The following is a 57,671-nucleotide window of genomic DNA, read 5'->3' as shown; positions in this document are numbered from 1 at the left end:
AAGACGAGATCATAATCAATCGTGAATTGATTCTTTCCGAGCGACCCGTCAAACGGGAACTTGCCTTCTTTGGCCCGGAACGCGTTAATATTCGTCTGTAACTGTTGCAAGCTTTCTGACACACGTAAATCAATGAGTTTGACCTTCGGCTCCGTCTCGGCGTCCACGAGGACGTACAAGAACAGACCGCCTCCTTCGAAGCTGTTTGCCGGCGGGTCGGCTAAATAACCGGGGACGAGCCGGGCGAACTCGATCGGATAACGTTCCATGAGTGGCGTCTCGGCCGGCCTTGTTTTAATCGGCAACACCCCGGTCGTCTCCTTGAACGAGTCGACGGCCGTCTGTACCGACTTCAGTTGGTCTTCATACGGGACGTTATCGACCCGGTTCGAATCTGGGAACATACATCCACTGAGCACGGTCGCCGCCAATAGACTCGCGACCAAAAAAATCCGTTTCACGTCTTATCCTCCTGTCGGTCCTGAAGCGACCACATAAATCATGATGATCGTCCCAAATAAAAATATGACGAATGCGATGACGCGGACGAGTGCCGCGAACCATCCCGTTAGTTTCGTATGGCTGACTGCCACCATGAGCGCGGCGATGGCAAACGCCCCGATGCCCGCAAATGAAATCCACATCTTGATCAGTGACGGTGTCACGTCTATCCCCTCGACTTTCTCTTTAAATCTAGCTCCGTACATTAGTGTAGCAAAAAAAACAAAGGAACTGAACGAAAACGTCAGTCCCTTTGCTCTACGTCGCCTTCGAAATGGAACACTTCTTCCATTTCATGCTTCTGCGGGCGTCTCATTAACTTTTGTACTTCATCGTGTGGGCTCTTACCTTCGAATAACACGTTGTAGAGGGCCTCTGTGATCGGCATCTCGACACCGGCTTCCCGAGCGAGCGTATGCGCCGCCTCACAGGCACGCACTCCTTCCACGACCATGCCCATTTGACCGAGTACATCCCCGAGCTTCTCGCCGCGACCGATCGCGTTCCCGGCTCGCCAGTTACGGCTATGCTGAGACGTGGCCGTGACAATCAAATCGCCGATTCCCGTCAAGCCGGAGAACGACGCCGGGTTGGCACCGAGTTTGACCCCGAGCCGGGCGATCTCGACGATCCCGCGTGTCATGAGGGCCGCTTTGGCGTTATCGCCATAGCCGAGCCCATCCGTCATTCCTGCGGCGAGCGCGATGATGTTTTTAAGTGCGCCCCCGTACTCCGCCCCGATGACGTCCGAATTCAAATAGACCCGGAACTGATCGTTCGTGAGCAACTCTTGAATCTCATCGGCCACGTCCAAGTCCTCGCAAGCGATTGTGATGGTCGTCAATTTACGGACGGCCACTTCCTCGGCATGCGTCGGTCCCGTCAAGACACCGATGGCCCGACGTTTCGACGGGTCGATTTCTTCGGCGATAATCTCCGACAGACGTTTATGCGTCTTCGGTTCGATTCCTTTGGCGGCATGCACGATGACCGCCGGTTTCGTAAGGAGCGCGTTCAACTCACGCGACACCGGACGAATCGCCGAACTCGGGACGACGAGGAATACGATGGAACGATCTTTGACCGCTTCCGCCAAGTCTGTCGTCGCCCGAATCGAAGTCGGCAACGGTGCGTCTTTCAAATAGGTCGCGTTCGTGTGGGCCGTGTTGATTTCATGAACGTGGTCTTCCTCACGTCCATATAGTAGAACATCATGTCCGTTGTCAGCGAGGACGAGCGATATCGCCGTTCCCCAGCTCCCTGCGCCGATGACAGCTACTTTTGCCATAGGAGGCACCCCCATTACTAGTTTTTCTGACGAGCCACGATATGAATCGGTGTACCAGTAAAGTCAAATGCGCGGCGAATCTGGTTATCTAGATAACGTTTGTATGAGAAGTGAAGCAACTCTGGATCGTTGACGAACAACACGAACGTCGGCGGCTCGATGGCCACTTGCGTCGCGTAGTTGATCTTGAGTCGTTGTCCTTTGTCCGTCGGTGTCGGGTTCATCGCGACTGCGTCGACGATGACGTCGTTCAAGACGCTCGTCGAGATGCGACGGCGATGTGAATCAGCCACTTCTTTGACGACCGGCAGAAGTGTCTGCAATCGTTTCGACGTGAGCGCCGACAAGAAGACGATCGGTGCATAGTCAAGGAACAAGAATTCTTTACGAATCTTCTCTTCCATTTTCTTCATCGTTTTATCGTCTTTGTCGACGGCGTCCCATTTGTTGACGACGAGAACGATGGCTTTCCCCGCTTCGTGGGCGAGTCCGGCAACACGTTTGTCTTGCTCGATGATGCCTTCTTCACCGTCGATGACGACGAGAACGACGTTCGAGCGTTCAATCGCTTTTTGGGCACGCATGACGCTGTAGCGCTCGGTAGATTCATACACTTTCCCGCGCTTGCGCATCCCTGCCGTATCGATGATAACGTATTCTTGCCCATCCCGTGTGAACGGTGTATCGATGGCATCACGAGTCGTGCCCGCGATGTCCGAGACGATAACGCGTTCTTCACCGAGAATCGCGTTCGTCAAGCTCGATTTCCCAACGTTCGGACGTCCGATGAGCGAGAATTGGATGACTTCTTCATTGTACTCATAGTCGTCTTTGTCTGGAGCCATGTCGAGCACTTTGTCGAGCAAGTCCCCGAGACCAAGACCGTGCGTCCCTGAAATCGGGAACGGATCGCCGAATCCGAGTGAATAGAACTCATACATGAGTTCGCGCATCTCGAAGTTGTCGACTTTGTTGACGGCGAGGACGACTGGTTTGTTCGAACGGAACAACAAGTTCGCCACTTCTTCGTCTGCTGCTGTAATGCCTTCGCGTCCGTTCACCATGAAGACAATGACGTCCGCCTCATCGATCGCAAGCTCGGCCTGATGCCGCATTTGCACGAGGAGCGGCTCATCACCGACCTCGATTCCACCTGTGTCGATTAAATGAAACTTACGGTTCAACCACTCACCCGTCCCATAAATGCGGTCGCGTGTTACACCGGGCTTATCATCGACGATCGACACGCGATCTCCGATAATCCGGTTAAAAATCGTGGATTTCCCAATATTCGGGCGGCCTACGATGGCCACTGCTGGAATTCCCATATAAACACCTCTCTAACTTTCATTCAATAAGTCTATCGTTTCTAATTGCAACTGTACTATCATATCACAGGCGAATTTCTGTGACCATACAAAAAGAAGCGGGAGTCTGGCTCCCGCTTGAACGATCGTCTTATTTAGAATCGTCCGAGGCCTCGTCACCTGTCAATTCAGAGACAGAGAAACCTCCTTGGTCGCTATACTCGTCAAGCAGCGATTGATCCGCGTCGCCACGTGATGAATCGCTCGACTCGAGCGCACGCATCGACAACGAGATTTTCTTCTCGTCAAGATGGACGTCGAGTACTTTGACGGTTACTTCTTGGCCTTCTGACAAGACTTCAGATGGTGTCGCGATGTGTCGGTTCGCAATTTGCGAGATATGGAGCAAACCTTCAACTTGTGGTGCGACTTCGACGAACGCACCGAACGTGACGAGACGTTTGACTTTCCCTTCAATCACGTCACCTGGCTGAATTTTACCTTCTACCGATTCCCACGGTCCAGGCTGCGTCTCTTTAATCGACAACTTCACTTTCTCGTTGTCGAGGTCAAGTCCAAGCACTTTCACTTTGACTTTATCTCCTTCAGTCACAACATCGCTCGGTTTCTCAACCCGGCTATGCGCCATTTCCGAAATGTGGACGAGGCCATCGACACCGCCGATATCGACAAACGCACCGAAATCTGTGAGACGTTGAACCGTCCCTTCGATGATTTGACCGACTTCAAGCGATTCGAGCGTCTCCGCTTTCTTGGCGCTCATTTCCGCTTCGGCAACCGCTTTATGCGACAAGATGACGCGATTTTTCTCGCGGTCAATCTCGACGACTTTAACCGTAATTGGTTTATTCAAGTAGGATGAGAAGTCTTCGACGAAATGGTTCTCTACGAGCGAAGCCGGGATAAATCCACGGATACCGATGTCAACGACAAGTCCACCTTTGACCTTGTCTTTTACCATGACTTCGAATACTTCGCCGGATTCGAATTTCTCGACGATTTGATCCCAAGCTGCCTCGGCATCAACGTCTTTCTTCGAAACGACCACCTCTTCGTCCGTGACCTTTTTCACTTTGACACGGATTTCGTCGTTAACATGGAGTGATTCGTTTAAATCGTCTAAATGCATGCTTGATACTTCGCTGATTGGTAAAATTGCCTCGGTTTTATAACCGATATCGATCAACGCTTGCTTGTCCTCGATTTTGACAACAGTACCGGTCACAATTTGACCTCGATTGATTTCAAAATCAGGCATATCTTTCATTTCTTCGACCATTCCAACACTACCCCCTCACGATGAGTACAAAAAGGAGCGCCCTAAGGCGCTTACACCTAGTATAAACTTCTTATAATTCGAAAGATTTGTCAAGGTGTTATCAGGTTAGTTCCTCTCCTAGCGCGAGATTAAACCTGAAATTAACGAACGTTCCGTGAATGCTGCATGTACAAGTCACCGATTGTCGTCATAATCAAGTCGGCCGCGATTTGGGCGCTCGCCTTGTCCGCTTTCAAGCCGCTCATGTCGATCGGTTGGCCAATGACGACCTTCAGCTTCGAGCGGAACTTATACGTCCCGATAATCGCCACCGGGAGTACCGACGCGTCCGAACGGAGCGCGAAGAACCCGACGCCGGCTTGGGCTTTGCCGAGCGTACCGTCTTTTGACCGCGTTCCTTCCGGGAAAATCGAGATGACCTCGTCTTCCTTCAATTTTTGCAAGACGACTCGGAGTGCTTGTCGGTCTCCTTCCCCGCGTGACACAGGAATCTGTCCAGCCCGATTCAAAATGTGTTTCAATACCGGCACGTCGAACAACTCTTTTTTCGCGAAGAAACGAAGTTGGCGCTGTTTCGGCATCGCCCCGGCGAGCATGACCGGGTCCCAGTTCGATTGATGGTTCGAACAGACGATCATCGAACCGTCGAGCGGGACGTTTTCGCGCCCAATATACTCGACGCGGAAGCTCAATCTGCGGATGATATTGACGACACCTACCGCAAGACGATACATGCCGAACGGTCCATTGTTGAGCGGTTTCATCGTTTAATCACCTGCTTCATCAAGTGCTCGATCGCCTCGACGACGCCGTCAATCGACAGCTCGGTCGTATCGAGATAATGCGCATCGTCGGCCTGACGAAGCGGGGCGACCTCACGCTCGGAATCGCGTTTGTCGCGCAAGGCGATCTCGAGCTGTAATTGTTCGAGGTCGCTCGGCAATCCTTTCGATACGTTCTCTTCGTGGCGGCGGCGGGCCCGTTCTTCGACCGTCGCGGTCATGAACACTTTCAAGTCGGCGCCTGGTAAGACGTGCGTGCCGATATCGCGGCCGTCCATGACGATTCCGCCTTTACTGGCGAGGTCACGCTGTAAATCCATAAGGGCAGCCCGTACTTCCGGCTGGCGTGCGACGAAGCTGACGTTGTTCGTCACTTCGCTCGTCCGGATGACATCGGTCACTTCTTCCGTGCCATCGAACACGCGTTGACCGTTTTCGGACGGGACGAGACGTAAATCCATCTTGTCGATCATCTCAGCGAGCATCGGACCGTCTTCGAGACCGACGCCGTCTTGAAGCGCGCGATACGTGACGGCGCGATAAATCGCACCCGTATCGATATAGACGTACCCTAGTTTTTTAGCGAGCGTTTTCGCGATCGTGCTCTTGCCGGCCCCAGCCGGTCCATCTAATGCGATTTGTAATGGTTTATTCATAAAAATTGGGTATCGGCTCATCCCGATACCCGCCTCCTCTCGGTCATTTGTTCCGAGAACATCATACCAGTTTTTTAGCGTGAAGAAAATACGGAGCCGGTCCGTTTTCTCGCTTCGAGCTGGGCTCGGAAGCAATAACGTAAAATCGTCTCCTGGTCCCGGTGTGATAACTCTTCAAAGCAAAGCGACAACTCTTGTTTGGCCGTCTGTTCATGGATGCGGACGAGGCGGCTCTTGACGCGGAACGTTTGCGGAATACCTCGGTCGTCATTGATATGGAACGAGACGATCATCGCCTCGTCGACAGCGACCGGGGCTCGATTGGCGATGATGCGCATGCCCCCGGCCGAGACGTCGAGTGATGTCGACTCGAACGATGGGAACGCTTGGCCGTCTTCCGCAGACACGGTCACGTGAATCATCTCTGGCACCCGTAAATATTCACGGCGCTGGACTCGTTTGATTTTCTTCTCATCCGGCACTGGGAACGCATAGCGAAGCGTCAACTGCGCATCGCTCACGCGTCTCGACACAACGGTATCAAAGGCGTACAGTTGCTCTTCTCCTTTGAAGAAATAGACACGCATCGATTCGTCTTCGTGCAAGAAGAACGTCTTTAACGTATCCGTTTCACTCGGGGACTCGATCCAGACGACTTGATCGTTAATGGCTGCGATCTTCGTCTTTCCTTCTTTTCTCCCTTCGACTTCCACCCGTAACTCTTGACCTACTTTTAACATGAAACGATTCCCCTTTATTCTATTTATATTGGCGATGATTGGAACGATTGGCGGTACGGACGAGCAATAAGGCGACCATCCATAAGACGACGATATAGACGACAGCCGGAACTTTGTTCATCGGTTCGACGAGCAAGATATAGTCGAACATCCCATGCAACAGCGTGGCAGCCATGACGGCGATGAACAACCAAAACCGCTCGTGGTTGGAATGTTTGGCCCGGCCGAGACAAAACCCCATGACGACGGCGAACAGCGCGTGGCCGCTCACCGGCAGCACGGCGCGCCAGATCGCGATTTCGATTGAGTCGTACACCCATAAATATAGAAAATTCTCTAACGTGGCAAAGCCGAGTGAACAGGCGACCGCATAGAGAATCCCGTCGTAGTAATCATCAAAGACTTTATGTATGTATATTGTATAATAAATCATGAACCACTTAAAAAACTCTTCTAATAGCGCGGTGGCCACGAACGCCTTCCAAAACGGGCCCACGAGCACCCCTTCTTCCACGAACGCATACTGGACGAACATGATCGGAAAGACGAGAATGGCCCCGGCGACGAACGACCGGATCACATAGCCGAGCGGTTCCGCTTCTAGTTCATGCCGGAGATAGAAGTAGGAAAGAAGGGCGAACCCTGGCGCAACCGCAGACAAGGCGATTGCAATCATGATGCATCTCTCCTTTCTCACGTTAAGCATACACTGAAATAGAGGAAAGAAAAAGTAGGTCACGCCTAGAAATTGGAAGAAACGAACAAAAAAGTTGGAGGTCTGTTATGAATCATTTATTACTCATCCACACCGGCGGCACAATCGCCATGTCCCAATCGGGGTCGGGACATGTCATGCCGAGCGAGGTCAATCCAATTGATGCGACGTTGCCGAAAGCGACGGATATCGCCAACATCACGACGAAGCACTTTTCAAATATCCCGTCCCCGCATATGACGCCTGAAAAAATGCTCGAGCTCGCCCAGTTCATCAATCAACAGTTGACGCAAGACACATATGACGGGGTCGTCATCACCCACGGGACCGATACGCTCGAAGAGACGGCGTATTTCTTACAAATTACGCTCGGCGCCCCGGTCCCGATCGTCTTGACGGGGGCGATGCGCTCGTCGAACGAGGTCGGCTCCGACGGCGAATTCAATCTCATCACGGCGCTTCGGGTCGCCCAAAGTGATGTCGCGCGAGGCAAAGGCGTGCTCGTTGTCTTCAACGGTGAGATTCATTCCGCCTTCAACGTCACGAAGACGCATACGTCCTCGGTCGACACGTTCAAATCGGTCCACTTCGGAAACGTCGGCATGGTGACGAAAGACCATGTCCTCATCTATAGTCAGCCGACGACGAAGCAACCGAAGATGATTTCGACGATCACGAAACGGGTCGCGGTGCTAAAAGTCGTCGCCGGGATGGACCCGGATTTGATTGAGGCGGTACTTGCTCTCGGTTATGACGGGCTCGTCCTCGAAGTGCTCGGTCAAGGCAACGTCCCGCCGTCAATCGTCCCGGCGCTTGAACTGCTCGTCGAACGCATACCGGTCGTCATCGTCAGCCGTTGCTTCAACGGGATCGTGCAAGACGTGTACGGCTACGTCGGCGGTGGCCAGCAGCTCAAAGAGATGGGCATCATCTTCTCGAACGGGTTGAACTCACAAAAAGCGAGACTGCGTCTCCTCGTCGAACTCGAGTCTGGGTCGTCGCAAGCGGTCATGGAGCACAGCTTTAGTTTCCAACAATGAGTTGGCGACTTGCCAACCGTTTCGTCCTTCCATACAATGAGGGATGAGGTGATTTCATTGAATAAACACGCTATCGTCGTCGGCGCCGGACCATGTGGGCTGTCGGCTGCGATTGAATTGGAACGCATCGGCATCTCGTGCACGATTATCGAGCGCGGCAATATCGTCGATGCCATCTATCGGTATCCGACCCATCAGACGTTCTTCTCGTCTGCTAGTTTGCTTGAAATCGGGGATATCCCGTTCATCTGTAAAGATTTGAAACCACGACGTCAAGACGCACTCGTCTATTATCGGGAAGTCGTCAGCCGGACCGGGCTCGATGTCCATCCGTTCGAGACGGTCGAAGCGGTCGAGCGGACCGAGGACGGTTTCGTCGTTCGGTCCCGACACGACCGGGACGGTGCCAAAGAGCGTCAGGCCGACTACGTCATCTTGGCGACCGGCTATTACGGACGCCCTCGTCGACTTGACGTGCCTGGTGAAGAGCTTCCCCACGTCGCCCATTACTTCAAAGAGGCGCATCCGTTCTATCGGCAGCGCGTCACGGTCATCGGCGGGAAAAACTCCGCCGTCGACGCGGCCATCGAGCTTGAGAAGGCCGGCGCCCATGTCACGGTGCTCTATCGCGGGGACGGTTACAGTCCGTCCGTCAAACCGTGGGTACTGCCGACGTTCGACTCGCTCGTCCGTCACGACAAGGTGCGACTCGAGCTCGAAGCGGAGATCGTTCGGATCGAACCGCATCATGTCGTCTATCGTCAGCATGGTGAAGAACATCGACTCGAGACCGACCACGTCCTCGCCATGACGGGCTACTTGCCCGACCATGGGCTGTTCGCCGATGCCGGGGTCCAAGTCGATGAAGAGACCGGTGTGCCGGCATTTGACGAGACGACTTACGAGACGAACGTCGACGGCTTGTTCATCGCCGGTGTCGTCGCTGCCGGAAACGATGCCAATAAGATTTTTATCGAGAACGGACGTTTCCATGGCCAAGCGATCGCCGAGACGCTTCGGGAGCGCAACGGTGTCACATTATAAATAAAGAGAGGGAGGACCTGGTTTCAGGTCTTCCCTCTCTTTTGTTATACCCAACCGCGGAAGCGCGACGCTTCTGCCATCTTGCGCACACCGACCATATAGGCGGCGAGACGCATGTCGACCTTACGCGCCGACGAGGTATTGTATACCGTATTGAACGAGTGGACGAGCACTTTCTCAAGCTTTTCTTCCACTTCCTCTTCCGTCCAATAGTATCCTTGATTGTTTTGAACCCATTCGAAGTATGAGACCGTCACCCCACCGCTCGAAGCGAGCACGTCTGGGACAAGCAGGATGCCACGTTCCGTCAAGATGCGGGTCGCTTCGTTCGTTGTCGGTCCGTTCGCGGCCTCGACGACGATGGACGCTTTGATGTTGTCGGCATTGTCCTCGGTGATTTGGTTCTCGATCGCGGCCGGGACCAAAATGTCGCAGTCGAGTTCGAGCATCTCTTTGTTCGAGATCGTGTTCTTGAACAAGGTCGAGATCGTCCCGAACGAGTCACGACGGTCGAGCAGGTACGGGATGTCGAGACCGTTCTCGTCATGGATGGCTCCGTACGCATCGCTGACGGCGATGACTTTCGCTCCGGCGTCATGCATGAACTTCGACAAGAAGCTACCAGCGTTGCCGAACCCTTGGACGACGACGCGGGCGCCTTTTAACTCGATCCCGCGACGAAGCGCCGCTTCTCGAATCATGATGGCGACACCTTTTGCCGTCGCCGTCTCGCGACCGTGCGAGCCACCGAGCACGAGCGGCTTCCCGGTAATGAATCCTGGTGAGTTGAATTCATCGATCCGGCTATACTCGTCCATCATCCATGCCATGATTTGCGAGTTCGTGAACACATCCGGTGCCGGGATGTCTTTCGTCGGTCCGACGATTTGACTGATGGCCCGAACGTAACCACGGCTCAACCGCTCAATTTCACGGAAACTCATCTCACGCGGATCACAAACGATTCCACCTTTACCGCCGCCATATGGAAGGTCGACGATGCCGGCTTTCAAGCTCATCCAGACCGACAACGCCTTCACTTCGACCTCGGTCACGCTCGGATGGAATCGGATTCCACCTTTCGTCGGTCCGACGGCATCGTTATGTTGCGCACGATATCCTGTGAAAATCTTGGTCGATCCATCATCCATCCGTACCGGGATGCGGACGGTCAACATCCGAAGCGGCTCTTTCAAGAGCTCGTACATCTCTTCTGGATACCCGAGTTTATCGAGCGCCTCGTGTATCACTTCTTGTGTCGATTCAAGGATGTTTTTTCGTTTTTGATGACCTTTTTCTTGATCCGTAATCATGAAGGTTTCCTCCCCTAAATTGTCGATTCTCCCCCAAGAATCAACCTCGTATTCGTTTAAAAGTATATCTGATACGCGCCCAATTTGAAAGGCTTTTACAAAAATAATGAAAGCGTTTTCTAAAACGAAAAAAGAAGGGGGTGCCCCTTCTTACTTTTCAAGTGCGAGTGCGATGAATCGCTCTAACAGTTCACCGTACGAGATGCCGACGGCGCGGGCGCTGTCCGGGAACAAGCTGAGCGGCGTCATGCCAGGCAGTGTGTTCGTCTCTAAAATATAGGCGAGCCCGTCTTCTGACACGAGGAAGTCTGAGCGGGAATATCCGCTGCAGCCGAGGGCACGGTGCGCTTGAATCGCGGCCGCCTGAACTTCTTCGGTCAACGAAGCCGGCAACTCGGCCGGACAGACGTGAATCGATCCACCTTCTGAATACTTCGACTCATAGTCATAAAACTCGTTTTTCGGGATAATCTCGATGACCGGGAGCGCGGCTTCGGCGCCATGGTTTCCGAGTACAGGTACCGTCAATTCACGGCCTTTAATATATTGTTCGACCAAGACGGCCGTATCGCAGGCGAACGCTTTGTCGATTCCTTCACGGAGCATCGTTTCGTCCATCGCGATCGTCAATCCGTTCGAAGACCCTTCTTGGGCCGGTTTGACGACACATGGGAATTCACCGCCCCACTCTACGATTTTCGCGTCGATATCGTCCCCTGTCTCGATGAGGACGTCACGGGCGATTCGGATGCCGGCAGCGGCGAAGATGATTTTCGCACGGGCTTTGTCCATCGCGAGCGCGGACGCCAACACACCAGACCCCGTGTACGGCAAGCCCGCCATCTCCAAGAGCGACTGCACGCGTCCGTCTTCACCGTACTTGCCATGCAAGGCGCTGACGACGACGTCGGCTTGAAGCGTCAACAGTTCATTGGCCCGGTCCGGGTGAAAATCAATCGCCACGACGTCGTGACCCCGTTCTTCGAGCGCTTCAATCATTCCTTTACCACTCGTGAGCGACACTTCCCGCTCACCTGATACACCACCATATAATACCGCGACTTTCATCAAATCTCTCCTTCAGCTAGCTACTCCAAAATTCAAGTTTTATCATACCATGTGTCGGCCGAAAACAATAGAAACAGAACGGTAAAAAGCCGTACTTACGCGAACGTATCGTACAGCTGTTTCACGGCCTGTTCAGTTTGAATCGTCTTCCCGTACTCCATCATGACGTACGGACTGACGGTCGTCGTCCGACCGTACTCCGACAAGATGGCGGCCAGTCGTTCTTCCACGTCTGGTTTGAGCACCTCGACAAAGTGCAGATAATATCGTCCCTCGTAATGATAGAACGCTCCGCCTTGCTCGGTGTCTCGCATATGTGGGAACAAGCGAATCGAGGCGTTGATGACGTCCTCGATATCGTCAAATTGATAAATCAAATGATGAATCACGTCGATGGTGAGCCGAATCTCGACTTGCTCTTGATCCGATTCCGCTACGGGCGCATCGACTTTCTGGACGTCGATGACGAGCCCGTCACGGGGAAACATCGTCACGTTCAAGTCGACGGTCCCTTGCGGCATGAAGCCAAATTCCGCTTCCGCCGTCTCAAGCAATTCCCGCCACAGGTCTTGACCGCTCTCCCCCACGATGGTATCGATGGCGATGCCTCGAGTGGATAGGTCGCTCGCGGTCAAATATACCCTTAAATGTTCTTTTGTTTGCTTTTCAAATCTCAAACGAAAACCTCCAAAGAATAATCAATCCTACTTTATAAGCTACTCCCGTTTGTTCGAGCTGTCAAATAGTTGACAACCACTCGGTCCACGCCTCGGGCGTGTCCCCGAGGAAGGCCGATCCGAATTCGGACGCTTGAAGGCTGACCGCGTAACCACCGGCCCCGATGACGAGGTTCGGGTGGTCGGCTTGGATGAACTGCATCGCGTCTTTCAGGCCATCGAGATGTTCTGTCAACGTACATGAGAAAATCAGACACTTGGCATCGATATCGTGCAACGCCTCGTTCAAATCCTCTTTCGGGAATCCCGCACCGAGGAAAATCACGTCATAACCGTATTGGCGTAAGTAAAGCGTCACGAACAAGAGCCCGATCTCATGCATCTCGCCCGGGGCACAGACGCAAATGATGCGCGGCAAAAAGGGATTCATCGGCATTTGAAGCGACAACGTCGACAGGCGGGCACGCAAAAAGGCCGTCGCAAAATGTTCATGCGCAATCGTAATCGTCCCATTCTCCCAACGCGTCCCGATTTCCATCAATAACGGACCGATGATATCTGTCGTAACCTTTTCAAAACTAAACGTATTAAAGGCACGATTAATCAAATCGTGCGCCTTACGTTCATCAAATGAAAGTAACGCCTCGAGCAACCCGTCCATGAGCTCCTCGTCATAAAGGCGGGCAGGCTTCGGCTTCGGGGCTTCATGTAGCTGTTGAATCGCTTGGGACACGGTCAATCCTTCCCGTTGTTTTTCAACGACCCATTTTATCTTCTCGACGTCTTGGTTGGAATACAATCGATGACCCGAATCTGTCCGGCTCGGAACGATGAATTGATAGCGTCGTTCCCACGCCCGAATCGTGGTCGGGTTGACTCCGGTGAGTGACGCGACCGTCTTGATGGAGTACTTCGGCACAGCAGCCCCTCCTTTCCTACTAGTTCTTCTCTTTCAGTATAGACCCATCTGTACGGCTTTACCTGTTTTATTGTGCAAATCTTGTGAGAAATTGGTGAGATTGTGCATATTCACAACCTCGGGCATGAAATCATAAAAAAAATACGACGTTCTCGTCGTATTGTTTAGAAAAAGATGTCGTGACGACCTATATATAAAAATACAAGAATAATGGCAAACATCGTCAGTGTCAGCATCATGGCGAGCGGTCGCTTCAGCCAGTTGTCGTTCAATTTCTCTTTTCGCTCATGCTCTTGCCGTTCAGCGCGAGATGGCAACGTGTCCACCACTTTTTCACGAAGTGAGTCCGCTTGGTTCCGATGTCGCAACGTGTGCCCTCCTTTACCTTTTTTATCATTTTACTATGATATCAATCAAAGGAAAAGATACGAGCCAACCGATGTTTCCAATCTGTCACATTTTTAGACACAAGTTGCTCCGACGGCGGGAACACGATTTCGCCGCAGATGTCACAACAATCGCTTTGCTTGACCGGTTGCTCCGAGAAATAATTTAACAAATAATCGCGCCGACACGTCTTGATGAGGGCATAGTCCATCATCTGTCCGAGTTGACGATACCGGGCCCGCTTTCTATCTTTTACCCAATCCACCGCCTCGGCAAGCGTCCGCTCGGCAAGCATCTGATTCAACAGTCCCCAAACCGGATCTTCCTCGTTCAAGCGCAATAAACGTGGCAACTGGGCCAGGCTCGTGCCATTGTCTCGTTCAAAATAGGCGAGACGGATATCTTTGTCTTTCGGATATTGCTGGTCGATCAAAAACTGTTGAATCCGCTCATCCCCTTCGGCGTATAGCAAGACCGCGAAAGCCGGCTCGCCGTCACGCCCAGCCCGACCAATCTCTTGCATGTACGCCTCGAGCGTGGCCGGGATTTGATAATGAATGACGGAACGGACGTTATCTTTATTGACACCCATCCCGAACGCACTCGTACACACCATGATGGCGACTTCGTCACGTAAAAATTGTGACTGTACAAGGCGCCGGTCCTCGGTCGACATGCCACCGTGATAAAACAAGGCGTCATCGAGATGGAGGGCGAGCGCTTCGGCCTCACGCCGTGTCGCTGTATAGATGACGGCCGGTTTCGGCACGTCGTGGACGAGTTCGCTCAGACGGCGCATCTTATCTTCTGACCCGAGACGTTCCACGATGAGGCGAATCTCGGGACGGTTCGCCGAGTGGACGAACTGCGCCGGCGAGAAGAGCGCCAGTTTCTCGACAATATCTCGTTTCACCGTCTCCGGTGCGGTCGCCGTGACAGCCATGCACTGCGGACTGCCGAGCTGCTTGCGCAGTTCACCTAGGCGCGCATACTCCGGGCGGAACTCATGGCCCCACTGCGAGATACAGTGCGCCTCGTCAACGACGAGCATTTGAATCTTTGTGCGCGCCAGCGCCCGTGTCACATGGGGCACGGCAAGTTGCTCCGGCGATAAATACAAGAAGCGGTACCGTTTCAAATGGTTTAAAATCTCTTGCTTCTCTTCGAGCGTCTCCATCGACGTCAATCGGGCAACCCCACGTTCGCCGCGCTCGCGGATATGGAGCATCTGGTCCTCGATCAGTGACAAGAGCGGCGAGACGATAATCGTCAAGCCGTCGTTCTTGATATAGGACGGGAGTTGGAACGTCAATGACTTCCCGGCCCCGGTCGGCATGATGGCGAGCACGTCTTGTCCATCGGCGACCGCATCGATCACCTCGCGCTGTCCCGGACGGAAACTGTCATAACCGAACACCCGCTTCAACGTCTTCTCAAACAAATGTCTCACCTCGTTTCAATCGTGCGAACACCAATCGGATTTGATAATAACTGATCCCGTCGATTTGTTCAAAAATCGGTTTGAGCGCCCAGCTCGATTCGTCACGCAGTTGCTCGACTTGCTTGATTTGCTCGAGCGGAACAAATTGATCGAGCGGAAATTCGTCTAAATACATCGCCATCTCGACGACGTGGTCTTCAATCGTACTAGTGCGCAACCGCCGCTGTGACTGGACTTGTTGGAACGATCGACCAGCCAAGAACTGTTCATACGACCCTCGCGCCGATAAGGTCATCCGTTCACTCGATAAGCCGTGGGCGAATCCTAACAGTTTCGCATCTCGCGGCAATTTCCAGAGGAGCGCATTCCACCCGGCCAAGAAGTAGAGTCGGGCCGTCCGTGCATCGACGTCGAGGAGGGCCGCGATTTGTTCATACGTATACCCGGTCTCGAACGCTCCCGTGAACCTATAAACGACGGCGGTCGCATAAGGGTCGCCGATGTCTTCAAGCGCCGTCTCGAGCTCGTGATGGAAACTTTGAATCAACGGTCGCCATTCGCGTTCGGTCCGCACGATTTGTTTGACCCAACGTTCGGCCAGACGATCGGCCTGGACCGGATAAAACGTCCGCTCATGCTCGAGCGACATGAACGTCTGCACGAACAGGCTGAGCCGTTTCCATGTCATCGTCGTATAGTCCCGGTACTCGCCGCCGAGACGGTCGAACAAGTCGCTGACGGCCTCGGGCGAAGCGAGCATGGACCCGGCTTCGGTCAAGGTAAAACTCGAGCGGTTGAGCCAACCTCGCTTCTCGAACGAGGCGAGCAGTTTCTCATAGTCGTACTTCGTGTAGGGGAACAAGCCAAAAATCGGTTCCAAATCATAAAAAAAGGCATCTTGCAGCGTCGTCGCCGATCGTTTCCCGTTCAACACATGAAACAAACTGCGCTCGCTACGTTCACCTTTCAAGCGTTGGATGGATAGTAATAACACCCCGTCCGCTAAATGAACCATCGTTCCACCTCCTTGTTAAAATTATGCTTCCAAAACGTTATTCGTTTCCTCATTGAAATATTTGGGTATGTAGACTACAATTACTCATAGTCAGTAGAAAATCATTTCTATGCAGAGAGACGAAACGTATGGAGGGTTACAAATGGCAAAATTTACGATTGTTGATAAAGATACATGTATCGCATGTGGGGCCTGCGGAGCAGCTGCCCCAGACATCTTCGACTATGATGACGAAGGCCTCGCGTTCAACTTGATGGACGACAACACGGGTACGATTGAAGTCCCGGATGAGTTGTATGAGGACTTGATGGACGCCTTCGAGGGCTGCCCGACCGACTCAATCAAAGTCGCAGACGAATCATTCGACGGCGACGCACTCAAGTACGAATAAGGGAGACATGTGTGCCATCTCGGCGCACATGTCTTTTTTTAACGTGTCGCTTTGCGGAAACCGGCCTCCCGCGCCTCTTTCTCTGTACAGAACATCTCTTCCGGGATCGTGCGCTCATAGCTCGCCCCGCCCGGAACGTGATAAATCTTCTCTCCGTCCCGATTGATATTCCCTTTAATGTCACATCCATCCGTGTCTCGTTTCGGCTGGGCCGGCTCGGTCGCCTCGTAGTCGAACCCGTTGCCGGTCACATAATCCTCGAGACTCCAAATCCCGAGCAATTCCTGACGCGCGGCCTGTTCGACGTCCCGGAACGCATCGATGTGTTGCGTGTTCGGCGCGTATACATAGGCGACGCGCGCCAGACCGCGACGTAACAATTCCTCGTTCAGCATCGCATCATCGTACCAGACGTAGGCGAGTGTCCGTTGATAGCGATCGTAGCACCCGACGTCATACTCCAGTGTGATCGTATCCCCTTCTGGTAGCCAACGCTCGACGAATGATTTTGCATCTTCTCCGAACGGTTGTACCGGCAACGTCGGATGACTCGTCTCTGGCGTATCGACGAGCAAGAGGCGAATCGATTCCGTCGCCCCGTTCTCAAACTCGACTTTGAGCGTATCCCCGTCGATGACGCGGTCGAGCGTGACCGTCTCAGTCTTGCCGAGCGGCCGTGCGACTTGTTGCGTGACCGACGCCGACGGAAAGTCGGCCTCGAGTTCGACGAGCGACTCCGGCGGGTCGATTTGTTCAGCGAACCAGTCATCGACTGAGCAGCCTGCGAGCGAGATGCTCAGCACGACGGCAATCAGCAGTTGCCACCATTTTTTCAATTGTCTCACCTCTACACCAGTATAACAAAAAAGGTTGTTTGACTTAAGCGTCAAACAACCTTGGTGAAATGGACATTTGTCCTTTTGGTGATTAGCGTTTCCCTTTAATATATGGGATACCGACTGATTTCGGTGCATCCGCACGTCCGACGACACCCGCGAGGGCAAGAATCGTAAGCGCATACGGTGCAATCAAGAGCAACACTTGCGGCACGTTGCTGATGACCGGCAAGTTACTGCCGATGATCGACAACGCTTGGGCGAAACCGAAGAAGAGGCCGGCTCCGAGCGCGCCGAGCGGGTTCCACTTCCCGAAGATCATGGCGGCGATGGCCAAGAAGCCTTGACCGACAATCGTCGTCCCACTGAAGTTCGTCGTGACCGTGACGGCGTAGACCGCACCGGCGAGACCGCCGAACGCACCTGAGAGCATGACGCCCATGAAGCGCATTTTCGTGACGTTGATTCCCATCGTGTCAGCTGCCATCGGGTGTTCCCCGACCGAGCGCAGACGAAGGCCGAACGGCGTCTTGAAGATGACGAACCAGACGACGAACGCGAGCGCGATGGCGATGAACGACGTGTACTGGACGTTGATGAAGAACATACGAAGCACCGGGATATCCGATAAAATCGGCACGTTCTCTTTCGCAATCCGAAACTCGATGAAATCGGTTTGTCCTTTGTTGTAGAGGACACGGACGACGAAGATGGCGAGACCGATCGCAAGCATGTTGATCGCGACCCCGAGCACCGTTTGGTCAGCACGCCAAAGGATGGCCGGCACTGCCAAGAAAAGTGAGAAGAGTGCGCCGACGACCATGGCGACCAAGAGCGAGATCCAAGGACTGAGACCACCAAGCCCCATCTCCGTCAACGTGAGCGTCGTGATGATTCCCGTGGCGGCACCGATGACCATGATGCCTTCCAAGGCGATGTTGACGACACCCGAACGTTCACTGAAAATGCCGCCGAGCGCCGCGATGATGAGTGGAGTCGCATAGGCCAACGCGACCGGAACGACGATATAGAGGACTTCTAAGAAGCTCATTTTTTCTCCACTCCTTTCTTACGATTTCCTTTGAATTTGTCAATCACGTAGTTGAACGCATAACCAGACGCCACGAAGATGACGATGGCGGCGATGATGACTTTGACGAGCTCGGACGGAATGTTGGCGCCGAGCTGCATCGCGAGTCCACCGATATTGAGTCCGGCGAACAAGATGGCTGCCAAGACGACACCGATGGCTGTGTTCGCACCGAGAAGAGCGACGGCAATCCCATCGAATCCGACTCCAGTGAACGAAGCACTGAGCGTCATCCCGTTGAACGTACCAAGACCTTCCATCGCTCCAGCGAGTCCAGCGAACATACCCGAGATGACGAACGATAGGATGATGTTGCGATTGACACTCATCCCTGCGTATTGCGACGCGTGTTTGTTGAAGCCGACGGCCCGAAGCTCATAGCCGAGCGTCGTCCGTTGCAAGATGTAGTAATAGACGATCGCCGCGAGCACAGCGATGAGGACACCCCAGTGTAAGCGTGAGAACTGCGTCATTTCTTGAAGCCATGGCGACGCGAGCGACGCCGACTCGTTGATTGACTCGGTCCGTTCGTTCGTTACGCCGATGACGCTACGCAAGATCGCGTTCGTCGTGTACAAGGCGATATAGTTCATCATGATCGATGTGATAACTTCATGGACGTGGAACTTGGCTTTCAAAAAACCAGGGACGAACGCCCAGAGCGCTGCCGCGAACATAGCCGCGAGAAGCGCGAGCGGAAGGTGGATGAACATCGGTAAATCAAAGTTGATTCCGACGTAAACGGCTGCCACCCAACCGATTAACACTTGACCTTCGACCCCGATGTTGAAGAGACCGGTCCGGAACGCGAACGCGACCGCTAAACCTGAGAAGATGAGCGGCGCTGCGGCACGAAGTGTTTCTCCGATTGCATATGGGCTTCCGACCATACCTTCGAACAATGACGAGAACCCTTGAATCGGGTCATAACCGCCGATCAGCATGACGATTGCCCCAACGAGAAGTCCCATCAAAATCGACAAGAGCGGGATGAGCAGTCGATTGAATCCTAACTTATTCATACTGTTTCTTCTCCTCTCTTACCGCCGGCCATCAAGAAGCCGAGTTCTTGCTCGGTCGTTTCTTTCGGATCACGAATCCCGACAATCTTACCTTCATATAAGACGGCGACTCGGTCCGCGACGTGTAAAATCTCTTCGAGTTCGAACGAGATTAAGAGGACGGCGCGTCCTTTCTCACGTTCTTTGATGAGCTGTTCATGAATGAACTCGATTGCACCGACGTCAAGTCCACGCGTCGGTTGGGCCGCAATCAACAAGTCAGGTGACCGGTCGACTTCACGGGCGATAATCGCTTTCTGCTGGTTACCACCTGATAAGGCACGGGCTGGCACATCGACCGATGGAGTTCGGACGTCAAACTTCTCAATCAACGCCTTCGCTTTCTCAGCCACAGCTTTATAGTTCATCAAACCACGCTTCGAGAACGGCTCTTTGTAATACGTTTGGAGGACCATGTTGTCCCGAATCGAATAGTCGAGGACGAGTCCGTGTTTATGACGGTCTTGCGGGATATGACCGACGCCAGATTCCGTCACTTTACGTGGCGTGAACCCAGTCACGTCTTTCCCATTCAACAATACTTTTCCAGACTCCGGTTTCTTCAAGCCTGAGATAGCTTCAATCAACTCGGTCTGTCCGTTTCCATCAATCCCGGCGATTCCAAGAATCTCTCCTGAACGAATCTGTAAATCCAAGCCGTCGACGGCTTCAAGCCCGCGACTGTCTTTGACGACGAGTTTTTGCACGTCGAGGACGACTTGCTGTGGATCTGCCTTGGAATATTCCGCATCAAAGTTAACTTCACGCCCGACCATCATTTCAGCCAAACGGTCTTCATTGACCGTCTCATCGATATCGACGGTGCCGATATAACGTCCGCGACGGATAACCGTACAGCGGTCGGCCACTTGCATGATCTCTTTCAGTTTATGCGTGATCAAGATGATCGATTTACCTTCTTCGATCAAACGCTTCATGATTTGAATGAGTTCTTGAATCTCTTGTGGCGTCAATACAGCGGTTGGCTCGTCAAAAATCAAGATTTCAGCGCCGCGATAGAGCGTCTTCAAAATTTCGACACGTTGTTGCATCCCGACCGAGATGTCCTCGATTTTAGCGTCCGGATCAATGCGGAGACCGTATTGTTCCGAGATCTCCATAACTTTTTTACGCGCCGTGGCCCGGTCGACCGTCAATCCACTCTTCGGCTCTGAGCCGAGGATGATGTTCTCGGTCACCGTGAACTTCTCGACGAGCATGAAGTGTTGGTGTACCATACCGATCCCAAGGTCGTTGGCGATGTTCGGATTCTCAATGTTCACTTTCTCCCCACGCACGCGGATCTCCCCGCCTTCCGGCTGATAAAGACCGAACAGGACGTTCATGAGCGTCGATTTTCCGGCACCATTCTCGCCGAGCAACGCATGAATCTCTCCTTTACGCAATTGGAGGGTGATATTGTCGTTGGCAACGAACGTTCCGAACTCTTTGCGAATATTGAGCATTTCAATTACATATTCCAAGAAAGTCCACCCCTAACTTTAAGTAAAGGGAGACCGCATGGGTCCCCCCTAACTCAATGAATTATTTTACTGTTTTCATGAACTCTTCGAACTCAGCGTCAGTCGCTGGAGCCGTGATGTCTCCGTCGATCAACTGTGTGCGGTACTCTTCAACTTTTGTGAGGACGTCAGCTGCAACGTTCTCATCAGATGTTTCAGCAATCCCTACTCCATCGTCTTTCAAAGAGAACTCAACGATTTCGCCTGCAGGGAATTTATCTTCCATTGCAAGTTTCGATACTTCGTAAGTAGCCGTGTCAACACGTTTGACCATTGAAGTAAGCGTTACGTTTTCTGGAAGACCCTCTTCGTATTGGTCACGGTCAACACCGATGACCCATACATCTTCGCCGTTCTTCTTACGGTTTTTCGCTTCTGTGAATACCCCTACCCCAGTACCGCCTGCTGCGTGATACACGATATCAGAACCTGCTCCGTACATACCTGAAGCGATTGCTGTACCTTTTTCAGCTGAGTTGAAGTCTTCAGCGTACTTCACGTCAATTGTTGCATCCGGGTTAACGGCCATGACGCCAGCTTTATAACCGTTCTCGAACTTCTTGATCAAGTCAGACTCAACGCCACCGACGAATCCAACTTTGTCAGTTTTCGTAGTGAGACCAGCGACAACACCGACGAGGAACGAACCTTCTTGCTCTTTGAACGTGATCGATGCGACGTTCGGTGCATCAACGACCATGTCGACGATTGCGAAGTTGTTGTCTGGGAACTGCTCAGCAACTTTTTGGATGTCTTCGCCCATCAAGAAGCCGATTCCGTAAATCAAGTTGAAATTATCGCGTGCCAATTGTTGCAAGTTAGGCTGATAATCCGCTTGTTTTGAAGATTGAAGATATTTGAAGCCTTCGTTCTCAGTCAAGCTGTTGTCTTTCCCGAACTTCGTAAGACCTTCCCAAGCTGATTGGTTGAACGATTTATCATCGACACCGCCAGTATCGGTTACCATTGCTACTTTGAAGTCGCTGCCTTCGCCGCCGCCTTCGCCGTTTGAAGCACCTTCATTGTCATCCCCGCCACATGCTGCGAGCACTGTTGAGAGTGTGAGACCTGCTGCTAAAGCTGAGAGAATCGTTTTTTTCTTGTTCATCGTCGTGTTTCCCCTTTCGGATCATAACAATTAAGGTTGTCATGTCATCAGTAGTCTTTACACCGGTATAAGAAAGCGCTTTCACGCTGTTCCCCAAAAATAACCGTTTCCGGATAAAACGAACGTGCTTAGACGCGTTTGCGAACGACGTGGAAGTCGAAGCGGTCCGCTCGGAAAAAGTTCGCCGAATCGAGCAGCGGTAAGTCGCTCTCATCGTAATGCAATTGCTTTAATGCCAGTAACGGTTGGTCCGTTTGAAGTTGCGTCGAGATTTCCGCGTTCACACTCGGTTCGATGTGCGTGATCGCATAAGCGACCCGACGTCCTACCTCTTGTTCGAGCGCATCAAACAACGACTTACCTTCCGTCAACGCTTTAGGATTCGAGACGAGGTGGGCCGGAATTTTATCGACACAGTATACAACTGGTGTCTCGTCTGCATAACGAATCCGCACGATCCGATAAATCGGCGAGTTCGGTTCGATTTTCAGACGCTCAGCTTCTCTCTCGGTCGCTAGAACCTTTTCGGCCACCAATACTTTCGTTCCTGGTGTCATCTTGGCGCGCATGATCATGTCCGTGACACTGAACAGTTCTTCAATCCCTGAAGTGAACGGGGGTTTTGAACTGATAAATGTTCCGACGCCATGTTTCCGCACGACAAATTTCTCGTCTTCGAGGATACGAAGGGCTTCCCGGAGTGTCGCTCGACTGACTCCTAGTTGCTTCGACAACTCGAACTCTGAAGGAAGTTTCTCTCCTTCACGATAGACACCATCGTCGATATCTTGCTTGATTTTCTCAATCACGCGAAGATAGAGCAAGCGATGATCGAGCTTGATCGACATGGGCCTCACCACCTTTACCTATTCTAACCAGTGCTCAGACATCTGACGTATGAATGTCCTTGCCAATACTAAGTATAGGGATTCGAGAATTAGAACGCAATACTTTTTGTTCGGAATCAGGGAAATATTTTAAAGTGAAGGGATTATGTATACCTCTTAGTCTATAATACCTGTTGTGAAGCCGTTTGAAAAGAAAACGTAAAATGTAAACGGTATTAAAAAATGAAAGCGGTTCAACGATTTTAGTAGTATGTCTTAATGTCTCGAATAGGTCAGATGTGCTATATTAGTTCGTCTCAACATGACGTCGACCTCGATCATCACGTTTGAACAGGATTATCTGAAATTATATAAAAAACGAACGATTAGGATTTTTTATACCTAATCGTTCGTTTTAATGTTTAACCCTCTGGTTGGTTAATGAGCACTTTCCGCGGCTTTGAGCCTTCTGACGGCCCGACATATCCAGCCAGTTCGAGCGAATCGATCAATCGGGCGGCTCGATTATAACCGATGCGGAATCTTCGTTGAATCATCGAAGTGGAAGTCGTCTCTTGCGTCAAGATGAATTGAACGACTTCTTCAAACAATGAATCGTCCGAGTCGATCGTCGTGACTTCCTCTTCTTTCGGCATCATCGCCTCGACATACTGGGCCCGTTGTTGGGCGATGACGTGATTGACGACCGTCTCGACTTCTTGATCCGAGACGAACGCACCTTGGACACGAATCGGTTTGTTCATCCCGTTGGCGAGCATGAGCATGTCACCCCGTCCGAGCAGCTTTTCCGCACCGCCGCCGTCAAGAATCGTCCGGGAATCCGTTTGCGACGAGACCGCGAACGCGATCCGTGACGGGATGTTCGCTTTGATGACACCGGTGATGACATCGACCGATGGACGCTGCGTGGCAAGTACCATATGAATGCCGGCTGCCCGAGCCATCTGGGCGAGACGCATAATCGCGTCCTCGACGTCGTTCGAGGCGACCATCATCAAGTCGGCGAGCTCATCGACGATGACGACGATGAACGGCAGACGCTTCGCGTCCTCGTCATCCGACTTATCGACGAGTTCGTTATAGCCTTCGATGTTCCGGACTCCGTAGCGGCTGAACAGCTCATAGCGCCGCTCCATCTCGGCGACGACTTGTTTGAGCGCTTGGGCCGCTTTCTTCGGATCCGTCACGACCGGCGTCAATAAGTGTGGGACACCGTTATAGACGTTCAACTCGACCATTTTCGGGTCAATCATCATGAGCCGGACCTCATCAGGACGCGTCCGCATCAAGAGCGACACGATCATTCCGTTGATGCAGACCGATTTCCCCGAACCAGTCGAACCGGCGACGAGCAAATGCGGCATCTTGTTCAAGGCGATCGTCACCGTCTCACCGCTGATGCTGCGGCCCAATGCGACGAGGAGCGGCGACTGTTCCCGCTTGACCGGATCGGCCTCGAGCACTTCACGGAGACAGACCGGGGCCACTTCCTGGTTCGGCACTTCAATCCCGATGGCTGCTTTGCCCGGGATCGGTGCCTCGATGCGGATATCTTTCGCCGCGAGCGCGAGGGCAAGATCGTCACTGAGCGAGGTGATGCGGCTCACTTTGACCCCGATATCCGGTTGCAGTTCATATTTCGTCACGGTGGGCCCGAGATGAATCTTCAATACTTTCACGCCGACGCCGAACGATTTGAGCGTTTGGACGAGTTTTGTCGCATTCGCTTTCAAGCGGGCGTTCTCGCCGGACAAATCGGTCACGACCGGTTCACTGAGAATGGTGAACGTCGGAAGCTCATACGTATCCGATACATCCTGTGACGCCGTCATCATCATATCCTCGGTCGGCAGGTCGGCCACTTCTTCCGACGGGGCCGACTCCTCCGTTTTCGGACGTTTCTCGGCGACGACTTTCTCGCTGAACCCGACGATTGGGATATCATGCATCGTCACCGCATCCGCCTCAGGCTCCGCTTCGGCAGGTGTCGATTCCACGACCTTCGCCGGGGCCGGGACAGCCTTCTGACGCTTCACAGGGGCCGGTTTGACCCGTTCCCGGTCGTGCCACTCTTGTTTGATGGCCGTGCCCGTCTCAAGCAGCCGCGAACCCATCGTCCGCCAAATCGTTGGCGACAACAGGGAAATCCCGACAATCATGCAGAGGGCGCCTAAAAAGACAATCCCGAAGTCAGAGAGCAAGTATTGATTGAGTCGATAGAGCGCCCCGTTGACCTCGCCTCGTTCGGCCCCCCATACCAAGTCCCCGAACATGAGAAACGACGTGAACAACAATAGAATCCCGGTCCGTTGCATCGGACGAAACTCATTTAAGAAGACGAGCAACGTGAACGCGATTGCCAAATACGTCAGTGCCCCCCAGCCCCCGAACAACGTCGTCGCGAGAAGCGACGTCTGATTGCCGACCCATCCGAAATCGAACAGGGAAAAGATGAAGGCCGTAATCGACAGGACGAAGGCGATCCAGCCATATGTACGCAGTGGGATGGGCTGTTTTTTCGCACGTCTCGTCGTCGGTCGCTTCCGCTTCACCGGAGTTTTTCTCGTTTTTTGTGCCACCTTAGATTCCTCCTAAAAAAACAAGGCAAAAGTCTGATGACTTTTGCCTTAATCTCAATTCTTTAAATCTCCATGATGATCGGCAAGATCATCGGACGACGTTTCGTCTGCTCGTACAAATAGACGCTGAGCCGTTCGCGGATATTTGATTTCAACTCGGTCCAATCACTTCCAGCTTGGAGACTCTTCTCAATCTGTTTCGTGACGATGCGGTTCGCTTCTGAAATCATCTCTTCCGATTCACGCATATAGACGAATCCACGCGAGATGAGTTCAGGTCCTGAAATCAATTTCTTCTGTTTCCGGTTCAACGTGACGACACAGAGAACGACACCGTCTTGCGACAAGAGACGACGGTCACGGAGCACGATATTCCCGACGTCCCCGACACCGATTCCATCGATTAAGACGTTTCCAGCCGGCACTTTGCGGCTCATCCGGGCTTTGCGGCCCGTGAACTCAACGACATCTCCTTTTTCAACGATGAAGATGTTGTTCGACTTCACACCGACTTGCTCGGCGAGTTTCGAGTGGGCCATCTGCATCCGGTACTCCCCGTGAATCGGGAGGAAGTACTTCGGTTTGACGAGGTTCAACATGAGCTTGAGCTCTTCGGCCGAACCGTGTCCAGAAACGTGTACTTTGCGTTGGTTATAAATGACGTTGGCGCCTGAGCGGAAGAGCAGGTCAATCGTCTTCGAGACGGACTTCTCGTTCCCCGGAATCGGCGTCGCCGCGATGACGACCGTATCGTTCAGGCGGATGTTCACTTGTTTATGGGCGTTGCGCGCCATGCGCGTCAAGGCCGCCATCGGCTCACCTTGCGAACCAGTCGTCAAGATGACGACTTTGTTGTCAGGCAAGCGATTCACTTGTGAAAGCTCGACGAGTGTCTTCGGCTTGAAGCGCAAGTAGTTCAGCTTCTGGGCCACTTCGACGATATTGACCATGCTGCGGCCGACGACGGCCACTTTACGGTCGTTCGCTTCGGCTGCCGCGAACACTTGTTGCAGACGGTGCACGTTCGAGGCGAATGACGCGACGATGACGCGGCCTTCGGCTTGATAGATGACGTCGTTCAACTCGGCGCCGACGAGCGATTCCGAACCGGTTTGACCCGGACGTTCCGCGTTCGTCGAATCCGACAAGAGGCAAAGGACGCCCCGTTGGCCAATGGCCGCCAACTTGTTGAAGTCTGACTGTTTCCCATCGACCGGTGTGTAGTCAAACTTGAAGTCGCCCGTGTGAACGATGGCGCCTTGTGACGTTTGGATACAGACCCCGACACAATCCGGGATCGAGTGGTTGACGCGGAAGAAAGTGATGAAATGATCAGCGATAGTCAATTTCGTTTTGGCGTCAATCAATCGGAGGTCGACTTCTTTCAATAAGCCAGCCTCTTTCAATTTGAGCTCGATTAAACCGAGCGTCAATTTCGTCCCATATACGGGAACGTGTTTCAAATCACGGAGTACGTAGCTGAGTCCACCGATATGGTCTTCGTGACCGTGTGTGATGAAAATCGCGCGTACCCGATCTTTATTTTCTTTCAAATACGTAATGTCCGGGATGACGATATCAATCCCGAGCATCTCATCGCCTGGGAACATAAGGCCGGCATCGATGACGAAGATGTCGTCGTCTAGTTCCACGACGTACATGTTCTTCCCGATTTCGCCTACGCCTCCAAGCGCAAAGACGCTAACGTTCTCTGTCTTCTTCTTTGACACTAACAAAAACCTCCTAGATGTTGCATATTCTGTTTCGTCCACTTATCGCTACTGAATATTGTATCGGAAAACTGCTGATATGCCAACATTTCCGTTCAATCGACGAGAGGTTTCATCACATCGGCAAGCGGCATTGTCGCTTTGTCATCCGGACGTTTCCCGGAAGCGAGCTGACGAATCGACAAACCGAAGTCCATTTGTAAGTGTGGGTAATCCGGAAAACTTCTCCAATCCCCGCCCCATTCGAAGCCGAGCGCCTTGCCGAGCTCCCCTAGTTCTTGCCAATCCGGTTCATCCGACCGATTGTGGTCCGACTCCAAATCATAGTCGGCGCGGTTGTTGTGAATGATGACGAAGTCGACGGCAAGGCCATAGTTATGGTAGCTCTCACCTGCTTTGGCGTTCGTCACGACTTGACCTGGTTTCGAGCGACCTTGGGCGTACAGGGCGTTCTGCTCATCGGCTGAACGGTATCCTGACGTCAGGCGAACCTCGAGACCGAGGCACGAATAGGCTAGCCGCACGAACGATTCACTCCGCTCCCGTACGTGCGGATGCAGTTTGGCGAACGCCTTCTCGCTACGCTCGACGATGACCGCTTCCGAGCGCGAGTTGCGCTCACACATCCCCGACTCGAACGTCGGTTCATCGACCCATGGCATCGGCCCCGGACGTGACAACGTATACGCTAAAAAGATTCCGACTAAAAAAGCCGTCATCGCGAACGTCAAGACGCCGGTCCATTTCATCGGCGCAACCGTTTACGGAGTCCTTTGACGAGCGGTAATCCTGTTTCAAGGGCGAAATAGAGCGGACGATTCAAGACGAGATCGAACTCGCCAACCTTCTCGATCATATCGCTACCCCAACCTGATTTGAACGCATACAGACCCGCATACTCATCATCGGCGTCGGTTCTGCCCGATACGCCACCGAAATCATAGCGTTCGGCCCCGCTCGCCTTGGCCGCTTGCATCATCGTCCATTGCATGAGGTGGTTCGGCATGAAGTCACGGAACTCGTTCGAAGACGCACCGTACAAGTAATACGAGCGTCGGCCGGCTAACGTCAACAGACCGCCCGATAAGACGAGCCCGTTCGGGTACTTGTCGTGCAACTCGTTCAGTTCCGGCAACGCAGCTTTAATCTTTTCAATCTGTTCGCCCGTCTGCTTTTGACGGTTCAACAGACTTGTCCGTTTCTTCTCGACCGTCTCCGTCTCGAGGGAACGTTCAATCTTGCCGAGGTCACGTTCGGCTTTTTCGAGCGTGGCCATCTGTTGGTCGAGCGCGAGCTTCGGTTCGAGTTTCGTCAAGAACAGACGCGCGTCCCCTGGCTGCAGGCAATCGTATAAGTTCTCGAAGTAATCAAGGCCGCGGATGGCAAAGCCGTCCCGCTCGCCTGTCACTTTCATCAACTCCGCGAACGTCTGGAGACCATCGCGACCGACTTCCGTGCAGACGATTCCTTTTCGTTCTGCTAAACGCACGTTATAGCGGAATTTATGATGGAACTTGCCAAAAATCTCTTTCTCGCTCGGACGCAAGTCCGTCTCCATCGTGAACCGAGGCTGGGCGTAATCGAACCCGCCGCCGTATCCTTTATGGTTAAAACCGAGGCTAGCCATTTCCGTCAACAGGCCTGGCACTTCGTCTCGGTCGATATTTGGATCGATTTTCACGGTGATCGCTTTATTCGCTTTGGCGACCCGTTTCGCTTCTTCGGTCAACGCGGTCAACGAAGCCACATCGTCATAGTCGACGACGAAACCGCGCGGCGCGTAGCAAAGCGTGAACGGAAGTTTAGGTACGCGTTTGAACAAGAGTAACGCGACCCCGCTCGTCACACCATTGGTCGCGACGGCGATCCGCTCGGCGAACCAGCCGTTTTGTCGTTTGACGTTGGCCCAACTTGAGAGTTGAAGCAAATCCCCACGGTCATGTGTTTTGACGAACTCGTCATGCTCTTTTTCTGTCAAGGTGATCGGTTGTACTGCCATAAATCATGATTCCTCCGTCTTCAAAATTGTCGCTCGGACGATCGCTTCTTCATCTAGCGGAATTTTCTCATTGCCAATGATTTGATATTTCTCATGTCCTTTGCCGGCCAGGACGACGATGTTATCGGACTCGGCCAATTTGGCCGCGTAGCGGACCGCCTCTTCGCGGTCCCCGATCTCAACGAAATTGTCGTGGGTCATCCCGGCAGCGATGCCGCTCGTGATTGAGTCGTAGGCTTCAAAGCGTGGATCGTCCGTCGTGATGACGACCGTTCCCGCATACTTCGAGGCCATCTCTCCCATCGTCGGTCGCTTCGTAACGTCACGATTTCCGCCTGTCCCGATTAAGAATACAATCTTCTCTTTCGGCACGCCGACGAGCGACTTCAAGCATTGCTCGATGCCGTCGGGCGTGTGGGCGTAATCCGCATAGACGTTATAGCCCGGCACATCGAGGCGTTGCATCCGCCCTTTGGCCGGATGGATCGCTTCGAGCGCCTGGACGATTTCGGGCAAGCGATAGCCTGCCGCGAGCAGGCAACCTGTCGCGAGCAAGATGTTATACACGTTGAAGCGGCCGATGAATTGAACCGTCAACGGATGGCGTTCGCCTTGATAGTTGAGGCAAAAGCTCGTCTCTGACAGCGTCTGAACGATATCTGATGCCGTCACGTCTGCCATCGCGTCAATCGCATAAGTAATTACTCGCGCCCCTGTCATCGTCTCATACAGCTTGCTGTACGGGTCGTCTGCGTTCAGTACGGCGACCTTGTGACGTGACGCCATCTGTCCGAGCTGTGCGAACAGTAGGCCTTTCGCTCGCGCATAGTTCTCGAACGTACCGTGGAAATCGAGATGGTCGTGCGTCAAGTTCGTGAATCCGACGATATCAAAGTCCGTCCCGATGACACGGCCGAGTTCGAGTCCGTGCGATGACACTTCCATCATCACATCGGTCACGCCTTCTGCGTGCATCCGGGCGAGCAACTGTTGTAGCTCCGAGCTTTGCGGTGTCGTATTTTTACTTGGGACGATCGTATCGTTAATGCGGACCTCGACCGTGCCGATCAATCCGGTGCTATGACCGAGCTCGGTGAGGACGTCGCGCAAAATCGTCGTTGTCGTCGTCTTGCCGTTCGTCCCCGTGATCCCGAACAGACGCATCTGTTCAGACGGATACTGATAGAACGCCGACGCTAAGAGGCCGACCGATCGTGTGCTGTCGCGCACGATTAAGTTCGGTACGCTTAACGAGAGCGGACGCTCGCTGACGACGGCTACGGCCCCTTTGCTGACCGCCAATTCGGCATAGTCATGGCCGTCGACCGTATAGCCTTTGATGGCGACGAACAGCGTCCCAGGGACGACTTCTCTCGAGTCGGTCGTCACATGGGTCACTGGGATGGCTTGTAAGTTTGGTTGATTAATCAATTGAATGTGTTTAGCTAAATCCGTTAAGTTCAAGTCTTTCCCTTCTTTCACCTGTTCCTGTCCAAAGTAAAGAATACCTCTTAATCAGTGTAGAGAACTTACAATTCGGTTTCAAGTCAGTCTTCGGACGGAAGGACATAAGATTTGGCAGGGGCGTGGCTGAGCACCTCTCTGATTAAGGCGTTGACACCATGCACATCGATGCGATCGATTTTATCGAGCACCTCGTTCAAGTCCTCGACATCGTCGAGCAGGACGAGGTTTCGACCGTTTCGGTTCATGCGGGCACTCGTACTCTCATTCCCGAGGACGAGCGAGCCTTTCAATTGGCGCTTGCCTTTCTCGACTTCCTCGTCGGACAATCCGTCCGCGATCAATGTCTCGAGTTCGCGCGTCATAATCGTCTCGACTTGGGCGAGCGTATCCGGAGATGTCCCGATATAGATGGTGAACGTCCCGTGGTCATCGAACGTCGTGTAGTACGAGTAAATCGAGTATGCCAGCCCCTCTTCTTCTCGAATCGACTGGAAAAGACGTGATGACATCGTGGCCCCGATGGCATTGTTCATCAAGGCCAAATGCGGCAGACGGTCATCTTTGGCGGCAATCGCCTCAAAGTTCCAACAGAGGTGTGCTTGCTCTGTCTCTTTCTGTTTTTTCATCACGTCACTGTATAAAATCGGAGTCGTCGATTCTTTCGGAGATTCCCCTGATGGGAGGTCGGCAAACCTTGTCTTGACCGCCTCAATCAATTCATCGGTCACATGCCCCGCGATTGAAACGACGACACGATTGCCCGTGTACGTCGAAGCGACGTAACGGAGCAGTTGGTCCCGCGATAGGCTGAGGACGCTCGCTTCCGTCCCGAGAATCGGTTCGGCAAGGATGTCGTCCTTATAGACGGCTTTCGCGAGCAGCTCGTGGACGAGGTCTTCCGGTGTGTCCTCATACATTTTAATCTCTTCTAAGACGACCCGCTTCTCTTTCTCGAGCTCCGTCTCATCAAATAACGAATCGAACAGCATGTCGGCGAGCGCATCGAACGCGATGACCGCGTGCTCGTCAAGCGTCTTCACGTAATAGCACGTATGATCTTTCGACGTGAACGCGTTGACGCTACCCCCGAGCTCATCGAAGAACGACGCGATTTCTTTTGCCGTTCGCGTCTTCGTCCCTTTAAATAACATATGTTCAATCAAATGGCTGATGCCAATCTCGGTCATGTCTTCGGTCCGAGTTCCGGCTTTGATAAAGACACCGGTCGACGTGCTACGGACATCCGCCATCGGCTCAATCACGATGCGGACTCCGTTGTCTAATGTGATCCATTCCATGTTATCACTCCTATGAAAAAGGCCATCGCACCAGACGATGGCCATCATGATTAGTTTGTCGAGCGTGGCGGACGACGGTCTCCGTCACGACGCGGCGGACGGCTGTCACGTGGTGGACGGCTTTCGCGCTGCGCTTTACGTTTTGCTTCGTATGCTTCACGTTCTTCCGGTGATAATCCTTCAAGGATGAGCACTTTGTGTGAGGCATTGACTCGGCCTTTGTCGTCAATCTCCGTCACACGGACTTTGATTGTATCGCCGAGTTTAACGACGTCTTCGACGTTCGCGACACGCTCTAAGCTGAACTCAGAGACGTGGACGAGCGCGTCTTTCCCTTTGAACAATTCGACGAACGCGCCGAACTTCTCGATGCGGCGGACCGTTGCATCGAACTCTTCGCCGACGACGACTTCACGGACGATGTCGCCGATGAGGGCCATCGCCATATCGATGCCATCTTGATCGGTCGACGCGATGAAGACCGTTCCGTCTTGCTCGATATCGATTTTGACGCCCGTTTGGTCGATGATGCTGTTAATCATCTTCCCGCCCGGTCCAATCACATCGCGGATCTTATCCGGATTGATCGTCATCGTCACGATTTTCGGTGCATACTTCGACAACTGCGGACGCGGTGCGTCGAGCGTCTCAAGCATATGATTCAAGATGTGGAGACGGCCTGAACGTGCTTGTTCGAGTGCCTCTTCCAAAATCTCACGCGTGATTCCGGCGATTTTGATATCCATTTGGAGCGCCGTGATCCCGTCTTTCGTTCCAGCGACTTTGAAGTCCATGTCACCGAGGTGATCTTCGAGTCCTTGGATGTCCGTGAGAACCGTGTAATGTTCGCCTTCCATGATGAGACCCATTGCAATCCCGGCAACCGGTGCCTTGATTGGAACCCCTGCATCCATGAGAGCGAGTGTCGAGCCACAGATTGACGCCTGTGAACTTGAACCGTTCGACTCGAGTACTTCCGAGACGAGACGAATCGTGTACGGGAAGTCGGCTTCTTTCGGGATGACCGGAAGCAACGCACGTTCTCCGAGAGCACCGTGACCGATTTCACGACGACCTGGCGCACGCACCGGACGAGCTTCTCCGACCGAGAACGGCGGGAAGTTGTAATGGTGCATGAAGCGCTTGTTCTCTTCGAGACCGATGCCGTCGATGATTTGAGCATCTCCGATGACGCCGAGTGTCGCTACCGACATGACTTGTGTTTGTCCACGTGTGAACAACCCAACGCCATGGGCGCGTGGCAATAAGCCCGTTTCCGACGCAAGTGGACGGATGACTTCCGGGCGACGACCGTCCGGACGAACTTTATCGACCGTGATGAGACGGCGAACTTCATCTTTGACAAATTTATTCAAGATGCCAGACACTTCTTTCAACTTGGCCGGCTCGTCGACAAGGCGCTCTTCGTAGATGGCGACGTACTTGGCAATCACTTCGTTGATTGCTGCATCACGCGCATGCTTCTCTTCGACTTGAACCGCAGCGTTGATTTCTGGACGAGCTGCTTCGAGCTCAGCCGTCAAGGCGTCATCAAATTTCGACACCGTGTATTCGAACTTCGGTTTCCCGACAGCTTCGACGATTTCCGTTTGGAAAGCGACCAATTTCTTGATTTCTTCATGACCGAACAAGATTGACTCGAGCATGACGTCTTCCGGTACTTCGTTGGCGCCTGCTTCAACCATGTTGATTGCAGTTGCCGTTCCGGCGACTTGGAGTTCGAGGTCTGTCTGTTCGAGCTGAGCCGTCGTCGGGTTGACGACGAACTCACCGTTGACGCGTCCGACTGTCGCACCGGCGATCGGGCCATCAAACGGGATGTCTGAAATCGAGAGTGCGATTGACGTTCCGAGCATACCGGCCATCTCAGCTGGGCAGTCCGGGTCGTTCGACATGACGTAAATCATCACTTGGATATCATGACGGAAGCCATCCGGGAAAAGCGGACGGATCGGACGGTCGATGAGGCGCGATGTCAAAATCGCGTTCTCCCCAGGACGACCTTCCCGACGGAGGAAACCTCCTGGAATTTTACCGACCGAGTATAATTTTTCTTCATAGTTGACCGTGAGCGGGAAGAAATCTAAATCCTTCGGCGCTTTCGATGCTGTGACCGTGGCGAGCACGACCGTGTCCCCATAACGGACGAGTGCCGAGCCGTTTGCTTGTTTCGCAAGTTGCCCGACTTCTACAGACAGCGGACGCCCGCCCCATTCTGTAGAAAATACTTGTTTCGTACCTAACATGAACATTCTCCTCTCAAACCTTATCTAGTTTATTATGTAACTCATTCATATGAATGTCTAATGATTTTCCTCCTAAAAAAGAAGAAACGGACTAGGAACAAGTGTCCCAGCCCGTCACATGGTCCGTTCGGATTAACGACGGAGACCAAGGCGTTGAATCAATTCACGGTAACGTGTAACGTCCTTGTTACGAAGGTACGTAAGCAAGTTACGGCGACGTCCAACCATTTTCAAAAGACCGCGACGTGAGTGGTGGTCTTTCTTGTGTGTACGAAGATGATCGTTTAAAGTGTTGATTTGTTCAGTCAATACTGCAACTTGAACTTCCGGTGAACCAGTGTCACCTTGTTTTGTCGCGTATTCCGCGATGATTTCGTTCTTACGTTCTTTTGAGAGTGCCATTGCCTCTCCACCTCCATTTAATAGAAAATTGCCGCGTTGCCGAGCCGACGTTGGTGAATCGATCAGCCAAGCGAAGCGGTGTACTTTGCGTACCAAAATAGGATACCGTACCACCCATCCAAAGTCAAGACAGGATTGCCCGAGCGGCCGTCTCATCTTGCTTGAGTTGGGCGATGAGCGAGTCGAGTCCGTCGAACGCCCGCTCGTCCCGTAAATAGTGCATCCATTCGATTTCGATCAATTGTCCGTATAAATCTTCCGAGAAGTCGAACAAGTGGCTCTCGATTGAGACGTCACCGGTCGCATAGAACGTCGGCCGCCGACCGACGTTCGTCATCGCGTCGAACGTCCGACCGTCCTGAAGCCGTACACGCGTCGCGTAGACGCCTAGACGCGGCATGACATACGATGCGTCCATGACGACGTTCGCCGTCGGGTAGCCGATCGTCCGGCCTCGGGCGTCACCGTGGATGACTTCCCCGCAGATAACGTACGGCGTACCGAGCAATTCGCTCGCCACATCGACATCACCGGCACCGAGCAACTGACGAATCCGCGTCGACGACACTTTTTCGCCGCCGCTCGTCTGTTCGGCGACGACCGAGGTCGTGAAGCGACCGCGCGCATGATACGGCAGCGTCTCCATCGTCCCCTCGCCGAATTTACCGTACGAGTAGTCAAAACCTGCCGTCACATGGACCGCACCGGCACCAATCAAATAGTCATCCACGAACTGTTGTGGCGACAGGCTCGCCAACTCTTTCGTGAACGTGATGACGATGCACCGTTCGACACCGAGTGCGGCAATCCGGTTCAATTTCCGCTGGAGCGGTGTGATGTAACGGACCGCATCCGGTTTGTTCGATAACACTTGTTTCGGGTGCGGGTCGAACGTGATGACGGTCACGGGCACGTCAAGCTGTTTTGCTTGCGCCTGCGCATGCCGAATCACGGCCTGATGTCCGGTGTGGACGCCGTCAAAAAATCCGAGCACCATGACCGAAGGGACCAGGTCTGGTGTCTCAGGATACGTCAGATGGATTGTTTCCATACTTCAATCTCCCCTTTAGTCGATAGTCAACATGACCTCGACAGTTGCGTCTGTTGTTCCGTCAAGCCGTCGATAGAGGGCAAGTGGAATTCCTTCTTCATTATAGACAGTAAACAGTTCAAATTCGAGCGAGACGTCGTTCAAACGACCTCCGTTTCGAATATACCGTTCTCGATTGGCTGGAATCGTCATGGCCGGCCAACGTTTGATGACCTCTTCGAGCGGGATGAGGTGGTTCATTCGTTCCTCGACCGTTTCGAGGTCGGCCAGTTGCTGCAACGTGACGGCGGCCGTTTCCTCAAACGAACCAGACCGGGTCCGCCGTAAGTCGCTCATATGGGCCGGATAGCCGAGCTGCTCCCCGATTTGAACGGCGAGCGTCCGGATGAACGTCCCTTTGCCACACTCGACGTCGACACGGAAACGGCAGACACCGTCTTCGATGACCGGCTCATTCGTCCGGACGAGGCGATGAATCTCGACGATGCGGCGCGGTCGGTCCACCGTCTGACCTTTTCGGGCGTATTCGTACAATTTCTTACCGTTCACTTTGACAGCAGAGAAGTAAGGCGGGATTTGCTCGATTTTTCCTGTCAGCTTCTCAAGGACACGATCGATGTCCGCAGCGGTGAACACCTCGGGACCGACTTCACGCGTCTCGACGACCTCGCCATGGGCGTCCTCCGTCATCGTCGCTGTTCCGATTGTAATCTCGGCGGCGTACCGTTTGCCTTCATCGGTCAGAAAACGAGACAGCTTTGTCGCCCGTCCGAGGCAAATCGGTAGGACACCGGTCACTTCCGGGTCCAGCGTGCCGGTATGTCCGACTTTTTTCGTTTGGAACAATTTACGGAGCTTGAACACACAGTCGTGGCTCGTCATGCCGCTGTCTTTATCTAAAATCAATACGCCAGTTGGTTCCATCTGAATTCCTCCCATCAAAAAAGGGGAGACGCGAGTCCCCCCTTCAATTTATTGGTCGTTCCGATTTAAGTCACGAATCAATGAATCGATATGGCTACCATATGCGACCGATGAATCGTATTCGAACGACAATTCTGGCGTTTTCCGAAGACGGATGCGGCTCCCGATCTCGCGGCGAATAAATGCGCTCGCCTTATCAAGACCAGCTTGCGTTTCAGCCTTCACCGTGGCGTCGTCTCCGAGCACCGTGTAGTAGGCTGTCGCTTGCTGCAAGTCTCCCGTCACATCAACGCTCGTGATTGTAGCGTTCTTCGTACGTGGGTCGTTGACTTCACGGAGCAAGATATCTGTAATCTCTTTACGCATCTGCTCTGCGACGCGTTGGGCACGAATGTTCATACGTGTTCCCTCCTCGCTTTATTTACGTTCGACTTCTTTCATGATGAACGCTTCAATAACGTCCTCCACTTTGATGTCGTCGAACTTCTCTACTTTAATCCCACACTCGTAACCTGTCGCGACTTCTTTGACGTCGTCTTTGAAACGGCGAAGCGTATCGAGTTTTCCTTCGTACACAACAATCCCGTTACGGATGATGCGGACGCCGGCGTCGCGTGAGATTTTACCTTCTGTGACGTAACAGCCGGCAATCGTACCGACTTTCGAGACTTTAAAGACGTCACGGACTTCAACTTGTCCTGTGATTTCTTCAACGAACTCAGGGTCGAGCATCCCTTTCATCGCGCTTTCGATTTCATCGATTGCGTTATAGATGATGCGGTGCAGACGCATTTCAACATGCTCTTGCTCGGCCATCGACCGGGCGTTACCATCTGGGCGAACGTTGAATCCGATGATGATCGCATTTGCCGCCGAAGCGAGAATGACGTCACCTTCTGTGATTGCACCGACACCTTGGTGGACGATGTTGATTTTAACGCCTGCGACGTCGATTTTACGGAGTGAACCAGCGAGTGCTTCAGCCGAACCTTGAACGTCTGCTTTGATGATGACGTTCAAATCTTTGACTTCGCCTTCTTGAATGCGGCTGAACAAGTCATCAAGACTAACTTTAGCCGATTCGCGACGCTGTGATTCGAGGTAACGTTGGTAACGTTTTTCTCCGATTGCACGTGCTTTCTTCTCATCTTCAAACACGATGAACTGGTCACCCGCTTGTGGGACATCGTTCAATCCTGTAATTTCGATTGGCGTCGATGGACCGACTTCTTTCACACGACGACCGATATCGTTGACCATGGCCCGGACGCGTCCGAACGTGCTACCGACGACGATTGAGTCACCGATCCGGAGTGTCCCGTGTTGAACGAGAAGCGTGGCGACAGGACCGCGGCCTTTGTCGAGCTTCGCTTCGATGACCGAACCGCGAGCTGGCATTTTAGGCGTCGACTTGTACTCTTCGACTTCAGAAACGAGCAAGATCATCTCGAGCAACTCATCGATTCCTTCGTCTTTCAAAGCTGAGATCGGTACGAAAATCGTTTCGCCGCCCCACTCTTCCGGTACAAGACCGAACTCTGTCAATTCTTGTTTGACGCGGTCAGGGTTTGCGCCTTCTTTATCCATTTTGTTCACAGCGACGATAATCGGCACGTTTGCCGCTTTCGCATGTGAGATGGCTTCTTCTGTCTGTGGCATGACGCCGTCATCCGCTGCGACAACGATAATCGCGATATCCGTCACTTCGGCTCCACGAGCACGCATCGTCGTAAAGGCGGCGTGACCTGGTGTATCGAGGAACGTGATCTTTTTATCGTTGACTTCAACTTGATAAGCACCGATGTGCTGCGTGATTCCGCCGGCTTCACCAGCAACGACTTTCGTGTTGCGGATCGAGTCAAGGAGTGTTGTCTTACCGTGGTCGACGTGACCCATGATTGTGACGACAGCTGGACGCTCAACAAGCTCATACTCAGAGAAGTCGATTTCTACTTCTTCAAAGTCCGTCTCATCGATGAGTACTTCTTTCTCAACTTCATAACCGAATTCAGTTGCAAGCAACTCAATCGTCTCGTCATCAAGTGTTTGGTTGATTGTCGCCATGACACCAAGACCCATCAACTTCATGATGATCTCGTTTGGCTTTTTATCCATCTTCGCAGCGAGGTCCGATACGCTGAGTACATCATCGTACTTGATGACGTTGCCCATTTCAGACTCTTGCGCTAAACGAGCTGCTTTACGCTGACTCGTTTTCGAATTTGGATCCGCTTCTAATGGCACGGCTGCTTTTGCAGGCTTGCCTTTGAATTTACCACCGCGCTTTTTGTTGCGGTTGTCATTGCGGTTGTTGCCGAAACGGTTGCCACCACGGTTGCCCGCTTGGTTGCTTTGACCGCCAGACGCTTGTGGGCGTGCTTTCGGTGCTTCTTGCTTGGCAGCAGGTTTCGCGTCAGCCGGTTTTGACTCGGCAGACTTCGTTTCAGCTGGTTTCGTTGCAGCTGGCTTTTCTTGCTTGTCAGCCGAACGGTATTTCTCAGGATTGAAGACACGGTCGAGTTGCTTGACCGACTCCTCATCTAAGACAGCCATGTGGTTTTTTACTGGCTTGTTCATTTTCTCGAGCTGAGTAATGACTTGTTTACTTGTTACATTCTGTTCTTTTGCAAATTCATAGACGCGTTTTCCCAAAGCATCCACCTCCGTTAATAGTTAAGAGAGAAGTTGCTTAAGCTTGTTCGCAAATCCGGATTCTGTCACAGACACGACGACTCGCATGTCTTTACCTAAAGCAGCCCCGATTGTATATCGGTCGCTCACTTCAATCAATGGAACACCATACGATGTACACTTGTCGGTAACCCGTTTTCTCGTAGACGCTCCTGCATCTCCGGCAAGGATGACAAGCTTGGCTCGGCCAGTTCGTACATCCTTCAACACAAACTCTTCTCCCATCGTTACTTTCCTCGCACGTGCGGCAAGGCCTAACAATGATTCCCACTGACTCATGATTCGGCTCCTGTGACAGCTTGAAGCAGCTGCTCATAAAGCGCGTCACTCGTCTTGACTTTTAAATGATGATCGAGTGTCCGTTTTTTCTCTGCTAAACGAATCACATCCGCATCTTTCGACAAATACGCTCCACGTCCGTTCAATTTACCGGACGTATCGATGACGACGTCACCTTCCGGCGTCCGAACGACACGAATCAACGCTTGTTTCGGTAACATTTCTTGCGTGACCACACATTTGCGCAAAGGAAGTTTCTTTTGCTTCATGGTCATTCCTCTTCTTTCACCGTTGTCGGCTCGAGGGCGACGTCAACCGAGTCAGTCTGTTCCACTTCATTGTGAACAATTTCTGGCTCCGGTTCAACTTTTTCGGCGTACGTATCATACAAGTCCATGCTTTCTGCATCGGTCTCGCTCTTAATATCGATTTTCCATCCCGTCAACTTAGCGGCAAGACGGGCGTTTTGACCGCGTTTCCCGATGGCGAGTGACAATTGATAGTCTGGCACAACGACCGTCGTCGATTTATTCGGTTCATTGACGTACACGTCAACGACTTGAGCCGGGCTGAGTGCGTTTTTCACGAACTCTTTCGGGTCGTTCGACCAACGTACGATATCGATTTTCTCACCGTTGAGCTCATCGACGATTGTTTGGACACGTTGCCCTTTCGGACCGACACAAGCGCCGACTGGATCGACGATGTCTGAATGAACAGCAATCTTCGAGCGATCACCCGCTTCGCGTGAGACCGACATGACGTCGACCGTTCCGCTCGCGATTTCTGGCACTTCGAGCTCGAACAGACGACGCAACAGACCTGGATGCGTCCGCGAGACTTGAATGGCTGCGCCAGACCCTTTCGTCGTCGAATCGACTTTTGTGACATACACCTTGATGCGGTCATGAATCTGGTACGATTCATTTGGCATCTGCTCGTTCGGTGTGAGCACCGCTTCGATATTGTTTTCAAGACCGATATACAAGTTGCGTGGGTCGAACCGTTCCACAATCCCCGTCATGATCTCGTCTTCTTTATCGACGAAGTGGTTATAGATGCGCTCGCGCTCGGCTTCCCGCATCTTTTGCGTGACGACTTGTTTGGCTGTCATCGCTGCGACGCGACCGAAGTCGCTCGGTGTGACTTCTTCTTTATGGAAGTCCCCTAACTCATAGTTCGGGTCAATCTCATGCGCTTCTTCGAGCGACAATTGTTGCTCGGGATGCGAGAGACGTTCAACGACTTCGAGAAGTGCGAAGACACGAATATCACCGGTCACTTGGTCGAATTCAACTTTTACGTTTTCATTCGGGTTGGCGACGTTTCGGCGGTATGCCGAAATGAGCGCCTGCTCAAGTGCATCGATGATAATCTCCTTCTCGATTCCTTTTTCGTTAGCAATCTGTTCGATTGTTGTGAGTAATTGTGGCCCCATCTTTACCTCTCCTTAACTAAACGTGACCGCTAGGCGGGCTTGTGCAATTTTGTCTACCGGTAGCGATATCGCTTTTTTTCTTGTCTTGATGCGTGTCTCGACGATGGCGGTCTCGCCGTCATATTCCGTCAAAATCCCTTCGAACTCTTTGGCACCTTCAATCGGGGCAAACGTCTTGATATAGACGTTCTTTCCAATCGCGCGTTCAAAGTCGGTCGGCTTCTTCAGCGGTCGTTCGGCACCGGGACTCGAGACGTCAAGATAATAGGCTTGTTCGATCGGATCGCTATCGTTTAGTTTTTCCGAGAGTTGTTCGTTGATGTTGACGCAATCATCTAAATCGACGCCCCCCGGCTTGTCGATATAGACGCGCAAGAACCAGTCTGGCCCTTCTTTCACGAATTCGACATCGACCAATTCCATGTTCTCACGCTCCACGATCGGCAACGCGATCGCTTCGACGACTTCTGTTATTTTGGACACTCTCATCCCTCCTTCTGGCTTTTACATACAAGAAAGGAGTAGGGTTCCCTACTCCTTTCCCTCGTAGTATCCAACATTGTTCGATACCAATATATCATATTTTCCCGGTTTTTCGCAACTTACACCCCAAAATCAAAGAACGAGAGTTGGTTCTCATCCGGGAGGCCTTCGAGACATTTCATCGTATCGAGCGTCTCGACGATTGTCTTCGACAACTTGGCCCGTTTGCGCAAGTCTTCTTTCGATAAAAACTGTCCTTCGGCACGTGCATCGACAATCGCTTTCGCCGCGTTCGTACCGAGACCATCGACGGCATTGAACGGCGGGATGAGCGTGTTCCCTTCAATCAAGAACTCGGTCGCGCTCGAACGGTACAAATCGATGTTCTGGAACTTCATGCCGCGCTCTAACATCTCGAGTGCGAGCTCGAGCACGGTGTGGAGGCCTTTGTCTTTCGCCGTGGCTTCAAATCCTTTTTCACGGATATCCGACATCGCTTTACGCACGGCCTGTGACCCTTTGATCATCGCCGACAAATCGAAGTCGCCGGCCCGGACCGTGAAGTACGTCGCGTAATACAGAATCGGATGATGCACTTTGAAGTAGGCAATCCGGACGGCCATGAGCACGTACGCCGTGGCGTGCGCTTTCGGGAACATATACTTGATCTTCTTACAAGACGAGATGTACCATTCCGGAACATCGTTGGCCCGCATCTCCGTCTCCATGTCTTCCGACAAGCCTTTCCCTTTCCGTACCGACTCCATGATTTTGAAGGCAAATGACGGTTCGAGGCCCGCATAAATCAAGTAGACCATGATGTCATCACGACACCCGATGACGTCTTTCAATTCACACGTCCCGTTATAGATGAGTTCGTTCGCGTTCCCAATCCAGACATCTGTCCCGTGAGACAGTCCCGAAATTTGAACGAGTTCGGAGAACGTCGACGGTTTCGTCTCTTCGAGCATCTGCCGGACGAACTTCGTCCCGAACTCTGGAATCCCTAGCGTACCCGTCTTCGATTCGATTTGTTCCGGCGTCACACCGAGTACTTCCGGCGACGAAAAGATTTTCATGACCGTCGGATCGTCCGTCGGAATCGTCTTCGGATCGATACCGGACAAGTCTTGGAGCATCCGGATGGCGGTCGGATCATCGTGACCGAGAATATCGAGTTTGAGCAAGTTGTCGTGAATCGAGTGGAAGTCGAAGTGGGTCGTCTTCCATTCGGACGACTTATCATCGGCCGGATATTGGATCGGCGAAATTTCGGCGATGTCCATATAATCTGGGACGACGATAATCCCCCCCGGGTGTTGCCCGGACGTCCGTTTGACGCCGGTGACACCCGAGACGAGCCGGTCGACCTCGGCATTCCGATAAATCTTATCGTTCTCGGTCGCATAGCCTTTCACGTATCCGTACGCCGTCTTATCGGCAATCGTCCCGATTGTACCGGCACGATACACATACTCTTCACCGAACAACACTTTCGTGTAAGCGTGGGCGTGTGGTTGATATTCACCCGAGAAGTTCAAATCGATATCCGGTACTTTGTCCCCTTTGAAACCAAGGAACGTCTCGAACGGGATATCATGCCCGTCCTTCGTATACCAAGTCCCGCACTCCGGACATTGCTTGTCGGGAAGGTCATACCCGGACCCGACCGACCCGTCGTCGAAGAAGTGGGAATGTTGACACTTCGGACAGACGTAATGCGGTGGCAGCGGATTGACCTCGGTGATTTCGGTCATCGTCGCAACGAAACTCGATCCAACCGAACCACGTGACCCAACGAGATAGCCGTCATCGAGCGATTTCTTCACGAGTTTATGCGAGATTAAATAAATGACCGCAAACCCGTGACCGATAATCGACTTCAACTCTTTCTCGAGCCGAGCTTCGACGATTTCAGGCAGTTGTTCTCCATAAATCGAGCGGGCCATATCATAACTCATATTCCGGACTTCATCGTCGGCCCCTTCAATCTTCGGCGTATACAAGTCGTCCGGGATGATTTGAATCGACTCGATTTGATCGGCGATCGCGTTCGGGTTCGTGATGACGATCTCGCGGGCGAGCTCGTCCCCGAGGAATTTGAAGTCTTCCATCATCTCTTTCGTCGTGCGGAAATGAGCGTGCGGAAGTTCTTTCCGCGTGTTGATGAAGTTGGCGCCACCTTGCGTCCGAATCAAAATCTCCCGATACGATCGGTCCGTCCGGTCGAGATAGTGGACGTTGCCAGTCGCACAGACCGGCAGTCCGGCCTGACCTGCGACGCGAATGATCCGTTTGATGATTTCACGCAACTCAAGTTCGTTGGCGACAATTTCTTTATCGATGAGATGCATATAGAGCGCCGGCGGATGAATCTCGATGAAATCGTAAAACGCCATCATCTTCTCAAGCTCTTCGTCCGATTTGTTCAGGGCAGCATCGAAAATCTCGCCATTGTCGCACGCCGAACCGATCAAGAGGCCCTCACGACGCTTGATAATCTCCGAGCGAGGCATGCGTGCCATGCGGAACAAGTAGTCGATGTGCGACAAGGAAATCAGTTCGTATAAGTTCCGGAGTCCCGGTTTTTTCGTTTTCGCATAAATCGTCGCATGGAACGGACGAATCTTCGAGACGTCGCTCCCGACTTTCGCGTTCAGCGAGCGATGCGTTTCCATCTCAAACATCTGTTTGGCGAGTTCGAGCAGCTTCATGAGCAAATACGCCGTCGCCTCGGCATCATAGATGGCGCGGTGATGTTGCGTCAACTCGATATCGAATCGCTTCGCGAGCGTGTTGAGACGGTGGTTCTTGAGCGTCGGTAAAATCGTCCGGGCGAGCTCGAGCGTGTCGATGACCGGATAGTCATCCGGCTCGTGTCCACCGCTCCGGAGCGTCGCTTCAAGGAAGCCCATATCGAACGATGCGTTATGGGCGACGAGAATGCCGTCCCCGCACCAATCGACGAACTGCTTGGCGATGACTTCCGGATCGGGCTGGCCATGGACCATGTCATCGGTGATACCCGTCAGTTCAATCGTCGTGGCCGAGAGCGGATGCTTCGGATCGGCGAACGCCTCGAAGCGGTCGATAATCTCTCCGTCCTTGATTTTGACACCCGCGAGCTCGATGATTTTATTGTAGACGGCCGAAAGCCCCGTCGTCTCGACGTCGAAGACGACGTACGTCGCATCGTCGAGCGGGACGTCGGTCGGATGATAGGCGACGGGTACGCCGTCATTGACGACGTTCGCCTCGACCCCGAACAGCACTTTAATGTCATTCTTTTTCCCGGCGTAATAGGCTTCTGGGAACGACTGGACTCCGGCATGGTCCGTGATGGCGATGGCACGGTGGCCCCATTTCGCCGCTCGTGCGACGAGTGCCGATACGTTTGTGACCGCGTCCATCTGGCTCATCTGCGTGTGCGCGTGCAGTTCGACCCGCTTTTCACCGGCCCATTCGTCCCGGACCGGTTCGACTTTCACTTCTTGCAGTTGTGACGCCATCATGCACAGTTCGCGCATGAAGCTGTCATCCTCGACCCGACCGGCTGCTTGAATCCACATGCCTTTTTTGACGGCACTGAGCATACGGTCATCGTCGTCATCGCGCGCGAACACTTTGACGATGAGTGAATCGGTATAGTCCGTCATCTTGAACGTGAAGAGTTTCTTCCCGCTCTTCAATTCTTTCCGTTCGGCCGAGAAGACGAGGCCACGGATGGCGACGCGTCGTTCTTCTTCGATAATCGTCTTGATTGGGACAATCTCGTCTTTAATCAAAGCGCCCATCCGCACTTCAGTGACCGGCTCATCGTTCGTCTCGGTCGACTTGGCGAACTGCGCCGCGAGTGCGAGCTTCGCCTGTTCCAAATCTTCTTGGACGACTTGTTCGCGCAACGCTTGGTTCGCTTCTTCATTTTCTGAGAACAACGCTTGGCATGGTTTTTTCATAAAGCCATAGGCGCTGTAGAGCGCCTGGACTTCTTGGCATAACTCTTTATCGACATAGTTCGCCTCAGGGGCCGAGCGCACCGGGATGAGCAATTTGTTCTGCTCGAAGCGCGGTGCGACCGATGCGAAATAACTGCGCATTGCGCCTGACACTTGGCTCAATTCACTGACGATTCGGGGCCAATAGTCGATATAGTCCTGTTCGCCCCCACCTGACGTCGTCGTGAACCGAGCGTACACCTCGTCCGCGAACGTCGCATAGCGACTCTCGAGCCGGCTCATGAATAGTTGATACACCTCATACGGCAACACGTGTTGCAATTGGAAATAAAACGTCCATGTCCGGCGTTGCTTGTTGACGACGAGTCGTGACAGCTCCGCTCCGTCGAATTGATCCGTTTCGGTCGTGATGCCGAGGTCACCCAAGAGCAATTGCATTTTTTGATTAGCTTCCACGGGTAAGAAGTCCCCCCTTTTATCATTCAATGTCGAAAAATGAAGGTGACGGCAAGAAACCGTCACCTTCATCGATCATTTGGCTTCGTTCAGTTGCGTCGTGATGACACGTGGCAACTCATCGACTGTCGTCTCGAGGACTTCGCCAGTGGCACGTACTTTCACTTCGACGATTCCTTCGCTCGCTTTTTTCCCGACGTTGATACGAATCGGAAGACCGATCAAATCAGCATCGGCAAACTTGACGCCAGCCCGTTCTTTACGGTCATCATACAACACATCGTACGTCGATGACAGCTCATCGTATAAACGGTTCGCGAGTTCGACTTGCGCCTCGTCTTTCGTGTTGATGGCAATCAAGTGCACATCGAACGGAGCGACGCTCTTCGGCCAGACGATTCCGCGATCGTCATGATGTTGCTCGATGACGGCCGACAACGTCCGCGAGACGCCGATGCCGTAACAGCCCATGATGAGAGGTTCGGCCCGACCTTCTTCGTTCAAGAACGTCGCGCCCATCGCTTCTGAATAGCGTGTGCCGAGCTTGAACACTTGTCCGACTTCAATCCCGCGGGCGAAGCGGACCGGACCCGACTCGTCAGGTGCCATGTCGCCTTCGACGACGAAACGGAGGTCGTGATACGTCAAATGCGACAAGTCGCGTTCGGCGTTGACGTGCGTATAATGGGTGTTCGCCTCGTTGGCGCCACATACCGCGTCGACCAAATATTTGACGGCGTAATCAGCCACGACTTTGACCGGTGAATGAATCGGTCCGAGCGTGCCCGGTTCACAGCCGAACAAGTCGATAATCGTCGCTTCTTCTTCCATTTGGATGTCGAGTCCACCGAGAGCGTTCTTCACTTTGACGTCGTTTGCCTCGTGATCACCTCGAACGATGGCCATGACCGTCTCGCCATCGATGTTGAAGAGGACCGACTTGATCGTCGTCTTCGGATCGACGTTCAAGAAACGCGCCACATCTTCAATCGTCTTATTGTCTTTCGTGTCGACCTTGTCGAGTGCGAGCACGTCGGCCGCTTGCATGTCATAGCGGTCGAGCGTTTCAGCCATCTCGATGTTCGCCGCATAAGTTGATGAATCCGTATATACGATCGTATCTTCACCGATTTCGGCGAGCGCTTGGAACTCGTGTGTATCTTTCCCGCCGATGGCACCTGAATCAGCTACGACCGGACGATATTTCAAGCCGATGCGGTCAAAGATGCGTGAATAGGCGTTATACATATTCGTATACTCTTCGTCCAAGTCGTCTTGCGTCGCATGGAACGAGTACGAGTCTTTCATCAAGAACTCACGACCCCGGAGCAATCCGAAGCGCGGACGACGTTCGTCGCGATACTTCGTTTGAATCTGATACAAGTTGACCGGTAACTTTTTATACGAGTTGAGTTCATCGCGCACGATTGACGTGATGAGTTCCTCATGGGTCGCACCGAGTGCGAAACGACGGTCATGACGGTCCGTCAATCGCATCAATTCTGGACCGTAAATGCCCCAGCGTCCCGTCTCTTCCCATAGTTCGGCCGGTTGAATCGCTGGCATGAGCAACTCTTGCGCTCCGGCCCGATTCATCTCTTCGCGGATAATCGTTTGGATATTGTGCAATACGCGATGGCCGAGCGGGAGATATGAATAAATCCCAGCGGCGTTTTGGCGCATGAAGCCCCCACGGACGAGAAGCTGATGGCTGATGGCTTCCGCATCGGCCGGTACTTCTCGTAATGTAGGCATGAACAGTCTCGATTGTTTCATAGGTATCAACGTTTCCCTTCTGTAACTCGATTAGATCTTATTATTTAAAGAATGACTGGATATCATTCCAGGTGACAATCAACATGAGCAACATGAGCAAAGCGAAACCGATAAAGTGGACGAATCCTTCCTTTTTCGGATCAATCGGTCGTCCGCGCACCGCTTCGAACAAGAGGAAGATGAGTCGTCCCCCATCGAGCGCCGGGAGCGGCAACAAGTTGAAAATGGCCAAGTTGACGGATAGAAGTGCCGTCCAGTTAAGGAGCATGATGAATCCGCTCGCTGCCACTTCGTCGGTCATGCGGACGATCCCGACCGGACCGGCCAACTGATCGACGCCGACCTGACCCGTCACCAAGTCACCGACCGCGGAGAAGATGAGCGTCGACATCGTCCACGTCGTCTCGGCCCCGGTTGTAAAGGCTTTGGCCGGTGAACGTTCGAGCGCGTTCGTCACGCCTAAAATTCCGACCGTCTCCCCATTTTGTTCGACCGCTTGCGGCGTAATCGTCACCGTTTGCTCGACGTCGTCACGAATATACGTCACTTCGGTCGGTGTGTCGGCACGATCGGCCAATACCGTCCGCAAATCGAGCCAGTTGTCGATCGGTTGACCCTCGATCGAGACGATCTCGTCGCCTGCGACGAGCCCGGCTTGATCGGCGGCCGAGTCCGGTTGGACCGTACCGATTTGACCATCGTCCGTCGGTGTCCCTTGGACGAGACCGACGATGACGAGGAGGAGGAAGGCAAGGACGAAGTTCATCGCCGGACCGGCTGCAATCGCAAGCACCCGTTTCCAGACAGACTGGGCTCCGAACGTGCGGTCGTAAGGCGCGATTTGAATCTCCATGCCTTGGTCGACGAGAAGCGTGTCCCGCTCGAGCGAATAGACACGGACCTCATCATCGACGAGCAGTTGTACTTTCAATTCGCGGACCGAGTCAAACTTGTCGACCGTCCCGACGACATGAACGTCTTGGGCCTGGTCCGGTTGGAAATAGACGCGATCGACCGTCCCAGCACTCGTCAGACGCAATCCGACGTGTTGCCCGGCCTTCACTTCGATCGGCTCAAAATCTTCCCCGGCCATTTTGACATAACCGCCGATTGGCAATAGTCGAATCGTATACAGCGTCTCATTTTTTCGGAATGAGAGGATTTTCGGTCCAAACCCGATTGCAAATTCATGACAGAGAATCCCTGCCCGTTTCGCCATGACGAGGTGTCCCCATTCATGAACCGAAATGAGTACTCCAAACATCAAAACGATGGCGATAAAAGTCGTCATTGTCTATTCCCCACCTTCACTTTCCTTGCTGAATTTGTTCTCGAACCGCTCGGTCGATTTGAAGAATCTCCTCGAGCGTCGGTTCTGCAATTACCGTATGTGTCTCCATCGCTTGCTCGACGATGCGTTCGATATCGAGGAATGCAATCTCCCCGTTCAAGAACAGCTCGACGGCCGCCTCGTTGGCCGCATTGAGCACGGTCGGCATCGAACCGCCGGCACGCCCGGCCTCATAAGCGAGGCGTAACGCCGGATAACGTGTTAAATCGGCTTCCGCGAAGTGTAGCGTCCCGATTTCTCTCAAGTTTAACCGCTTGTTCCCTTCGATTTCAAGACGTTTCGGGGCTGATAGCGCATAGAGAATCGGGCCTCGCATATCGGGGTTGCCGAGCTGCGCCATGACAGCGGCATCTTTGAATTCGACCATCGAGTGGATGATCGACTCGCGATGGAGCACTACTTCAATATCATTATAATCGATATCGAACAACCAGTGCGCTTCGATGACTTCGAGTCCTTTATTGAACATCGTCGCCGAATCGATTGTGATTTTGGCACCCATCGACCAATTCGGATGCGCGAGCGCCTCTGCGACCGTAACCCCTTCAAGCTCTTCTCGCGACTTGTCACGGAAACTTCCGCCTGAGGCCGTCAAGATGATTTTCGAGACGTCGTCGCGACGTTCGCCGTTCAAGCATTGATAGATGGCCGAATGTTCACTGTCGACCGGGAGCAGGCTGACGCCATGCTTTTTGACGGCTGCGGTGACGAGATGCCCTGCCGTGACGAGCGTCTCTTTGTTCGCAAGCGCGATGTCTTTCCCCGCTTCGATGGCGGCAAGGGTCGGTTCAAGCCCGACGGCCCCGACGACTGCCGTCACGACGACATCGGCCCGTTCAGCGGTCGCACATGCAATCAACCCTTCCAGTCCGATGAAAAAGAGTGGTTCATATGTAAGGCGTGACTTGAGCTGTTCGAGTACCTCGATATTTTTAGCGGATACGTATTTTGGCCGTAGGCGATTGATCCATTCTTCCGCCACGTCTACGTTCGTTCCGAACGCATATGCCTCAAGTTCAAACAAGTCGGGGTGCTGTTCGATGACGTCGCATGTTTGTACGCCAATCGATCCAGTCGCCCCGATTAAGCTGATTCGCTTCATCTTGACACTCCTCTTTTATAACAAATTAAATACCCAAATGACGGTGAATACCACGATCATACTATCAAACCGGTCTAAAATCCCACCGTGTCCCGGTAACAGATGACCGGAATCTTTCACATTATATTGACGCTTGTATGCTGATTGTACCAAATCACCGAGTTGACCGACGACTGATACGACGACCGCGAGCACCAATACTTCGAGAATCGGTAACACCGGCTCGATGAGTACGTAGACGATGCCGAGGACGATCGCCGACACGATGCCGCCGATCGCACCTTCAATTGTCTTATTCGGGCTGATAGACGGCCATAGTTTCGTCTTTCCGATTGCTTTCCCTGTGAAATAGGCTCCAGAATCGGTCGCCCAAATCATGAACAAGACGAGCAACACTTTGACGAGCCCGTCTTCTGACAAGCGGACGAGTGCGAAACTCGAGAACCCGATGACGAGATAGACGGCAGAGACGAAATAAAAGCTCGCATCTTCGTACGTGAACCGGTTTTTCGTGACGACCGTCCAGAACAAGAGGAGCATTAAACCGAGCACCATCCATTGCGTCGTCGACATCGGCAGTTCCTCGAGGACGAGCCGACGCTCGAGCAACATCAAGATGAACGGGAACGCCACGAGAAGTGACGTCACGAGAAACGGGAACGCCATCAATTTATGATTGCGCATCAACGTGAACTCGCTCAATCCGATTAAGGCGAGCACGCCCATCAAGATGACGAACGGGCTACCGCCTAAGGCAATCAACGTGACAAATATGGCGCCGGCCCAGAGACCGGTAATGATTCGTGTTTTCATGTCACACCCCGCCAAACCGGCGAGTCCGCGCATTGTACGCTTCAATCGCCTCGACGAAGTGATCCCGTTTGAACTCAGGCCACAACACGTCCGTGAAATGTAGTTCAGCGTAAGCCCCTTGCCAGAGCAAGAAGTTCGAGAGGCGCTGTTCCCCACTCGTGCGGATAATCAAATCAACGTCTTGCATGTTCGTCATGAGACGCTCACCAATCATGACGTCATCGATCTCGTCCGGTTGAATCGTACCGTGCGCCACATCACTCGCGATTTGTTTCATCGCTTGAACGAGTTCATCACGTCCGCCATAGTTGAGCGCAAAGACGAGATCGAGCCCCGTATTCGTCGCCGTCCGTGTCCGTGCCTCATCGACCGCTTCTCGCGTCCCGCGTGGCAGTTTTGTCACATCGCCTGCGACGAGCACGCGAACGTTCTGTTCATCCAATTCTTTTAAATCCGTCTCTAAAAATTGCTTCGGCAATTTCATCAAGAAGTTGACTTCTTCTTCAGGACGCGTCCAGTTCTCCGTCGAGAACGCATACAGCGTCAATGAACGGATGCCAAGTTCTTGGGCGGTGCGCACCGCTTCCCGGACCGACTTCATCCCTTCCCGGTGACCCATGATGCGAGGGAGCCCACGCTTCTTCGCCCAACGGCCGTTGCCGTCCATGATGATGGCGACGTGTTCGGGAATGCTCAGTTCCGCCTCGGTTTTTGTTTTAGGATTCACCCATTTAAACATACTCTATCCTCCTGATTGTATGAAAGAGGGACCCTCTCAGTAAAAGGGTCCCCACACAGCTTTTTGGTATACCACTTCCGTGATTACACTTCCATGATTTCTTTTTCTTTCGTCGCTGCAGATTCATCAATCTTTTTGATGTACGAATCCGTTAACGATTGAACGTCATCCGCGTAACCGCGAAGGTCGTCCTCAGTCAAGTCCCCATCTTTTTCAAGCTTCTTCAAGTTTTCATTCGCATCACGACGAACGTTACGGACAGCTACTTTCGCTTCTTCCGCATATTTTTTCGTCACTTTCACGAGCTCTTTGCGGCGCTCTTCTGTCAAAGCTGGGATCGCGAGACGAATGACCGTCCCATCAGAAGACGGCGAGAGGCCGAGGTCGGCTTTTTGAATCGCTTTCTCGACATCTGACACCATCGATTTGTCCCATGGTTGAATCAAGAGTAGACGCGCTTCCGGAGTGTTGATGTTCGCCACTTGGTTGAGCGGAGTCGGTACACCGTAGTAGTCGACTTGGACCGGGTCCAAGATTGACGCGCTCGCGCGTCCCGTACGAAGTGTCCCGAAATCACGTTTCAAGGCAGAATGGGCTTTCTCCATCTTTTCTTCAGCAGTTTTCAATACGTCATTAACACTCATGAATTGATTCCTCCTACTACCGTCCCGATATGTTCCCCGAGTACGACACGTTTGATGTTTCCTTCTTCAAGCAATGAGAATACAATCAGTGGGATATGGTTGTCCATACATAGTGATGTGGCTGTCGAATCCATCACTTGGAGTCCGTCTTTTAAGACGTCCAAGTACGTGAGCGTGTCGTATTTGACCGCATCCGGAACGAGTTTCGGATCCGCCGAATAGACACCATCGACGTTGTTTTTACCCATCAGGATGACGTCAGCTTCAATTTCCGCTGCGCGGAGTGCTGCTGTCGTATCTGTTGAGAAGTACGGGTTCCCCGTCCCTGCCGCGAAGATGACGACTCGACCTTTTTCAAGGTGACGCATCGCCCGACGACGGATGTACGGTTCAGCCACTTGGCGCATTTCGATTGAGGTTTGGACGCGCGTCTGGACACCGTTCGATTCAAGGCTATCTTGAAGTGCGAGCGAGTTCAACACCGTGGCAAGCATGCCCATATAATCGGCATTCGCCCGGTCCATGCCGAGTTCGCTGCCCGTCTTCCCGCGCCAGATGTTTCCGGCTCCGACGACGACGGCTACTTCGACGCCTAAGGCGACCAACTCTTTGATTTGTCCAGAGATCGAGTTGACGATGGCCGGGTCAATCCCGTACCCTTGATCTCCTGCGAGCGCTTCTCCACTCAATTTTAACACAATTCGCTTATATTTCGGTTCCATACTTTGCCTCCTCTTGCTTGAAAAAAGGGAACACGCTCCCTTAACGAACTAACTCAAGGTTATACAGACGTGTTCCCAATTTTGATTGCATCACGCGTGATGCAGATTATTTTTTAAGTTGGTTCATTACTTCTTCAGCAAAGTTTTCTTCGCGTTTTTCCATACCTTCTCCAACTTCGAAACGTACGAATGAGTTGACACGGCCGCCTTTAGACTCTACGTATTTCCCAACTTTGAAGTCAGCGTCTTTAACGAATGTTTGGTCGACGAGGCAGATTTCCTCGAAGTACTTGTTCATACGTCCCGCAATCATCTTCTCGACGATGTTGGCAGGCTTGCCTTCGTTGAGGGCTTGCTCAGTCAAGACTTTCTTCTCACGATCTGCTTCTTCAGCCGATACTTCGTCGCGTGTCGCGTAAAGTGGGCGTGCTGCTGCGACGTGCATAGCTACGTCTTTCGCAACTGTCTCGTCCGTTGTACCGTCGATGATGACGACCGAACCGATGCGTCCACCCATGTGAAGGTACGTGCCGAAAACTGCATCGTCAGCTTTTTGAAGAACAGCGATACGACGGAGTGAGATTTTCTCTCCGATTGTCGAAGCTTCTTCTTGGATGTGCGTCTCAAGTGTTTTACCTGCTACGAATTCAGAAGCAAGTGCCGCTTCTACTGAAGTCGCGCCTGAAGTGAGAACTGCATTCGCCACGTCTGAAACGAGTGTTTGGAACTTCTCGTTTTTCGCAACGAAGTCTGTTTCTGAGTTAACTTCGACGAGCGCAGCTTTGTTGCCGTCAACCGCTACTGCCGTCAAACCTTCTGCTGCGATGCGGTCGCCTTTAGCTGCTGCTTTAGCGATCCCTTTTTCACGAAGGAAGTCGATTGCCGCTTGCATGTCACCATTTGTTTCAGTGAGTGCTTTTTTGCAATCGAGCATACCTGCGCCTGTTTTTTCACGAAGTTCTTTTACCATTGCTGCTGTAACTGCCATCGGAAATTCCTCCTTGTAAAACTTACGAATTTTTAAGAAAAAGCACTAAGGCTTTATATACGTGTCCTAAAAAAAGGTGATAAAAGGCTTTCCCTTTATCACCTGTTGTCTGACCGATTACTCAGCTTCTGTCGCTTCAGCTTCTGGAGCTACTGCTTCTTCAGCTACTTCTTCTTCGCCTTGCTTCGCTTCGATGATCGCGTCTGCCATCTTAGAAGTGAGCAATTTAACCGCACGAATCGCATCGTCGTTCGCTGGGATGACGTAGTCGATTTCGTCTGGGTCACAGTTTGTGTCGACAATCGCAACGATTGGGATGTTCAATTTGTGAGCTTCTGCAATCGCAATACGCTCTTTACGTGGGTCAACGATGAAGAGGGCATCAGGAACACCTGGCATGTCCTTGATTCCGCCGAGGAACTTCTCAAGACGTGTCATTTCTTTTTTCAAGATGATGACTTCTTTCTTAGGAAGTACTTCGAACGTACCGTCAGCTTCCATTTTCTCAAGCTGCTTCAAGCGGTTGATACGCTTTTTGATTGTTGAGAAGTTTGTGAGTGTTCCACCCAACCAACGCTCGTTGATGAAGTACATACCTGAACGGAGTGCTTCTTCTTTGATCGTGTCTTGAGCTTGTTTTTTCGTACCTACGAAGAGGACGTTTCCGCCTTCTGCCGCGAGTTCACGAACGAAGTTGTAAGCTTCGTCTACTTTTTTGACCGTTTTTTGAAGGTCGATGATGTAGATTCCGTTACGCTCCGTGAAGATGTATTTCGCCATTTTTGGGTTCCAACGGCGTGTCTGGTGACCGAAGTGTACACCAGCTTCGAGCAATTGCTTCATTGAGATTACTGCCATGATAAATTTCCTCCTTGTGGTTTAAAAAAGTCCTCCGCCTCGTTCATCGTTGTATTCCGACCTTTCGGCACCGAGGAATACCATCCCGAGACGTGTGTGATGTGTTTAACACCGAAAATTACTATAGCATATGTCAGCCAATCCGGCAACTCTCACTTTTTGCGAAGTTTGGCATAAAGGGCGACTTCTCCCTCACCTTTTCCGAGCAGTCGGGCCGTCTCTCGGACCGAATGGTTCAGTAAAACGTCCTCGACGTGCGGTGCCTGTTGGCGCTCACGGGACGACGGTGCCTCCATCGGCGAATCCTCAAGTGCAGGTTCCACAGCCGATTCCTCGCTCGATGGCGCAGGGTGTTTCACGACATCGTTCATCGATTCCATGAACGACAACAGGAGGGCCTCGGTCTCACGCTTCTCCTGTTCGAGCCGCGTGACACGAGCCGTCAGCGCCTGGACCTGACGAAACAAAATCAACAGTCCGTACGCGACGATACAGGCGATTCCGATATAGACGACGGTCATCTCCATCCCTCCTTCACGATGTCTTTTCTTCTAAATAGGAACGTCCGAGCGCAAGCTTTAACGTCTTCAGCGCCTTGGAATGAATTTGTGAGATGCGGGACGTCGATAGTTCCAACACTTCACCAATCTCCGTCAACGTCAACTCGTCGAAATAGAATAACGACACGACGAGCCGTTCTTTCTCAGATAAATGCTCAATCTCGTTCGTCAACACATCGAGCAACTCGCGCTGCAGGAGCGTGTCTTCCGGTTTTTCGGAGTCGGGGTCAAAATACGTGACGGACATGACCTTGCCTTCCTCTTGATGCGTCACCGCCTCATCGATGGACAACATGTTCGCAAAGTACCCTTCCGCCATCGCTTTCTCGATTTCTGAGACCGGCAGCTCGCACGCGTGCGCCAGTTCTTCTTTCGTCGGGGCCCGATGCAACTTCTGTTCGAGCTGTTCGGCGACGTGGTCAATCTTCTTCACCCGTTCACGCACCGATCGCGGCAACCAATCGATTTTCCGTAATCCGTCGATGATGGCGCCCCGAATCCGAAACGCCGCGTACGTGTCAAACTTGTTGTTGTGTTCTGGATCATATTTCATGAGGGCATCGTACAATCCCATGTAACCCAAACTTTTCAATTCGTCGCGTTCGACGCTCTTCGGGAGCGTCACGATCATTCGTTGCACGTGATAATGGATCAGGAACTCATAGTGCGTCAATAGTTCATTCGCCGTATCCATATCGCGGTCAGTATTCCAACGATCCCACAACTCGGTAAGTTGAGTCGTCATGTCGATCCCCCCTAAATTTCCTTTGTTCCTACGCTGACCGTTCGAATCGAGAGGACGCAAGTCGCCACATCAAATTCAATCGTCCGCCCATTATGTCCGCCACAGTCCTCGGCGATGAGCGGGATCCGGTGCGCTTTCAACGCATTGCGGACGGCCTCGGCATTTCGTTCACCGATGCGCATCGCCTCATTCTCATATTTGAATTGAAACATTTGGGCGCCGCCGGCCATCTTTGCTTGCAACCGACCGGCCCCGGCTCGTTTCAATGAAGCGACGAGAGCGTCGATGGCCGTATCCGCATATTTCCCTACTTCAATCGTTTGATGTTTGCGGGCAATCGCCGAATCCGGCAACATGACGTGAGCCATCGCCGCGACTTGAAGCCGGACGTCGTACAGGATGACCCCGACACACGAACCGAGCCCGGCCGTCCGCAACTTGTTCGGCGCCGTCGTCTGCTTCCATTCCGCAATCCCAATTTTGAGTACTTCAGCCATGGCCCATCAACCGCTGCTTAATCCGTTCGAGCGAGCCATGCGTCGGTAGGAACAACACATGTCCAGCACTTACTTTTCCGTCGATGCGGAACGTCGTATCGATATAGAGCGCCGCATCTTCTTCGGGCTGGACCGATGTGACGACGAATTCGACGATCGAACCGGCCATGTCAACCGCTGTCGCCGGGACGTGAATCGGAATCGGTGTATTCAACCAATCGCCGAGCGCCCGGGCGTATGCCCCGCTCATGATATTCCCAATCTCTTCCCATGCCGACTGACCGAGTTCATCGGCCGCTTGGAACGTGAACCCGCTCCCGATAAGTGATGAGACCATCATCTCGGCGTCGTCGACCGGGAATAAGATGAGGATCATGCCGCTGATGTCGCCTCCGAGCTCTAATAGCACGGATGCCACGTGACGCTCAGGACCGCCGACCCGTTCCGGAAGATACGTGATCGGTTCCATCTCGGCCGAGGAGACGGTAATGTTGACCGGCTTGGCCAAGAGCGTCGACAATGCCGTCGCTGCGTGGCCTGATCCGATATTGCCAAGTTCTTTCAATAAATCTTGCTCGAACTCACTCAGCATGTTGTTCCTCGAACAACGCGTTGGCGTCGAGAAGCGAGAACAGTTTGTCCTCCCCTTTCGCGATCGCCGTCAAATGAGCCGACAACATGTCTCGACTCGATTCAGGAATCGGCTCGAGACGAACGTCCTCGCTTTCCACGACCTCGTTGGCGCGATCGACGATAAAACCGGCATCGCCTTGATTGAGCGAGGCGATTAAAATCCGTGTCTCGTC

Annotated in this window: 56 protein-coding genes (2 of these 56 running past the window's edge); 3 read left to right on the top strand and 53 right to left on the bottom strand. The window is 52.7% G+C overall.

Annotated features, from left to right (window positions below):
* From KNP68_RS10380 to prsW, 9 genes are all read right to left on the bottom strand, one after another.
* Positions 1–461 carry the 5' portion of a hypothetical protein gene (locus tag KNP68_RS10380; protein ID WP_021067195.1) on the bottom strand. Its footprint begins 250 nt before the window's first position, so 461 of the gene's 711 nt are visible here — the first part of the coding sequence; its start codon is at positions 459–461; its stop codon lies beyond the left edge, outside the window.
* 3 nt (positions 462–464) lie between these two features.
* Positions 465–665, bottom strand: coding sequence for a DUF2768 family protein (locus KNP68_RS10375; protein WP_021067194.1), 201 nt, complete (start codon positions 663–665; stop codon positions 465–467).
* An 80-nt stretch (positions 666–745) separates the two neighbouring features.
* Positions 746–1,789 (bottom strand): NAD(P)H-dependent glycerol-3-phosphate dehydrogenase, encoded by a 1,044-nt coding sequence (locus tag KNP68_RS10370; protein ID WP_214755820.1) that lies wholly within the window; start codon positions 1,787–1,789, stop codon positions 746–748.
* A gap of 17 nt (positions 1,790–1,806) precedes the next feature.
* A complete protein-coding gene (der, locus tag KNP68_RS10365) occupies positions 1,807–3,117 on the bottom strand; it encodes a ribosome biogenesis GTPase Der (RefSeq protein WP_021067192.1) in 1,311 nt (436 codons plus the stop codon).
* A 130-nt stretch (positions 3,118–3,247) separates the two neighbouring features.
* Positions 3,248–4,396 (bottom strand): 30S ribosomal protein S1, encoded by a 1,149-nt coding sequence (gene rpsA, locus KNP68_RS10360; protein WP_021067191.1) that lies wholly within the window; start codon positions 4,394–4,396, stop codon positions 3,248–3,250.
* A 140-nt stretch (positions 4,397–4,536) separates the two neighbouring features.
* Positions 4,537–5,160, bottom strand: coding sequence for a lysophospholipid acyltransferase family protein (locus KNP68_RS10355; RefSeq protein ID WP_084158430.1), 624 nt, complete (start codon positions 5,158–5,160; stop codon positions 4,537–4,539).
* On the bottom strand, positions 5,157–5,834 hold the full coding sequence (gene cmk, locus KNP68_RS10350) for a (d)CMP kinase (protein ID WP_214799553.1): 678 nt from the start codon (positions 5,832–5,834) through the stop codon (positions 5,157–5,159). The genes KNP68_RS10355 and cmk overlap by 4 nt, the downstream gene beginning before the upstream one ends.
* 74 nt (positions 5,835–5,908) lie before the next feature.
* Positions 5,909–6,574 carry a flagellar brake protein gene (locus tag KNP68_RS10345; RefSeq protein WP_029595669.1) on the bottom strand — a complete coding sequence of 222 codons (666 nt, stop codon included), beginning with the start codon at positions 6,572–6,574 and terminating at the stop codon, positions 5,909–5,911.
* A 19-nt stretch (positions 6,575–6,593) separates the two neighbouring features.
* Positions 6,594–7,250 carry a glutamic-type intramembrane protease PrsW gene (prsW, locus tag KNP68_RS10340; RefSeq protein WP_029595670.1) on the bottom strand — a complete coding sequence of 219 codons (657 nt, stop codon included), beginning with the start codon at positions 7,248–7,250 and terminating at the stop codon, positions 6,594–6,596.
* 107 nt (positions 7,251–7,357) lie between these two features.
* Between prsW and KNP68_RS10335 the strand changes: the two genes are divergently transcribed.
* Positions 7,358–8,329, top strand: a complete 972-nt coding sequence (locus KNP68_RS10335) for an asparaginase (RefSeq protein ID WP_029595671.1) — start codon at positions 7,358–7,360, stop codon at positions 8,327–8,329.
* 36 nt (positions 8,330–8,365) lie between these two features.
* Complete coding sequence (locus KNP68_RS10330; protein WP_029595672.1) at positions 8,366–9,373, top strand: YpdA family putative bacillithiol disulfide reductase; 1,008 nt, start codon at positions 8,366–8,368, stop codon at positions 9,371–9,373.
* Between the two features lie 44 nt (positions 9,374–9,417).
* Here the strand turns inward: KNP68_RS10330 and KNP68_RS10325 are convergent, their stop codons facing one another.
* The 7 genes from KNP68_RS10325 to KNP68_RS10295 form a co-directional block, all read right to left on the bottom strand.
* Positions 9,418–10,686 (bottom strand): Glu/Leu/Phe/Val family dehydrogenase, encoded by a 1,269-nt coding sequence (locus KNP68_RS10325; protein WP_021067184.1) that lies wholly within the window; start codon positions 10,684–10,686, stop codon positions 9,418–9,420.
* A 150-nt stretch (positions 10,687–10,836) separates the two neighbouring features.
* Positions 10,837–11,754: a D-alanine--D-alanine ligase gene (locus tag KNP68_RS10320; RefSeq protein WP_021067183.1), complete on the bottom strand. Its 918-nt coding sequence runs from the start codon at positions 11,752–11,754 to the stop codon at positions 10,837–10,839.
* A gap of 95 nt (positions 11,755–11,849) precedes the next feature.
* A complete protein-coding gene (locus tag KNP68_RS10315) occupies positions 11,850–12,431 on the bottom strand; it encodes an adaptor protein MecA (protein WP_021067182.1) in 582 nt (193 codons plus the stop codon).
* Positions 12,432–12,492: 61 nt separating this feature from the next.
* On the bottom strand, positions 12,493–13,350 hold the full coding sequence (locus KNP68_RS15315; protein WP_029595673.1) for a MerR family transcriptional regulator: 858 nt from the start codon (positions 13,348–13,350) through the stop codon (positions 12,493–12,495).
* A 164-nt stretch (positions 13,351–13,514) separates the two neighbouring features.
* Entirely contained in the window at positions 13,515–13,718 is a 204-nt protein-coding gene (locus KNP68_RS10305) for a hypothetical protein (RefSeq protein ID WP_021067180.1), read from the bottom strand.
* Positions 13,719–13,759: 41 nt separating this feature from the next.
* Positions 13,760–15,187 carry a RecQ family ATP-dependent DNA helicase gene (locus KNP68_RS10300; RefSeq protein WP_029595674.1) on the bottom strand — a complete coding sequence of 476 codons (1,428 nt, stop codon included), beginning with the start codon at positions 15,185–15,187 and terminating at the stop codon, positions 13,760–13,762.
* On the bottom strand, positions 15,171–16,193 hold the full coding sequence (locus tag KNP68_RS10295) for a YpbB family protein (RefSeq protein WP_021067178.1): 1,023 nt from the start codon (positions 16,191–16,193) through the stop codon (positions 15,171–15,173). Before KNP68_RS10295 ends, KNP68_RS10300 begins: the two co-directional genes overlap by 17 nt.
* 142 nt (positions 16,194–16,335) lie before the next feature.
* On the opposite strand from KNP68_RS10295, the gene KNP68_RS10290 reads away from it, so the two are divergent.
* The gene (locus KNP68_RS10290) at positions 16,336–16,584 is read left to right on the top strand and encodes a ferredoxin (protein ID WP_021067177.1); all 249 of its coding nucleotides are present in this window, start codon (positions 16,336–16,338) and stop codon (positions 16,582–16,584) included.
* Positions 16,585–16,622: 38 nt separating this feature from the next.
* Here KNP68_RS10290 and KNP68_RS10285 read toward each other — a convergent pair whose 3' ends face one another.
* The 37 genes from KNP68_RS10285 to KNP68_RS10105 form a co-directional block, all read right to left on the bottom strand.
* Entirely contained in the window at positions 16,623–17,429 is an 807-nt protein-coding gene (locus tag KNP68_RS10285) for a thermonuclease family protein (protein ID WP_214799522.1), read from the bottom strand.
* 82 nt (positions 17,430–17,511) lie between these two features.
* Positions 17,512–18,471 (bottom strand): ABC transporter permease, encoded by a 960-nt coding sequence (locus KNP68_RS10280; RefSeq protein WP_021067175.1) that lies wholly within the window; start codon positions 18,469–18,471, stop codon positions 17,512–17,514.
* Positions 18,468–19,532 carry an ABC transporter permease gene (locus KNP68_RS10275; RefSeq protein WP_021067174.1) on the bottom strand — a complete coding sequence of 355 codons (1,065 nt, stop codon included), beginning with the start codon at positions 19,530–19,532 and terminating at the stop codon, positions 18,468–18,470. The genes KNP68_RS10280 and KNP68_RS10275 overlap by 4 nt, the downstream gene beginning before the upstream one ends.
* Positions 19,529–21,055, bottom strand: a complete 1,527-nt coding sequence (locus KNP68_RS10270) for an ABC transporter ATP-binding protein (protein WP_021067173.1) — start codon at positions 21,053–21,055, stop codon at positions 19,529–19,531. Before KNP68_RS10270 ends, KNP68_RS10275 begins: the two co-directional genes overlap by 4 nt.
* A 61-nt stretch (positions 21,056–21,116) precedes the next feature.
* Positions 21,117–22,202 carry a BMP family lipoprotein gene (locus KNP68_RS10265; protein ID WP_021067172.1) on the bottom strand — a complete coding sequence of 362 codons (1,086 nt, stop codon included), beginning with the start codon at positions 22,200–22,202 and terminating at the stop codon, positions 21,117–21,119.
* 128 nt (positions 22,203–22,330) lie between these two features.
* Entirely contained in the window at positions 22,331–23,050 is a 720-nt protein-coding gene (locus KNP68_RS10260) for a GntR family transcriptional regulator (protein WP_021067171.1), read from the bottom strand.
* A 401-nt stretch (positions 23,051–23,451) separates the two neighbouring features.
* The gene (locus KNP68_RS15310; protein ID WP_029595677.1) at positions 23,452–25,629 is read right to left on the bottom strand and encodes a DNA translocase FtsK; all 2,178 of its coding nucleotides are present in this window, start codon (positions 25,627–25,629) and stop codon (positions 23,452–23,454) included.
* Between the two features lie 62 nt (positions 25,630–25,691).
* Positions 25,692–27,359, bottom strand: a complete 1,668-nt coding sequence (locus tag KNP68_RS10250) for a ribonuclease J (RefSeq protein WP_021067169.1) — start codon at positions 27,357–27,359, stop codon at positions 25,692–25,694.
* A gap of 95 nt (positions 27,360–27,454) precedes the next feature.
* Positions 27,455–28,108, bottom strand: a complete 654-nt coding sequence (locus KNP68_RS10245) for a M15 family metallopeptidase (RefSeq protein ID WP_029595678.1) — start codon at positions 28,106–28,108, stop codon at positions 27,455–27,457.
* Positions 28,105–29,358, bottom strand: a complete 1,254-nt coding sequence (locus tag KNP68_RS10240; protein ID WP_029595679.1) for a lipid II:glycine glycyltransferase FemX — start codon at positions 29,356–29,358, stop codon at positions 28,105–28,107. Before KNP68_RS10240 ends, KNP68_RS10245 begins: the two co-directional genes overlap by 4 nt.
* A 3-nt stretch (positions 29,359–29,361) precedes the next feature.
* Positions 29,362–30,822, bottom strand: coding sequence for a UDP-N-acetylmuramoyl-L-alanyl-D-glutamate--2,6-diaminopimelate ligase (locus tag KNP68_RS10235; RefSeq protein ID WP_029595680.1), 1,461 nt, complete (start codon positions 30,820–30,822; stop codon positions 29,362–29,364).
* An 83-nt stretch (positions 30,823–30,905) separates the two neighbouring features.
* A complete protein-coding gene (locus KNP68_RS10230; RefSeq protein WP_029595681.1) occupies positions 30,906–32,123 on the bottom strand; it encodes a M16 family metallopeptidase in 1,218 nt (405 codons plus the stop codon).
* 50 nt (positions 32,124–32,173) lie between these two features.
* Positions 32,174–34,390 (bottom strand): polyribonucleotide nucleotidyltransferase, encoded by a 2,217-nt coding sequence (gene pnp / locus KNP68_RS10225; protein WP_021067164.1) that lies wholly within the window; start codon positions 34,388–34,390, stop codon positions 32,174–32,176.
* 132 nt (positions 34,391–34,522) lie between these two features.
* Positions 34,523–34,792, bottom strand: coding sequence for a 30S ribosomal protein S15 (gene rpsO, locus KNP68_RS10220; protein ID WP_015881433.1), 270 nt, complete (start codon positions 34,790–34,792; stop codon positions 34,523–34,525).
* Between the two features lie 124 nt (positions 34,793–34,916).
* On the bottom strand, positions 34,917–35,843 hold the full coding sequence (locus KNP68_RS10215; RefSeq protein ID WP_021067163.1) for a bifunctional riboflavin kinase/FAD synthetase: 927 nt from the start codon (positions 35,841–35,843) through the stop codon (positions 34,917–34,919).
* Between the two features lie 15 nt (positions 35,844–35,858).
* A complete protein-coding gene (truB, locus tag KNP68_RS10210; protein WP_029595682.1) occupies positions 35,859–36,767 on the bottom strand; it encodes a tRNA pseudouridine(55) synthase TruB in 909 nt (302 codons plus the stop codon).
* 48 nt (positions 36,768–36,815) lie between these two features.
* A complete protein-coding gene (gene rbfA / locus KNP68_RS10205; protein WP_021067161.1) occupies positions 36,816–37,166 on the bottom strand; it encodes a 30S ribosome-binding factor RbfA in 351 nt (116 codons plus the stop codon).
* Between the two features lie 18 nt (positions 37,167–37,184).
* On the bottom strand, positions 37,185–39,419 hold the full coding sequence (gene infB / locus KNP68_RS10200) for a translation initiation factor IF-2 (protein WP_021067160.1): 2,235 nt from the start codon (positions 39,417–39,419) through the stop codon (positions 37,185–37,187).
* A 21-nt stretch (positions 39,420–39,440) separates the two neighbouring features.
* Complete coding sequence (locus KNP68_RS10195; protein ID WP_029595683.1) at positions 39,441–39,737, bottom strand: YlxQ family RNA-binding protein; 297 nt, start codon at positions 39,735–39,737, stop codon at positions 39,441–39,443.
* Positions 39,734–40,012: an RNase P modulator RnpM gene (gene rnpM, locus KNP68_RS10190; RefSeq protein WP_165569410.1), complete on the bottom strand. Its 279-nt coding sequence runs from the start codon at positions 40,010–40,012 to the stop codon at positions 39,734–39,736. Before rnpM ends, KNP68_RS10195 begins: the two co-directional genes overlap by 4 nt.
* A complete protein-coding gene (nusA, locus tag KNP68_RS10185) occupies positions 40,009–41,175 on the bottom strand; it encodes a transcription termination factor NusA (protein ID WP_029595684.1) in 1,167 nt (388 codons plus the stop codon). Before nusA ends, rnpM begins: the two co-directional genes overlap by 4 nt.
* Before the next feature lie 12 nt (positions 41,176–41,187).
* Positions 41,188–41,658 carry a ribosome maturation factor RimP gene (gene rimP, locus KNP68_RS10180; RefSeq protein WP_021067156.1) on the bottom strand — a complete coding sequence of 157 codons (471 nt, stop codon included), beginning with the start codon at positions 41,656–41,658 and terminating at the stop codon, positions 41,188–41,190.
* Positions 41,659–41,777: 119 nt separating this feature from the next.
* Entirely contained in the window at positions 41,778–46,070 is a 4,293-nt protein-coding gene (locus tag KNP68_RS10175; protein WP_035385678.1) for a PolC-type DNA polymerase III, read from the bottom strand.
* A gap of 75 nt (positions 46,071–46,145) precedes the next feature.
* Positions 46,146–47,846, bottom strand: coding sequence for a proline--tRNA ligase (locus tag KNP68_RS10170; protein WP_029595686.1), 1,701 nt, complete (start codon positions 47,844–47,846; stop codon positions 46,146–46,148).
* Positions 47,847–47,886: 40 nt separating this feature from the next.
* A complete protein-coding gene (rseP, locus tag KNP68_RS10165) occupies positions 47,887–49,137 on the bottom strand; it encodes an RIP metalloprotease RseP (RefSeq protein ID WP_029595687.1) in 1,251 nt (416 codons plus the stop codon).
* A gap of 16 nt (positions 49,138–49,153) precedes the next feature.
* A complete protein-coding gene (gene dxr / locus KNP68_RS10160) occupies positions 49,154–50,299 on the bottom strand; it encodes a 1-deoxy-D-xylulose-5-phosphate reductoisomerase (RefSeq protein WP_029595688.1) in 1,146 nt (381 codons plus the stop codon).
* 15 nt (positions 50,300–50,314) lie between these two features.
* The gene (locus KNP68_RS10155) at positions 50,315–51,112 is read right to left on the bottom strand and encodes a phosphatidate cytidylyltransferase (protein WP_029595689.1); all 798 of its coding nucleotides are present in this window, start codon (positions 51,110–51,112) and stop codon (positions 50,315–50,317) included.
* Between the two features lies 1 nt (position 51,113).
* Positions 51,114–51,851 carry an undecaprenyl pyrophosphate synthase gene (locus KNP68_RS10150; protein ID WP_021067150.1) on the bottom strand — a complete coding sequence of 246 codons (738 nt, stop codon included), beginning with the start codon at positions 51,849–51,851 and terminating at the stop codon, positions 51,114–51,116.
* Between the two features lie 83 nt (positions 51,852–51,934).
* Positions 51,935–52,495, bottom strand: coding sequence for a ribosome recycling factor (gene frr, locus KNP68_RS10145; protein WP_021067149.1), 561 nt, complete (start codon positions 52,493–52,495; stop codon positions 51,935–51,937).
* A complete protein-coding gene (pyrH, locus tag KNP68_RS10140) occupies positions 52,492–53,217 on the bottom strand; it encodes a UMP kinase (RefSeq protein WP_021067148.1) in 726 nt (241 codons plus the stop codon). The genes frr and pyrH overlap by 4 nt, the downstream gene beginning before the upstream one ends.
* A gap of 106 nt (positions 53,218–53,323) precedes the next feature.
* On the bottom strand, positions 53,324–54,205 hold the full coding sequence (tsf, locus tag KNP68_RS10135) for a translation elongation factor Ts (protein WP_029595690.1): 882 nt from the start codon (positions 54,203–54,205) through the stop codon (positions 53,324–53,326).
* Positions 54,206–54,322: 117 nt separating this feature from the next.
* On the bottom strand, positions 54,323–55,063 hold the full coding sequence (gene rpsB / locus KNP68_RS10130) for a 30S ribosomal protein S2 (protein WP_021067146.1): 741 nt from the start codon (positions 55,061–55,063) through the stop codon (positions 54,323–54,325).
* 152 nt (positions 55,064–55,215) lie between these two features.
* Positions 55,216–55,584: a hypothetical protein gene (locus tag KNP68_RS10125; RefSeq protein WP_021067145.1), complete on the bottom strand. Its 369-nt coding sequence runs from the start codon at positions 55,582–55,584 to the stop codon at positions 55,216–55,218.
* A gap of 13 nt (positions 55,585–55,597) precedes the next feature.
* Entirely contained in the window at positions 55,598–56,368 is a 771-nt protein-coding gene (locus tag KNP68_RS10120; protein WP_131471153.1) for a FliA/WhiG family RNA polymerase sigma factor, read from the bottom strand.
* A gap of 11 nt (positions 56,369–56,379) precedes the next feature.
* On the bottom strand, positions 56,380–56,865 hold the full coding sequence (locus KNP68_RS10115; protein ID WP_021067143.1) for a chemotaxis protein CheD: 486 nt from the start codon (positions 56,863–56,865) through the stop codon (positions 56,380–56,382).
* Positions 56,858–57,457 carry a chemotaxis protein CheC gene (locus KNP68_RS10110; RefSeq protein ID WP_021067142.1) on the bottom strand — a complete coding sequence of 200 codons (600 nt, stop codon included), beginning with the start codon at positions 57,455–57,457 and terminating at the stop codon, positions 56,858–56,860. Before KNP68_RS10110 ends, KNP68_RS10115 begins: the two co-directional genes overlap by 8 nt.
* Positions 57,447–57,671: the 3' portion of a chemotaxis protein CheW gene (locus KNP68_RS10105; protein ID WP_029595691.1), read on the bottom strand. Its footprint extends 207 nt past the window's final position; the window shows 225 of its 432 coding nt (coding positions 208–432); its start codon lies off the right edge, out of view; the stop codon is at positions 57,447–57,449. The genes KNP68_RS10110 and KNP68_RS10105 overlap by 11 nt, the downstream gene beginning before the upstream one ends.

The organism is Exiguobacterium sp. s50 (assembly GCF_018618175.1).
Taxonomy (GTDB): Bacteria; Bacillota; Bacilli; order Exiguobacteriales; family Exiguobacteriaceae; genus Exiguobacterium; species Exiguobacterium chiriqhucha.
This window is presented reverse-complemented; position numbering and strand designations above follow the sequence as displayed.

Coding starts and splice junctions, on each gene's coding strand:
- KNP68_RS10295 (WP_021067178.1), bottom strand. CDS start 16,193: ATGGTTCATTTAGCGGACGGGGTGTTATTACTATCCATCCAACGCTTG.
- frr (WP_021067149.1), bottom strand. CDS start 52,495: ATGAGTGTTAATGACGTATTGAAAACTGCTGAAGAAAAGATGGAGAAA.
- pnp (WP_021067164.1), bottom strand. CDS start 34,390: ATGTTAGGTACGAAACAAGTATTTTCTACAGAATGGGGCGGGCGTCCG.
- KNP68_RS10125 (WP_021067145.1), bottom strand. CDS start 55,584: ATGACCGTCGTCTATATCGGAATCGCCTGTATCGTCGCGTACGGACTG.
- KNP68_RS10240 (WP_029595679.1), bottom strand. CDS start 29,358: ATGGCAGTACAACCGATCACCTTGACAGAAAAAGAGCATGACGAGTTC.
- dxr (WP_029595688.1), bottom strand. CDS start 50,299: ATGAAGCGAATCAGCTTAATCGGGGCGACTGGATCGATTGGCGTACAA.
- rpsA (WP_021067191.1), bottom strand. CDS start 4,396: ATGGTCGAAGAAATGAAAGATATGCCTGATTTTGAAATCAATCGAGGT.
- KNP68_RS10245 (WP_029595678.1), bottom strand. CDS start 28,108: ATGAAATGGACCGGCGTCTTGACGTTCGCGATGACGGCTTTTTTAGTC.
- KNP68_RS10330 (WP_029595672.1), top strand. CDS start 8,366: ATGAGGGATGAGGTGATTTCATTGAATAAACACGCTATCGTCGTCGGC.
- rbfA (WP_021067161.1), bottom strand. CDS start 37,166: ATGAACATTCGTGCCCAACGCGTCGCAGAGCAGATGCGTAAAGAGATT.
- KNP68_RS10170 (WP_029595686.1), bottom strand. CDS start 47,846: ATGAAACAATCGAGACTGTTCATGCCTACATTACGAGAAGTACCGGCC.
- KNP68_RS10265 (WP_021067172.1), bottom strand. CDS start 22,202: ATGAACAAGAAAAAAACGATTCTCTCAGCTTTAGCAGCAGGTCTCACA.
- KNP68_RS10260 (WP_021067171.1), bottom strand. CDS start 23,050: ATGTCGATCAAGCTCGATCATCGCTTGCTCTATCTTCGCGTGATTGAG.
- KNP68_RS10275 (WP_021067174.1), bottom strand. CDS start 19,532: ATGAATAAGTTAGGATTCAATCGACTGCTCATCCCGCTCTTGTCGATT.
- KNP68_RS10215 (WP_021067163.1), bottom strand. CDS start 35,843: ATGGAAACAATCCATCTGACGTATCCTGAGACACCAGACCTGGTCCCT.
- KNP68_RS10155 (WP_029595689.1), bottom strand. CDS start 51,112: ATGAAAACACGAATCATTACCGGTCTCTGGGCCGGCGCCATATTTGTC.
- KNP68_RS10320 (WP_021067183.1), bottom strand. CDS start 11,754: ATGAAAGTCGCGGTATTATATGGTGGTGTATCAGGTGAGCGGGAAGTG.
- rpsB (WP_021067146.1), bottom strand. CDS start 55,063: ATGGCAGTAATCTCAATGAAGCAATTGCTCGAAGCTGGTGTACACTTC.
- KNP68_RS10370 (WP_214755820.1), bottom strand. CDS start 1,789: ATGGCAAAAGTAGCTGTCATCGGCGCAGGGAGCTGGGGAACGGCGATA.
- KNP68_RS10325 (WP_021067184.1), bottom strand. CDS start 10,686: ATGATTACGGATCAAGAAAAAGGTCATCAAAAACGAAAAAACATCCTT.
- KNP68_RS10195 (WP_029595683.1), bottom strand. CDS start 39,737: ATGAGTCAGTGGGAATCATTGTTAGGCCTTGCCGCACGTGCGAGGAAA.
- KNP68_RS10355 (WP_084158430.1), bottom strand. CDS start 5,160: ATGAAACCGCTCAACAATGGACCGTTCGGCATGTATCGTCTTGCGGTA.
- KNP68_RS10150 (WP_021067150.1), bottom strand. CDS start 51,851: ATGTTTAAATGGGTGAATCCTAAAACAAAAACCGAGGCGGAACTGAGC.
- KNP68_RS10290 (WP_021067177.1), top strand. CDS start 16,336: ATGGCAAAATTTACGATTGTTGATAAAGATACATGTATCGCATGTGGG.
- truB (WP_029595682.1), bottom strand. CDS start 36,767: ATGGAACCAACTGGCGTATTGATTTTAGATAAAGACAGCGGCATGACG.
- rseP (WP_029595687.1), bottom strand. CDS start 49,137: ATGACGACTTTTATCGCCATCGTTTTGATGTTTGGAGTACTCATTTCG.
- cmk (WP_214799553.1), bottom strand. CDS start 5,834: ATGAATAAACCATTACAAATCGCATTAGATGGACCGGCTGGGGCCGGC.
- tsf (WP_029595690.1), bottom strand. CDS start 54,205: ATGGCAGTTACAGCAGCAATGGTAAAAGAACTTCGTGAAAAAACAGGC.
- KNP68_RS10345 (WP_029595669.1), bottom strand. CDS start 6,574: ATGTTAAAAGTAGGTCAAGAGTTACGGGTGGAAGTCGAAGGGAGAAAA.
- rpsO (WP_015881433.1), bottom strand. CDS start 34,792: ATGGCACTCTCAAAAGAACGTAAGAACGAAATCATCGCGGAATACGCG.
- KNP68_RS10110 (WP_021067142.1), bottom strand. CDS start 57,457: ATGCTGAGTGAGTTCGAGCAAGATTTATTGAAAGAACTTGGCAATATC.
- KNP68_RS10280 (WP_021067175.1), bottom strand. CDS start 18,471: ATGAGCTTCTTAGAAGTCCTCTATATCGTCGTTCCGGTCGCGTTGGCC.
- KNP68_RS10120 (WP_131471153.1), bottom strand. CDS start 56,368: ATGACGACTCAACTTACCGAGTTGTGGGATCGTTGGAATACTGACCGC.
- nusA (WP_029595684.1), bottom strand. CDS start 41,175: ATGGGGCCACAATTACTCACAACAATCGAACAGATTGCTAACGAAAAA.
- KNP68_RS10335 (WP_029595671.1), top strand. CDS start 7,358: ATGAATCATTTATTACTCATCCACACCGGCGGCACAATCGCCATGTCC.
- pyrH (WP_021067148.1), bottom strand. CDS start 53,217: ATGGAACCGAAATATAAGCGAATTGTGTTAAAATTGAGTGGAGAAGCG.
- KNP68_RS10230 (WP_029595681.1), bottom strand. CDS start 32,123: ATGGAATGGATCACATTAGACAACGGAGTCCGCATCGTGATTGAGCCG.
- KNP68_RS10115 (WP_021067143.1), bottom strand. CDS start 56,865: ATGGCTGAAGTACTCAAAATTGGGATTGCGGAATGGAAGCAGACGACG.
- rnpM (WP_165569410.1), bottom strand. CDS start 40,012: ATGACCATGAAGCAAAAGAAACTTCCTTTGCGCAAATGTGTGGTCACG.
- der (WP_021067192.1), bottom strand. CDS start 3,117: ATGGGAATTCCAGCAGTGGCCATCGTAGGCCGCCCGAATATTGGGAAA.
- prsW (WP_029595670.1), bottom strand. CDS start 7,250: ATGATTGCAATCGCCTTGTCTGCGGTTGCGCCAGGGTTCGCCCTTCTT.